The organism is Alteromonas sp. AMM-1, from assembly GCF_047290655.1.
Classification (GTDB): Bacteria; Pseudomonadota; Gammaproteobacteria; order Enterobacterales; family Alteromonadaceae; genus Alteromonas; species Alteromonas mangrovi.
In genome coordinates, this window is record NZ_JBLBUE010000003.1 from 1 (window position 1) to 57,671 (window position 57,671).

Sequence of the window (57,671 nt, forward strand, 5' to 3'; positions counted from 1 at the left end):
AAGTAGGTATCGTGGTACTGAAAATCCACTGGCGTAATGGCCAACATCAAACCCGACAAACCGCCAATGGTGAACAGCACAATGAACGCCAGTGCAAACATCATGGGAATTTCAAATGTCATGGAGCCACGCCACATAGTAGCCACCCAGTTGAACACTTTTACCCCGGTGGGCACTGAAATCAGCATGGTGGCGAACATGAAGAACATCTCTGCCGCCACGGGCATGCCGGTGGTAAACATGTGGTGAGCCCATACAATAAAGCTGAGCAACGCAATTGATGCAGTGGCGTAAACCATTGATGCGTAACCAAACAAGCGTTTGCGCGCAAACGTAGGCACGATTTGCGAGATAATGCCAAACGCTGGCAGGATCATGATGTATACCTCAGGGTGCCCAAAGAACCAGAAAATGTGCTGGAACATAACAGGATCACCACCACCAGCTGCGTTAAAGAAACTGGTGCCGAAGAATTTATCGGTAAGAATCATGGTAACTGCGCCTGCCAGTACTGGCATAACCGCAATCAGCAGGAACGCCGTGATCAGCCAGGTCCACACGAACAGTGGCATTTTCATCCAGGTCATGCCTGGTGCGCGCATGTTGAAAATGGTCACAATCACGTTAATCGCGCCCATAATGGATGAGATACCCATTATGTGAACGGAAAACACAAAGAGTGCCGTACTGTCGCCGCTGTAAGTAGTAGAAAGCGGTGCATAGAATGTCCAGCCAAACGCCGGGCCACCGCCTTCCATAAACAATGATGCAAGCAGAATAGTGAAGGCAAATGGCAGGATCCAGAAGCTCCAGTTATTCATACGTGGCAATGCCATGTCAGGCGCGCCTATCATCATGGGCACCAGCCAGTTTGCCAACCCGGTAAAGGCTGGCATTACAGCACCAAACACCATGATCAAACCGTGTACGGTGGTCATTTGGTTAAAGAAGTTAGGCTCGACTATTTGCAATCCAGGCTGGAACAGTTCAGCCCGAATAACCATAGCCATCGCACCACCGGTTAAAAACATGATGAAGGCAAACCACAGGTAAAGTGTGCCTATGTCTTTGTGGTTGGTGGTTAATACCCAGCGCATTATACCTTTGGGTATATGATGATCGTGATGATCGTCGTGGTCAGCCGCTGCGTGATCAGGGCTAACAATGTCTGTTGCTTTACTCATGATCCGCTCCTATTGGCCTGTTGCGACGGCATTAACGTCTTTCGGTTGAATTAACTGACCGGTATTGTTGCCCCAGGCATTACGCTCGTAGGTTACTACCGCGGCAATTTCCTTCAGGCTCAGCATTTTGCCAAATGCCTGCATGGCAGTGCCGGTTTTACCGTTCAACACAATGTCGATATGCGCAGTTGGATCGTTTTGAGTAGCAATTACACTACCTTTCAGTGCAGGGAACACGCCTGGCAAGCCTTCACCATTTGGCATATGGCAAGCCGCACAAGCTGCGTTGTAAACTCGCTCACCTTCGGCCATTAGCTCTTCTTTGCTCATGCTCATTGCCAGTAGGCGTTGCTCTTCTTCACGCGCCTCACGTTGTACAGTTTCTTGTTCGCTGATCCAGGCTTCATACGCATTGGGTTCTTTGGCAATGACTACCACTGGCATAAAGCCGTGATCCTTACCGCATAACTCCGCACACTGACCACGGTATACACCGGGCTCATCCACGTTGGCCCAGGCCTCGTTGATAAAACCAGGATTCGCGTCTTTTTTCACCGCAAAATCAGGTACCCACCAGGAGTGGATTACGTCATCAGATGTGATCAGGAAACGCACTTTTTTACCGGTTGGAATCACCAAAGGACGATCAACTTCAAGCAGGTAATTCTCACCTTTCTCGAAGCGATTATTGATTTGTTCGCGTTGCGTGGCGAGCAGGGAGTAGAACTCGACTTCCCGATCCATGTACTTGTAATGCCATTTCCACTGCGAACCGGTTACCAGTACGGTAAGATCCGCTTCAGTGGTATCCTCCATGGCAATCAGGGTTTTCGCGGCAGGCACTGCCATGAATATCAGAATTAAAAACGGAATTACCGTCCAGGCAATTTCCACCTTCACACTTTCATGAAAATTCGCGGGTTTGGCACCGCGGGACTTTCTGTGCAGGTACATAGAAACAAACATGACACCGAACACCACTACTGCAATCCCTACACAAATAGAGAACATCAGCATGTGGAGATCGTATACCTGTCCACTGATTTCCGTTGCGCCGCGCCGCAAATTTAATGCCGACACGTCGTTACTTCCCGCAGCAATCGCTGTCGTTCCGACTACTAACAGAACCAATGCAGTACAGGCTTTCAGTACGCATCTCTCGAGTTGCTTCACTCAACACCTCCGTTAAGGCCCGCCAGCGTCTCACAGACCGCCCCATTGCGAGATAAAGCTTCCAGGCCCTTTATGGTTGTTTTTTGAACTAGCCTTTTAATATTTTGTGCTACTTATGTTATTTATTTGTTAAGCACTGTATAAGAATTACTCATTGTGAGAATTGCGTCCAGTCCTTTTTCGCTAAAATCTGGATTACTGGCTATTTTTCGTCCAAAACGTGCTAATTTTTCGAATTGAGGTGAGTAAGTGTTTATTAACTAATTTTTGGCGAATCAGCGGTTGTTAAAGAGGGAAAAAGAAGGGGTTAATTGAATTCTACCCGCCAAACACAAAAAAACCGGCACTAGGCCGGTTTTAAAAATGCATTATTGTGGTGCAGTGTATTATACCAATTCGCATAGAAGTTTACCCACTCAGCAGCACTGGCAGGCTTTTTAGCTAGGCTTGGTTGCGCAGGTTTGGTGGTTCCAAATCAAGCAAGCGTAACAACGCTAAAAAGTCTGCCAGTGATGCCCGAAGGGAGTGGCCAAAACGACTTACATCTGTGTTGCGCCCTCCGGACATAGAATGACTATGCCTCGGAGTTCGCGTCGTGATCTAAGTCGTTTTGACTCACTCTGAGAGGGCAAACTGCTATGCGAATTGGTATTACATCCAGTCTGCGTTGCGGATCACGCCCACCGCAATACCTTCAATGTTAAATGGCTGGTTCGCCAAATCGACTCTGATCGGTGCAAACTCTTCATTTTCTGCGTGTAACAGCACTTCTCTTCCGCGCTTTTCCAAACGCTTTACTGTTACATCTTCGTCTACCCGGGCTACCACTACCTGCCCATTGTGCACGTCAGTGGTTCTGTGTACTGCCAGCAGATCACCATCCAAAATACCAATATCTTTCATGCTCATACCGTTTACACGCAGCAGGAAATCCGCTTTTGGATGAAACAGGGCAGGATCAACCTTGTAATGTGTTTCAATGTGTTCCTGAGCCAGAATGGGCTCACCAGCAGCAACCCGGCCAATCAACGGCAAGCCCTCTTCCTCTGGTACATCGTCCAGCGGAATATTCAGTTTAATTCCGCGTGAAGTGCCAGGCAGAATATCAATCACACCTTTTTTGGCCAGCGCCTTTAAATGCTCTTCAGCCGCATTGGCTGAGCGAAAACCCAATTCGCGGGCTATCTCAGCACGCGTTGGCGGCATGCCGGTATCGGTCATGGTTGACTTAATAAGGTCGAGTACTTCTTGTTGCCGGGATGTTAGTGGACGCATAAACAGCCTGTTTTTCCATACAGTTAACTGTGAGTATATACAGGTTTACACAAATGGCAACCGGGTTTTTTGTGTGTGGTTAAATATTCTGGCTAAGTTCTGGTTAAAAATGAGCCACGAAGATTGTCTGCGTGTGCAATCCACGTGCACACCGATTACTGTGCCTTCTCTTTATCAATGTGATATCGAAGTATGCGTTCGAACTCGCTTCGCTGTTCCGCCGTGGCAAAACTCTTGCGCGGAAAAACGTGGTAGAGGTATCCGGTTACTTGCAACAACAGGTCAGGCCCCGCCACGCTCACTTTACCAAGCGCTCCCCATTTATGCAGGGTTTCATTGGCGATAGTTTTCTCGAACAGGCCTTCCTCTTTTAGCGTGTACTCGTGTGTGCCCAACACACCATTTGATTCCTTTGACATAATAAGTACGCAACCGATACACCATGCGCTGTACACCAACGTGGCAAGTAAGCCCGCTAACAAGGCACCCGCAATCAGTATTAGCCAGGTGGGCGGTGTGGTAGGCATTCCCCTGGTAAAGCAGATATAAGCAATAACGGCCAATACAACCGCGACCATGTATTTATAGGTAAACGAAGCCATTGCAATGTAGCGGATATTAAACCGCAGCAAATCTGCTTTCGTGATGTGCGTGTGAATAGTGATATTTTCCATCTCTGTCCCTGATAATCACAACAATCGCTTCGGCTTGCTAATTCACTAAATTAACTAATCAGCCAGGCGGATTCCATTGCCGGCACCCTGCCTTTCAGTCCACCTTGTAAGGGTTCACTGGCCAAAACCGGCTGCATTTTCGCGCAGCCATAGAGTTCATGCAGTTCAGCTTCGGTGACCGAAAATGGCGGGCCACTGTGAAGCGCCTGATCGTATTCAAACGTAATTAATAAGTGACGCGCTTCTGGTGCAGTTGTAAGCAGCGTTTTCACGTAAGGCCTGCGCATATCTGCCGGTAACGCCACCAGTGCGGCACGGTCGTATACGGCATCTATTTTACCTATCATTGCCTGGGTGATCGATAACACATCGCCACAGAAAATGGTGATGTCGGTGGCAGCATAACAGGTAAACTCGCCGATTTGTGTTACCTCAGGAACACTACCCAGCTCCTTAAAATACTGCTGCACTGCCGATTCATTCAGCTCAATACCCACCACTTCGCAGCCGCGCTGTAACAGCCAGGTCATGTCTTTGGATTTGCCGCACAAAGGCACCAGCACTCTTTTGCCGTCAGTTAACCCGGCGGTGTCAGCGAAGCGTGTTAAAAAGGAATTGATGTCACGCTGATGAAAGCCAATTTCGCCCCGTTCCCATTTGTCGTGCCAAAACGCATGCTGCATACTGCCTCCTACTACGCTAATACAGACAATTTACTTATTGTTATGGTTTTTTAAACGGATTGTCCAGCACATGCGAGCGCACGGCTGGCTGTACTCTGCCGCCGTCCATTGCATCTATCATATGCAGTAACGCCGGACTGGTAACCTGTTTTATCTCACCAAAATAACTGTGTCCTTTGGGCATATCAAAGGTGTTGTTGAAGTTATCGCAATCCACTTCGTAAACATTCCTGGGCACCTTACTGAGTTCTTCCACCCCGGTCATGCCCAAACGTTTGGAGAGTTGCCGGTTTTTCAGGTTTGCGACTTTGCTGGCAGGCATCGCAAGATCATCGCTGGCATAATACACCACCAGATTACGTGTGACTCTTGGCAGCATAGCGCCGCTTCTGCCAGGTTCAAGACAGTGGTTTACCACGTCAGCTGCCACCATAAACACATTGCGGAACAATAAAGGCACCATACCGGCGTGATCATTGCGCCCCCAGTATTCTATAGCATTGCGCAACACCCGGTTGCCCATTGAGTGTGCCAGCACGTTAATTCGGCGCATACAGGGATCGGGTTTCGCAGCCTCCTCTTTACGCCAGGTATCAAATTTAGACAACATCCTGGAAAAGGCATTGGCGCTGAAATCTGCCGCCTTTTGATCGTCCCAGTAGTCATCCAGCACACTCACAATGGGATCGTCATCACATGGCCATATCAGCGGTACAACCAGTGCAAGATGTTCACTTCGTCCCTTGTTCACGAGCCGCTGTAATTCTTCTGCCCGGTCAAATACATCAGGCTCCATGTTGTTGTTAAAGCCATGTATGTAAAGCAGAACCTGAGTGTTGCGTTGTAGCCCTTTCAGGTACTCGAAAAACGCTTTGCTGCCTATTTCCCGGTAATCGTCTTTACCCAGGCGTTCGCAGAAATACATGTCGGTGCCCGGTCGGGTTACCTGCCGGTCAAAAGCGATTTTACGGTTCACACGTGTACGTGATGACCCTTTAGGTGTACGGTTTGTCGCAAAAAGCATAGTGCCTCCTTGAGCTTGTGTCAGCAGGCGCTACACCGTTTAATTCGCAGTATGACTTCCATGCCTGTCTGTATCGTGGATGAATTTACCTTAGCAAAGGTATGTAATGAGTATAGGCGTTGTAGCTGCGTTTGCTTAGCAAATTGTGGTAGTGTTAATCCGCCAACACGACGCAGTTGCGGCCAATCTCTTTAGCGTGGTACAGCGCCTTGTCTGCGCGCTGAAACAATGCATCAAACTCTTCCAGGTGATTCGAAACCGCAACACCAATACTGGCAGTGACCGACAGCGTTGCTTTGCCGGTCTGAATATCCAGTTCCTCCAGCATAGTACGGATCTTTTCGGCAATAAGTTGAGCTTGTTGCAGGCTGGTATCCACACAAAGCAGGGCAAACTCTTCGCCGCCCCAACGCACCAAACGGTCGTTCAGGCGGACATTCTTAAACAGGGTTTCGGCACATTGCTGAAGCACCTTATCGCCAGCATCATGCCCATAGGTATCATTCACCCGTTTAAAGTGGTCCAGATCGATCACCAATAACGCCGTATTTAACTTTAGTCTGCTATCTGGAAACAAATGCCTGAATTCAAGGGCAAAACCACTGCGGTTTAGTGCGCCAGTAAGCGGATCGTGACTGGAAAGTGTTTTGTAGTGTTCAGACTCTTCCTTCAAATGACTGGAAAAATGGGTAAGTTGAGACAGTCTGTTGGCATCATTGGCCAAACGCGCCTGCTGCACTTTCAACAACCTGCCAAGAAAAATCACGTTAAACACCAGCCAACCAACTCCCACAATGGCGTACCAGAAACTCACCGGTAGCCATTCTCCTTGCAGGACAATCTGGTCGACCCGCAATGTATGTTGCCCGGCCAATAGCGGCGGAGCCACGTCAAACACCACATCCAACTGAGGGGTGGTGTTTTGCAGGTCAAAAAGGTTCATGTCTGATAAGTGCCAGGCGCTGGCAGGGATCGTTACATCCGCTAATTCCCCCTGTTTACTAAAAACGTAATCGAGACCTGTTAGTACCTCATTGGCATAGTGCTGTTCGCTGGGTGGGACGTAGGCGTGCAGTTTTACACGAAGACGCTCATTCGGGCCGGTGTAACTCAGGTAAAACGTGGCTGTGCGATACGCGGAATAATCCACCGCAGCTTCCGGTGGTTTCACTTTAATACTCGCACCGCAGTAACTGCTTTGGTCGGGATTAACCACCTCACACACAAAACTCAAATCCTGCTGTGATTGCCAGTTTCCTTGTGTGTTACCCCCGTTTTGCCCGTCGTGAAAAACATAGCTTTCATGCACGTAGTAGGGCACTAATGGCAAGGTTTTTTCCGGTAGTAACTGATGTCCCCACAACGCCAAAACGGCCACAACGGTAGACAGTGTTAGCAACTGATACAGTTGAGACACAGCAGCCCTCACCGGGGAATGCAGCTTGCTATCATTCATAATGCAATACAGCCATCGGCATGCTCAACGCGTGTCAACCCGCCTAACATTTGACTTAAGATTGCTTAACTTTTAACTAGTGCGGAATATTTGTCAAATAGCAGGCCAGCAAATACAGGCCGAGATGGGACGGCGTTGAGGGTGTGCCCGGCATAAAGCCGGGCAGGTGGTGTAGTGCTAGCTTTGCTTGTGCGCGGAATAGCCGGTCCAGAGTGCAATGAGCAGTAACGGAAGATTGATTTGCAGAGCAGCACTGCTAAAACCCGCTTCGCCAAACACTGCAAAATAGACCAGCAAAAAGCACAGTGTCAGCAAACTAAACGCCTGTTTTAGCTGTCTGGTAACATGCTGTTGAGATTTAGCCGTTAATGCCAGCACGCAAAGCCCACATAGCACCACCCAAAAACTCAGCGTAGGTGACAGGCTAACAGCAAAATACGCAGCAGCACTGGCCACCAGCGCGCCGGGCGTTCCCCATACCAATGCTGGCCATAACAGGTTTAAGGCGTCCTGTGTTTTGCGCTTTTTCAACCAAATATTCATGCCGGTTGCTGAGATAATGGTAAGCATCATACCCAGAATAATGAACAGCACCTTGCCTGGCATCCCCCAAAAATCACCAAAGTGAAGGCGATAAACCGACCATAGGATCTGCTTGCCACCGTCGCCCGCACCGTATCCGGAGACACTGAGGAATTGCCCGGCTGAGTTGTACTGGTAGTTTTCTGAATAAGTGAACCTACCCGGCTCTTTTACAAAAAACTCAATAAACTGCTGTGGCGTACCTGGATCGTGAATAGCGAAGAAAATCAGATTATTCCGATCTATTCGCTCGAACAAATCGCGCATAGCCTGACCAATTTCTGGTGGCGCGACTTCTTGTTCCAGTACCGGCTCAGGTGTAAACACCTGGTCGTAAACAGCCTGATTGTCACCACCATAAAAGGCCTGCGAAATAATGGTAACCAGAATACCAGCCAAACCAAAATACGCGCCGGTTACCGCTATCATTAAGTGAAATGGCGTGCCCCACACACTCAGGCGATTGTGCAAATCAATGTTACTTTTCAGGCCATCGCCACCTGCGCGGAATCGAAATGCATCCTTTACTATTCGAGGATGCGCCAACAAACCCGACACAATTAACGCGCAAAGCAGCGCGCCACAGGTACTCACGAAAATCATGCCAAAGGTGGCTGGCAAGTGAAGATACATGTGTAAATCGCCCAGCATGCGTGTCCAGGTAACGGTTTCCTGCTCAATGAGATCGCCGTTGGCATCCACGAAATGCGCAGTGTTGTCGTCTTCCATGACTAATCTGGGGATCCCAGAGCCCGGAAACACAAAGTAATAGTGATGCGTGTCTGCGGTATAACGCTGCGCGAATTGGGCATAGGCCTTTTCTACCTGCGCAATAGAGAAGCTGTCGGATTCCTCGATATAAGGCTGCTCCCAGCGCTCAAACTCCAGATGCAGCACCGCTACTGTACCAGACAAGCAAATAAGATACATAAACGCACTTACCAGCAAGCCGAGCCAGGTGTGAGAAGCCAATGAACGCTTACTTAAACTCTGTGTGAGGGGTTGTTTAGCCATGTGCCACTCCAAATAAATACAGCGCGGCCACGGCAGCCAACACGACTGAAAACAATATGTGACGTAATTTGTGCTCAGACATAACATACCAGTAAGCTAGTACGCCCCATACCAGCGGCAGAATGATCACGCCGGTAGCCATTTGCTTTGGTTCGGAAATGGGTAACTGATAAACCAATGCCACCACAATTAAACTGAATGTCACCATCTGTACAATCAACACATACAAAATATGCCAGCTGGTTAGCGCAATAGCTTTACCCTGCCATTGCCATTGGTGTGGGGGCTTGTCGGCATCAGGTTTTGTCTTTTCTGCCTTCGCATGACGGCCGATACCCAGCCATACCATAATTGCCGGTAAACACAACCCAACGGTTATGCCAAACTCTGTTCCCAAAGCATTACACCAGGCAACAATACTGACTGCGATGCCAGCCCAGCCGGCATATGCCCAACGCTTTTTTTGCGTAGCCCAGCCAATATAGATGGCGTAACAGGCCAGCGCACTTAAGGCCACAGAGACAAATAGTGTCGTGGTCATAGGTACCTTTCGATCATGCTATTTCGATAAAAAATGTTGCCACCAAAGCAGACAGCCCTGCGGCATACGTTCATTCCGGCGTCCAACGCTAACAGGATACGTTACACTCCAGGCTCATGAATAAATAACGCAAACGATAATAATTAACGTTTACAAAATATTCAATGGTAGTAACCGTTTAAAATTGTTCAATAATCCTGTATTTTGGCTACTCACGAATGATAAAAAGCCATTCTATTCACTCAGTGACTATTTTCTAATCAACCTTGCCCTTGCTTGTAAAAGGAAAGTGGGATGATCAAGCCTCAGCAGCGCTATTTATTGGCGTATGGCGTTATGTTGCTAACCTTTGCCATACTGGACGGTGTTTGGCTGGGCGTGGTTGCCAAAAACCTGTATGCATACAGTTTGTCAGGTCTGCTAAGAAGTGACTTAATTGTTTGGCCCTGGATAATTTTTTATCTGGGCTATTGTGGCGCTATATTGTATTTGGCGGTGATCCCAAGCCGGCGTTATCGCCTTACCGCATTTGTGCGCGGCGCTGTATTAGGTGCAGCAGCTTATGGCGCTTATAACCTTACGTGTTACTCCATTATTGCCGACTGGCCAATTCCCATTACGTTAATCGACTGGATGTGGGGTACTACCGCCACTGCCCTGGTCAGTATTTCTGGTGCCATGACCTTTCGGTATACTGATAAATAACTTCAATCTGATAGCCTAATGCCATTCGTGTTAAGCATTGTATAAGGATTTCGTGCTACACTACGCGGGATTTTTATTGCACAGGATTTATTGTTCATGTCTTGGATGCGTCAGGCTTTGCTTAACGTGTTTCGCTTACCGGTAAAATGGCTGGTTAGCACCAAAAGCACCCCCGCGAATGTTGAAGCGGAGTTGGGCATAGACAAATCACGGCCAATTATTTATTTGCTGCCAACCAATTCACTTACGGATCAGCTGGCACTGCAAATGTCTGCTGAAAAACTCGGCCTGCCCAACCCAATGGGACAGGTAACGCTGGCTGACCGGCACTATCCGGCCAGTTTGTTCTTGCGTCGAACCGCACCGCTGTTTCGCAAGCACGCCAAAGAAACCGATATAGAGCACGTATTTGCCGAGCTGTTCCACCTTCATCGCGATCACAGCAATATTGATGTGCAAGTTGTGCCAGTTTTTGTTTCCTGGGGCAGGGCGCCAGACAAAGGCAAGCCAGGTATTGCCGATTTAATAACCGATGTTGCTGCACCCAGCTGGCTTCGCAAATTTTTTATTGTGCTATTTTTGGGCCGCGATAACTTTATAAGTTACAGCAAAGCTGTATCTTCGCGCAGCATGGCCAATCAGCGCGGCACGGATGAAACCATTGCACACAAACTAGTGCGGGTCGCCAGCACCCACTTCCAGCGCAAACGCCAGGCTATGACAGGGCCAACCCTGTTAGACCGTCAGCAACTAAACAATGCCGTACTGGGCTCTGAGAGTGTTAAGCATGCTATAGCCGAAGAGAGCCGTTCCAAACGCATTCCGGCAGATAGAGCAAAAGCCCTGGCCACCGAGTACATTCAGGAAATAGCGGCTGACTATCGCGAAGGTCTGATCCGCTTTGGTGATCGCCTGCTCACGCGGATTTGGAACAAAATTTACAATGGTATACACGTCGGTCACGCCAATCGCATTCGCGAACTGGCCAATAACGGCCATGAAATAATCTACGTGCCTTGCCACCGCAGTCATATGGATTATTTACTACTCACTTACGTGATTTATCACGAAGGATTAGTAACGCCGCATATTGCCGCCGGTATTAACCTGAACTTCTGGCCGGTTGGCGGCATTTTCCGCCGTGGCGGCGCCTTCTTCCTGCGCAGGAGTTTTGCCGGTAACAAGCTATACACCGCGGTATTCCGCGAATACCTGGAACTGCTGTTCAGAAAAGGCTATGCGGTGAAGTACTACCCGGAAGGCGGACGAAGCAGAACAGGGCGCCTGATACCGCCGAAAACCGGCATGCTGGCAATGACCATTCAGGCTGCGGTAAAGGGCATCAACCGTCCGATCAGTCTGGTACCGGTTTATATTGGCTACGAAAACGTGATGGAAGTGAAGAGTTACCTTAACGAGCTAAAAGGCAGTTCGAAGAAAAAGGAATCCAACCTACAGGTATTCTCAGCCATCAGTAAGCTGAAAAACTACGGCCACGGGTTTGTGAATTTTGGCGAGCCGCTTAGTCTTACCCAGTTTTTAGATACCCAAGCGCCAGACTGGCGTAAGTGCCAGTTGGACAACCCCGATAAAAAGCCTGCCTGGTTAACACCAACCGTGAACGGCCTGGCTTCAGAACTCATGACCCGGGTTAACAGCGCCGCAGCTATCAACGGCATGACATTAACTGCCCTGTGCTTACTGGCTTCCAAAACCCAGACCATGAGTAAACAGGAACTGCAGCAGGCAATGCAGGATTACCTTACGCTATTTGCTAACGCGCCTTACAGCAGTGATGCAACCCTGCCTGAAGAAGACGCAGCGCAACTATTGGCTAATACGCTTAAGCTCGAGCGCTTACAGGTAACTGAAGACAGCTACGGAACGCTCATCAGCCCTCAGCCGGGCAACGCTGTTTACCTTACCTACTACCGCAACAACATCATCCACTTGTTTGCCTTACCTGGTGTGATCATGAAGGCGGTATTTGCACACCAGAAAATTGAAAGAACCAGCATTCTTCAATTAATCGCCGCGCTGTATCCACTGCTACAACGCGAGTTGTTCATGCATTTCTCTCAGGATGAAGCCCTGGCTTACACCTCTGATCTGATTGATGCCTTCAAGCAATCCGGCATGCTGGTGCAACGCGGTAGGTATCTGATGCCACCCGATGCCGACAGCCCCCAGTTTCATTCCAGCTGGCTGCTGAGCCGCTGCATGCAGGAAACCCTGCAACGCTATGCCGTGGTGTTAACCCTGTTGAAACGTGAAAAGGTGATTAGTCGGGCGGAACTGGAGCGCGAGAGTAAAACAGTAGCCGAACGCTTGTCGAAGTTGTATGGCATGCATTCCCCTGAGTTTTACGACAAAAATGTACTGTCGAGCTTTATCAGTGCCTTGCGCGATAACCATTGGCTCGATAGCGGTGAAGGCGGCAGTCTGAAGTATTCAGAGGAAGCGTCTGCGCTGCGTCGCGACGTTATTGCGCTGGTGTGGCCTGAAATAGCCCAACACCTGGAAAAGGACATTTTACATGCAGATGGCAGGGAGCTAGGGAATGACGATCCAGCGATTTGATCAGGAAATGATTGCCGAATTGCGGGCTCAGGCAGAAGCCAGCCCGCGAAGAAGGGCACATAAGAACATTCATTCTGATTACCAACAACCCGTGCAGCGATTGTTTGTTTGCATGCTGCCCGATTCCTATGTTCGCCCACACCGGCACAGTCAGCCCACCAAGTGGGAGTTCTTCCTGGTAATCGAAGGCATGCTTGAACTGCTGTTCTTTGATGAGCAGGGCGAATTAACCGAACGGATTGCACTGGGCCCAACCAGTGATTGTTTTGGTGTAGAGATCCCGCCTAATACCTGGCATGCCACTGTTTGCCATGCACCGGTTACCTTTGTAGAGGTAAAGCAAGGCCCCTACGAAGTGAGTGATGACAAGGATTTTGCGCACTGGGCACCGGCGGAAAATACGGCGGGTGTTGCTGAATTTGTGGCTCGCATGAAGCAGTTGCGACCAGGGCAAAGCGCGCAACGTAAAGCGGGCTGAGCAGTCGACTACTCAGCCGCGATAACTTCGCCCGATGCATTGCGGTTTGTGCGATTTGATAAGCTGGACTGATAATAATCAGCAGGCACAATTGCACCTTTGGCCCCAATCACTACACCCGCGACGTCGGCTCCCATGGTTGCTGCCACTTCGCTTGAGTACCCAGCCAGCCTGGCGGCAATAAAGCCACCAATAAAGGCATCGCCTGCCGACGTAGTATCAACCACCTTATCCACGGGATTTACCGCAACGGAAGTGTGTTTACCCTGCTGATAAATTTCAATGTTGTCGGCACCGCGCTTTAACACGATTTCGTCTATATTCAGGTTGTGCAGGTAGCGTACTATGGCGTGTTCATCAGAATGTGAGAACAGTGCAGCGTGATCATCGCCGCCGGGAAAGGCCAGGTCACACGCAGCATAAAAACGGGTGATCCAGTCACGCGCTTCCTGTTCAGACACCCACAACAGTGGCCGGTAATTGGGGTCGAACACTATGCAAGCACCGCGCTCCCGGTAGCTAGCCAAAGCACGCAATAATTGTTCGCGCTGCGGCACATCTAATATCGCAACGGTGATCCCCGAGACGTACACCATATCAAAGCAGGTATCGGGCAGTGTAACCAGGTTAAGCAGATTACGCGCCGCGGAGTGACTGCGCCAGTAAGAAAAACTGCGCTCTCCGCTGTCATCTGTACTCACCAGATACATGCCAACCGTATGCGTGCGACTACGGGCAACATAGCGGGTATCGAGCCCTTCCAACTGCATGGTATCAATCATTTGCTGACTTAACGCATCATTGCCCACGGCAGTAACATAACTCACCACACAATCGGGCAAATTACGCTTTAAATACACGGCAGTATTGAAGGTATCGCCAGCAAACCGTTTATTCAGGGTATGCGGATCCTTCGGCGAGAGCTCTACCATGCACTCGCCTATGATTAAACAACTTGGCATAACGGGTTCCGGTTAAGCTTTTAAGCGACTTTCTTTGAGCTGATAAGTATCGCGATAGATGCCGCGAGCGGCTTCTTTGGCAAACTCAGCCACCACCGGTATTTGCGATTTAGGGAAGGTCACCGCCGGCGCAGTTACACCAACCGACGCTACTACCACGCCGCGGTTATCGCGCACCGGTACCGCCAGACAACGCACGTCTTTATTGTATTCTCGCTCGTCTACCGCATAACCTAATGCTTCCACGCGCTTCAACTCTTCGCGTAGCTGATCGATATCCGTAATGGTGTATTCGGTGTGCTTCTCCATGGGGTGTTCTTTCAGGATGAGCTCAAGATTGTCGTAATACAGGAACGCCAGGAACACTTTGCCACCCGCCGAGCAATGCAATTGAGCCTGCACGCCAGGACGTTTGGACACCATGAGAGGATTAGGACTGTCTACTACTTCTACAATTAAGATACTGCCATTGTTGGGTACAGCAAGGTGAGCAGTATGACCACTTTTCAGCGCCAAACGCTGAATGTGGGGGATCGCAAGCTGGTGCATGCGATCAGAATTAATAATGTGTAACCCCAGTTTCATGAGATCAGTACCGCAGTAGTAACGCTTACCACGCTTTTCCAGCATTTGTTCGTTACACAGGGTTCGCAGCAACCTGAAAAGCGTTGTACGCGGTAAATCCAGTGCCACTTCCAGGTCATGCATTGTCATTCCGTTTTCGCTGTTGGCCAGCAAGCGGAAAATCTGACAAGCATGGTTAACACTCGGTATCAGATAACGTTCCATAATCACTTCCAGGGTTACACAATTGTTAATATTGTATTATTTTTAATGTGCTATTACTATCGCAATTCATTCGGCGGGAAGCTATCCATATCGCCGTAATCCAGGTTTTCCCCGGCCATTCCCCAAATAAATGCGTAGTTAGATGTGCCCGCACCACAGTGAATTGACCAGGGTGGTGACAGTACTGCTTGCTCGTTTTGAACAAAGATATGACGGGTTTCCTGAGGCTCACCCATAAAGTGACACACTGCCTGACCGTCGGCTACATCAAAGTAAAAGTATACTTCATTACGGCGATCGTGCTGGTGCGCAGGCATGGTGTTCCACACACTGCCAGGCTTCAGACGGGTTAACCCCATTTGCAACTGACAGGTTTCCACTACCGTGTTAATCATTAGCTGGTGAATATCACGTTCGTTCGACGTTGCCTGACTGCCCAGGTGAAGTACCTTCGCATCTTGCTTGCCAATTTTCTTGTTGGTAAACGCATGGTGAGCCGGTGCTGAGTTCAGGTAGAACTTGGCGGGCTTAGCCGGCTCATTGGAGTAAAACGTGACTGACTTGTTGCCTTTTGCCAGATACAGCGCTTCTTCTGCAGCCAGTGCGTATTCTTCGCCGTCAGCCACAACCGTCCCGTCGCCACCCACGTTAATAATGCCTAACTCGCGGCGATCCAGAAAATGCTCTGATTTCAGTGCATCCAGTGTTTCCAGTGCCAGCGGGCTGTCGGTAGGTACGGCGCTGCCTACCATGAAACGCTCGTAGTGACTGTAAATCCAGTACACTTTGCCCGGCTGCATGAGTTTATCGGCCAGAAAGGTATCGCGAAGTTCAGTGGTGTCGTAGCCTTTTACTTCGCGCTGTCCCACTGCATACCTGACTTCGTACTCAGTTTTGTTTGACATAATGTCGGTTCCTCAAATGGTTTATCGGGCCAAAAAGCCGCCGTCTACGGCGAGAATATGACCATTGATGTAATTACTTGCACTGCTAGCCAGGAATACAGCAGCCCCTTGCAGATCGGCAGTCTCGCCCCAACGAGCCGCCGGAATTCGCTTCAGAATCTCCGTGCTGCGTTCAGGGTCGTCCTGCAGAGCCTGGGTGTTGTCGGTTCGGATATAGCCCGGCGCAATCGCGTTAACCTGCACATTGTGCTGCCCCCACTCATTCGCCAATGCCTTGGTGAGTCCTGCTACCGCGTGTTTGCTCGCTGTGTAGGCTGGCACCGTAATGCCGCCACTGTAGCTCAGCATAGATGCAATATTGATGATCTTTCCTTGCTGGCGCGCAACCATGGATTTGCCAATTTGCTGGCATAAAATAAAGGTCGCATCCAGATTTACCTGCAATACGTTTTGCCAGGCTTCCAGTGGGTAATCAACGGCCGGACTGCGGTATATCGTGCCGCCATTGTTCACCAAAATATCAATCTCACCATAGACCGCTTGTGCCTGTTCAGCCAGGGCAATCACTGCGTTGGCATCTGACAAATCTGCCGCCAACTCGGTTGCAGTGCCACCTGCCTGCTCAATCTTACTTACCGTTTCCTGGCATCCCCCAATACGGCTGGCTGCGCATATTACTTTGGCGCCGGCAGCCGCCAACCCCATCGCCAATGCCTGTCCAATACCCCGGCTGGCTCCTGTTACCAGGGCTACCTTGTCGACTAAACCAAAGTCTGGCTTACTCATTGATGCACACTCCTTTCTATACCGTATTGTGAGTGGTGATAGTGTGGTCGCTGCTCCAAATGTGAAGCAAGAAAACCGTTATTGAACACGCCAAAACCAGCAATTATGTTCAAATGTGAAACTTATTCTGACGCGGCAACCTCTACCGCGTAGACATGCACCGGACCGTGCATGTTCGAGCGGAATACCACCCATTTGCCATCTGGTGTAAATGTTACGTTGGGTTCCAGCCGATAGTCGTGTTGCTGCATGTTAACCAGCCGCTCGGCTTTGAGTACCGCGGGCTTAATCAGCTCTGCTGCATTGGGTGCGCTAATGCCTGCCACATCGTTGATCGGCTCATCGCGAAACAGATAAATCCATTTGCCATCTTCTGCGCGGGCCACCATTTCATGGTCGCCACCGTCACCGGCAAACACGCTGCCGTCCGGCGAAATATTAAAATGTACCGACCAATAATCCCGTGGCATATGCCGCCATACGCGCTCGCCGGTGTTCAGGTTGTAGCTTGCCAGCCAGAACACTTCACCACGCGGGGTTTGCAGGTCGTAGAAAATCCTCTCACCACTGGCATCAAAAAACTCATGCCCGGCAATTTCCATATTCATACTGCGATGATGGACCTTTTGCTGACCTGTTCCATCTGCGCGTATCGTCCAAACGCGATCAACCTTGTGCCATGGGCCTTCATGGCAGTACATGATTTGCTCGGGATCATTGGGTGAAAACTGAATGTGGTTAAGCCAGTCAGTGGCTTTCAGCAAGGTTTTCTGCTCACCGGTTGCAATATTAAAGGTGAACATTTCCATGGGAATACGGGCTTCCAGGCGCTCATTGATCCGCACTTCCTTGGCGTCGGCAAACGTAAGGGGTTTGCCATCGGGTCCAAGCGCTTCGTAACGCGCCTCAAATCGGCTGTCGCGCGGGCCCGCTTCCATGTTGTAGGCGTGTTCGGCAAACGCGCCAATTAACAGGGTTTCATTGCTGTTAATCGAGTGAATTTTACCTCTGGGAATGGCGCCCAGTTCCGTTACCTCACCGGTATCCAAACTCACGCGCAGCAATTGTGTTGGCTGTTGTAACTCATTGCCAGGGTGCACCATTTCGCCGTTTTGACGGGCAATTTGAGTAAGGTATACGCTGCGGGATTGTTTACCCACGAACAAAATGCCGGCATCCGGGTGTTCGTAAATGCGTTTTACCGACAGGTCGGTTAAATCTACCACTGCCACACCGCGTGGGTTATCCACCGAGATCACCATTTTATCGCCTTCGGCGGTATAGGCGTTCTGATGGAAGTACAGTGAACGCGAGCCTGGCTCCTCCGACAATCGCACGATGCGATGCCCGGTATCGGGATCCACCCAGTCTTTAGGAACGGCCGCTGGTTGACTGTCCTGTGCGACCTTCTCGGCGGCCACCGGGGAAGTAACCGCGCTCTCGGTGGCTGGCTGACAACCCGCCAGTGCCATGCCTGCAACAAGTATGGCTAACAATGAGTACTTCATGCGTGGAGAGTTCATGTTAACGGCCCACCGGGTTTTTGCCCCATAGCTGGTCGTAAGACCAACCGGACAGATCTTCAACAATGGCTTTATGTTCAGCTGAAGCTGGCGTTTGCTGACCGTCTTTGAAGCGCTCAATTTCCGCCATCAGCACTTCATGGGTTTCTTTGCTTAACCTGAACTTAGTAGACACATAAAAGCCGAATAACAACACCACTAATGGCCCGGCTACCAGCATCACCATTATGGTAGTAATTGCCTGTGGATCCTGTACATCTGCTCCGGAAACAAAGCCGCCGGCCTCAAGAATGATACCCACCGACATCACCGCAACCGCTTGTGTGGCCTTGCGAATAAAGGTCATCACACCGGCAAAGCTGCCTTCACGGCGTCGTGCTGTAACGATCTGGTCGACATCCGCCATATAGTTATAAGTATTCCAGGGAATATAATTGAGCGCACCGCGACCAAGCCCGGCTACAATCACGCCGACGGCCAACCATAGCGCACTGAAGGTTTCGGTGGTCAGGTACAAGGTAAGCAGCGCAATGATGCCCGCAATGTAAAGTAAAATCGCAATGCGGTATGTTGGCGCGGGGCCAAAGCGCATAACCAGCGGAATAGCACAAGCAACCGCAACCAGTTGTGCAACATAGGTGATCGCCATCATTTCAGACGCTATTACCACTGAGCCGCCAATAGCGAACACCACAAAGTAAGTGAATACCGCGTTGAACACGTCCTGGCTGATATAGCCGCCTAAGTACATCCCCAGATGCAGGCGGAACGCGCGAATACGCAGCGTAGACGACAAGTTTTTAAACAGGGTTTTCAGGGTGCCAGCCACTGTCCAGTTGTCGTCTCGCTTTACTTCTTCTTCGCTGAGTTCGCTGATATCGCGTTCCCAGGTAAAGTACCAAACGGCGAACACCACCAGCATAAATACCGCAGAGAAAATAGAGCCCATGATCAGGAAGGTTTCAGCAGACTCTTTGCCACCCACAGCACTCACGATCCAACTAGGTAGAATACCGGCAAAAATTGCCGAGATTTGACCGGTCAGAATACGCGCACCGGCCAGTTTGGCTTTCTGCTTGTAGTCATCGGTCATTTCTGCGGCCAGCGTTTCGTAAGGAATAATAACCGACGCGTACACCAGTTCGAAGAACACGTAAGTGACCAGGTAATACCAGTATTCCTGCCCACTTACCCACATCAGCGCAAAGCTGGGCAGCAATGGGATAGAGCCAATCAAAAACACCCGGCGACGACCGAAGTTGCGGCCAATTCTGGTGCTGCCCAGGCCATCGGAGATGTGTCCAATCAATGGACTGGCAACCGCATCCAGAATACGAGCAATCGCGAAAATCGACGCAGCCTGTACTGCCGACAAGCCGCAAAACGTGGTGTAGAAAAATAAAATCCACCCACTGATCACAGCCATAGAGCCTGCGCCAAGAATATCATTCAGGCCATAGGCTACGTAGTTTACCGGTTTAAGCTGACGTCGGGTCATGACTGCTCCTCCCTGATCGGTCTTTAAATGTAGGCGTTCATGAATTCAACCAGGGCGAGGATCGCCATGGACTGACCATACGGCATGGAAGTCAGCGGTATGTCGCGATAGCCTTGCAGATCATCAAACACTGGCGTACCAAACGATACCTGCTGTAGTTCGCCGGTTTCATCGATGTTTTCCAATACTGCTTTAATGGCTTTAATCGCGCATGGTGCGTATTCGTCGCTGATATAACCTTTGCGAACTGCTTTTAAAATGCCATACGCAAAGCCCGCAGCAGCCGATGCCTCAAGATACGAATCCGGATCGTCCAGCAGGGTATGCCACAAGCCACCTTGATCCTGAGTTTTCACCAGCGCCTTTATCTGGGCTTCCAGAGTTTCAATCAGGAACATGCGCAAGCCATCGGTTTCTGGCAGATCCAGCAATTCGATGAATTCAGGAATGGCGATAGTGACCCAGCAATTTCCACGCGCCCACAAGGCGTCGGCGAAGTTGTGACGGCCATCAAATGTCCAACCGTGAAACCACAGGCCAGTTTTGCGATCGGCCAGGTATTTGATGTGCAGCATAAACTGACGCTTCGCCTCTTCCACATAGTGCGGGCGGTCCAGCAACAAGCCAATTTTTGCCAGAGGCAGCACACTCATCATGAGCGTGTCATCCCACATTTGCTGATAGTTCTCAGAGTTAAATACGATGTGCTGAATGCCGTTTTCTTCGGTACGCGGAATACCGTCCATGATCCACTCGGCCCATACGTCCAGGTACGGCAGATAGCTGCGGTTACCGCTGCGTTCCTGCATATAAGCCAGGGTTAGAAACGGTGACATGGTGTTCACGTTTTTGGTAGGTGTACCCGCTGCGAAACGATTTTTAAACCAGTCTTCAATGATGTCACGGGCTTTGTCGTCACCGGTAATATCCCAGTACTTCAGCAAGCCGTACAACCCCACGCCGTGGGTCCACTCCCAGTCGTTCCAGCCCTTGGTGTCGATTACCCGTCCGTCGTCCAGTTTTAGCAGGAATTCGCCGGTTTCATCGGTAATGTTTACCAGGTTGTCGATGAGTTTATCGATACTTTGGCGAACAGTTGCATAGGCAATATCATGAGCAATTGCGGGCATAGTGGATCCTTTACCTTACAAAAAGTTAATGCATACTCAAAGTACTGTCGGAAAAGAGAGAATAAGCGACAGGTACTCCAAATGTTTCAAATAGGGTGAATCGGTTTCATCGTTTCACTGTACACGAATTCACATATTGTTAACGTCGTTTAACGTTTTTGTTTCATATGCGAAATTCTTTTTCAGCACTGAACTTTCAGGCTGATTTTTAACGCTGTATCCCAGTGTGCTCCCGATGAGGAGCAGGTTTGCCACAGGCAAACTGCCGGTAGGGGCAGCGCCTGCAGCGGGCACTTTGTTAGCGGGTAAGTGAGTTACTCCAGCGCATTACCAACCAGGGCTAAATTCTGAATGGCTGCCAAGCCCCATTGCGACGCGTCGTTGGTGGAAATCCACGGCGCTTCATCGATGGGGTTGAGCACGTTTGGCCCTTCAACGTGAGTAGTCTGCAATTGACTGGACAACCCGTTTAACCCCGCGAATTCCTGTTTCGCGTCAAACTCTTTCCAGGCCCGTTTTGCCAGTTGCACGTCACCGTTGTGATAGGCGGTATAGGCGGTTAACCGGGAATGGGCAGCTTTGAGGTTGGGGCGCTTGGCAATACCCAGTGCAGCTTTCTGCGTTTCCTCATCGGCATTGTACAATCTGCCGTACTCCATCCAGGCTTGCTTATAGGCTGGAATATCAATGAGTTGATTTAGCTCGGCATTCATTTCTACCAAGCCAAATACTGAACTCAGATGAGAGATTGACGGTTCGTCCAGTTCATAGGGCAGCAAGGTTTGTGTCGCCGTGTCGTAGCCAAACGCGCCGGCAAAGAACCCCAGCGGATGCTCGCCAATAACGGTCATGGCGTTTACCAGGCGGTCGCGGTATTGCTTATCACCGGTGCGCTCCCAGGCGGTTAGCCAGTTAGCGGCAGTAGAGCCCCAATCGGTACCCACGCCAATTTTTGCCATTCCCGGCAACGGATTTTCGCGTGCTACTTTGCGGGTTGGGTTTAATACGCCCAATGCCTGGTCGGCATTGATCACTTCATTCAGTACATCGCCGGTTCGGTCGTCGCCCGTAATGTAATAGTGGAAGCGGCGGTAAGCAGCGGTGCTGATCCGCATTTGCTTGGCGCTGCACCCCCAGTGCTGCACGTTATGGCGGGTTCCCAGACCTTTAAATTTACCGGCGTGATAAATATCCACATCGCGGTTGTGGCGGGTCATGTTTTCTGCCAAATGGAACGTTGTTGGGTCGCCGGTGCGCAAGAAGGAATACCACAACCAGAGATCAGGCGATAATTCGGAATTGTCCCAGGCGTAGCCGCCTATGTCGTAGCGCCACACATGCCGGTCGGTATCATACGTGTGCATGACGTCGCCGAAATTCCAGAACCCATACCAGTGACGCTGGTCAACCTGGGAACAGTAATACTTCACCTGAAAGTCCAGGCGATCCTCAATGGCTGATTTAGCGGGCGAGGAGCGATCGGGCAGGGTCCACAAACCACCAAACACACCGGCGGCCAAGTAGTCCTGTGGTGCCGCCACCACCTGGGGTGCCTGACTGATATAGCGCGCCATTGCAACGGTTTGCTCGCGGGATGGCGTGGTATTCATAATACCCAGCGTAAAGTCGGTGGTACGAGCCACCCCATATGCGGAACCAAATCCCGGCTCGTAATCTTCATAAATGATATTGAGTGCATCCAGCTGTTTGTCGTAGGTGTCCTGCCCCATGCCGTCGTGATAAAAACGCACGTCCATCGCCGGTGCTTCGGGAGACCAGAACCACAGGGTGGCTTCTGCCAGATCTGAGCCCGCGTTGCGCACATCTACCTGTACCGGATGAAGCTGCCAGAAATCCCGCATACCAAATAGTACACCGCCCGACGTGCCACCCACATAGGTTGCCCCATTGGCGCGTTGCCCTTGATCGGAATCGATCCAGCCGTGTCCAGGCTGTGTACGTTTGCGAATAGCAAACCCGTTTGCCGATAACTGCGACAAGGTAAAATCGTTCCACACAGGGATATAGTGCAGCCGGCTGCTAACCCGCTCATCCCATTCACTGAGTGCTGGGGTGGCTACACCGGCAATCTGTGCGTCGCGCACTGTCTGCCCCGGATCGCGGCGCAGACCGGTAATGCCTTTCACACCCTCACCCCACAGGCCATCGTTCTGACCTACAAACCGGATGTGGCGATTGTACAGTTCATCGCGCTGTACCACGTTAAAGCGCAATCCCAATCCGCGGATAAAGTCTTTCTGATCATCGCCATCGTAAATAAACGTATGACTGATTTTTACCGTTTCCGCCCCTGCATACGCGTAGATTCGAAGCGCAAAGGGCAGCCAGTTGCGGCCCGCACCGGTTGTATGCTTGCCTTCAATTTTGATAACAGATCGCACCGGTCCTTGTTGTTCTACCGTTACCGAATCAATGGAAGAGGTAAATGCGGTAACGTTAGCAGGGGATTCTGGCGTATTGTCGGGTGCATCCTGCACTAATCCCACCAATCGCGCTGCACGACCAATAACTTTACCCTCGCGATGCATTTCGCTGATGATGTCCTGGCCGGAAGTTGCAATGTGCAAACTGATTACACCGGTATTCACTACCACTTTTCCTGAGTGCTTCGTTATGCTTACGGCAGCTTTGGGGCTCACAGGTTTGCCTGCAATTATGGCAAATCGTTCACCCGGCTGACTGCCTGCAGGAATAGCATGAGCGGTCCATTTTATGCTGCCATCCGGCCAGTACGCGGTGGGCCAACTTTGCAGAGGTACAGGAGTGCCCTGCTCGCTGATCAGCGTTAGCGTCTGACCTTTTCTTAATGCGCCTTGCGCCCAGGGATGCCCCCAGGTGGCACCGCCCTGATAATCCGGCGCATTGCCATCTACCCAACTCAGGGTACCGGGCTCGCGTTTAATGGGAGAAAGAGGTTTACCTATTCCTGATGTTACTGCACAGCCTGTGGCCGATAGTGCCAGCGGCAAAGACGCCGCCATACCACTTTGCTTCAAAAAGGCACGTCTATCCATAATGATTCTCCCACTGCTGATTGTTCAATTCTAATCGCCTCAACACGACTTGATGATTGCTTTGATGAACGAAGCTGAGCGACTTTTTAAATATTTGTTAATTTATGATTAATTTGTACCATAAAAGAATCAAACAGCGGTATTTCTGGCGAAATAAATTGGTTTGATTGATTCAGATTTGAAACTGACTCACAGTGCAGAAAAAATAACGGGAACCGATTTTATGAAGTCATGTATTCGCTACCTGCAACCGCTTGTTGTGCTAACACTTTTATTAACCGGCTGTCAGTTGCTGCCGTCAACATCACCCAGTAGTACCTTGGCCGAAAAAGGCCCGTTGCTGTACAGCAATCCACTTAGTCAGGCCAGCGATGTAGCAGACTGGGTAATGGAAGGACCTGGAAACGTTGAGTTTAATCATGGCTGGATGCGCATGTATTCACCCAATCAGGCTATGCATCACGTATTTTGGGCACCGGTGCAGTTGCCAGACAGTTTTGTTGCAGAATGGCAGGCGCAGTCGCTGAATAGCGAAGCCGGGCTGGTTATTGTCTTCTTTGCTGCAAAAGGCGTTAACGGCGAAAGCATCTTTGATCCGTCACTGCCAGAAAGAGATGGCACCTTTACTCAATATACCGAAGGGGCCATTCGCAGTTATCATATCTCTTATTATGCCAATGCCGCCCACAATCCGGATCGCGGCCATGCAAACCTCAGAAAGAACAATACCTTTAGCTTGCTTCAACAGGGAGAGGTAGGCATTCCAACGCATTCAAATCAGGTACATCAGATCCGCCTGATTAAGCAACAGGCACACATCAGGTTGTACGTGGATAACCGCCTGGTGATCGACTACACAGACAATCAGCCCGTGGTAGACGGTGTGAATACAGGCCCGGCGTTAACCAATGGCGCGCTGGGATTCAGACAAATGCAATGGACTGACTTTCAATACCGGGCACTACAGATATGGGCAATCAAAGGCGCTTGATCAAGGCCTGGTAGGCGACGTTGTCCTGCTGCTTTAATCGCTTCAGGTCGGCTTCAATTTTATCGGCCAGGGTGTGTTGTTTTATGGTATTGATGTCATCGGCCATCTTTCTTAGCGATGCAACAGCATTACCCGGCTCACCCTCTGCCTGTTCCAGCACAGCCTGAGTGATTTTGCCCAGCTGCTTGCCATAACTGGCAACCTGGGTCACCACGGCTTTCTCAATGGCAGAGTCACCTGCCAGATTAATTGTGTACTGCGGGGAGAACCAGGTTGTGGTTGGAGAGAAGTCATATGCCAATCTGCATAGAGGATTGTCCAATCAGAGTGAGTCAAATCGACTTAGATCACGACGCGGTTACTGCGGCATAGCCATTCTATGTCCAGTTGCCGCAACACAGAGCTAAGTCGATTTGGCCACTCCCTTTGGGCGAAGCCCTGAGGGCAAACCGACAGGCTTTCTGTCGTTGATAAATGGCTTGATTTAGACGCACTCAACCTGCGCAAATAAGCCTGACGATTAAACCTGTCGGCTTACCGTAAGGGGTTGCTGATTGGGTAATCTTCTATGCGGATTGGTATTACGTCACCGCTAAGCGGCCAGTGCCAGATAATCGGATTAAACGGATTAAACGAGAAAGGATTAGTTAAACTTTTCATGCGCCACACTCCTAATGATTTAGCTTATGAGTGCAGCGCAGATTGATTGTTATTTGTACAACCATTATGCCAAATGAAACACCTTGGTTAGCGGCTGTACTACCGGGCTGTTGTCTGGGTTGTGCGCCATAATATCACCCATGTAGGCCCACCATTTTTGCATTATCGCCGTAGCAGGCAAGTCATCCATGGTGTGATTGTCTTTACGCCACAGCACAGCAAAAAGCTGTAAGGTGTTGGGGTGCAAGAAAATTGAGTAGTCTTCTATACCCGCCTTTTTTAATTCATCCACCAGCTCAGGCCAGATTTCGTCGTGTCGCTTTTCGTATTCGGCTTCACAGCCTGGGTTTAATTGCATCACAAATGCGATTTTTTCCATGTTCAGATCCCTTTTACCTGAATAACGTGTTGTGTATAACCGTCGAGTGTTAGCGTGTTGCCCAGCGGTTTACCTGTGAGCAAATCGGTGGCGCTTGCTGGTAATGCAACACTGCGAGTATCTGCCAGCATATTCAGCACAATCCAAATGCGTTGGCCGCGCTTATTGGTGCGCGGCACAATTACCACGCCTGCGGCCACGTCGGCTAGCGGGTTAACGCCTACTTCGCTGGCATAATGCCTGATAAGCGCGTTGAGCATAGTGTCTTTGTGCTCACCGTATGGCATGGCTCCCAGCAGTACCAGTTTGCCTTTGCCAATATTGCGCTCGGTAGCGAACGCCAGCCCTTTGCCTCGGCCTTGGGTAAGTGTGCCAATAACCTGGGTACCTTCACGCGCAATCATGGCGGCACACCAGCCGCTTAATTCGCTGCTGACACCCAGTAACTCCCCGGTGGCCCCTGTACCGGTCAGGGGCATTACGTATTGGGTGGTTACGCCCGCCAGTTTTTCCAGCAGGCCTAAACCCGCATCGGTAGGGACAGTATGCTCTTTACCACGCGTTCCGGTAACCGGTCCGGCTATCCATACCCCGCCTTGCTCCATGAAGTCTTTAGCCCGCAGCAGAAATGCATCGCTAACATAGGGCATGGCGGGTGTAATAAGCAGTTTCAATCCATCCAATGCTGCATTTTCAAAACGTACTTCGCGATGGTAGCCCAAATCCAATACGTGTTTGTGCCACATTTCAATGACGCCACGGTATCGCGTTGGGAAGCCATTGCGTTTGTCGAGCCCTTCCGTTTCCAGCATGGCTCTGGCGTGATCTGAATAGGTAATAGCGATTGGCGGTGTTTCCAGCGTTGTGTCGAGTATTACCGGCTCCAAACGGGCTTTTACCGCCGCCACTTTCTTCACTTCCTCATAACCAATGGAAGGCGTATTCCATGCACTTTTAACAGCGCTGTGTGGCAACTCCGCGCCGGTGCGCTGCTGACGCCACAACCAGTAACAAAACCCTTCGCCACCTAACGCATAAATCAAACTGGCCTCGGCCGCTAAAAAGCCTTCCGGGTGCATGGGCTGATGATTGCCCAGCCAGCCGTTGTGTGCCACGCTGGTTTCCATTAGCCAGAAGGGTTTGCCCGGAATGGCGGCGCGATACAAATCTGAGCGGAACGCCAGTGTAGCCCACTGATCGGCACTGGGATACGCGTCGTAAGAGGCAAAGTCCTGTGCGCGCATGGCGCGTTCGTGGTGAATATTAAATGCCGGATTGTCGTTGTGGGTAATCGGCATATCAGAGTATTTGCGGATAGATTGGCGCTGAGCCACCATAAAGTCGGCGACACTTTCCCGGCAAAACAGTTTATATGCGGTAATGAGTGACGCATTGTGCAAAAACGGCGTAGTTACCGAGGCGGGCACTTGCTCAAATGACGTGTAATACTGGCTCCAGATGTGTGTGCCCCAGGCCTTATTCAGTGCATCAATAGTGGTAAATCGCTTTGCCAGCCAGGTGTGCCAGTTGGCAATGGCAGCGTCGCTGTAGTCCTCGCTCACGTGCGCTTTCATTTCATTGTCGAGCTGCCAGGCAATTAACGCCGGATGGCGGCCTAACTCACGAGACATATGCTCAATGATGTTAGAGCAAGCTGCGCGCACATCGGGATGTTCATAGCTGGCATGCTGACGCGCGCCATGGCTCATGATTTCGCCTTTATCGTTTTTATGGCAGCGTTCCGGGTGCCCGTGCGTCAGCCATACCGGTGGCGTTGCGGTAGGTGTACACAGTACCACCTGAATACCCGCCGCATGCATTTTGTCCATCACGTTTTTAAACAGCGAAAAATCCAGTTGGCCTGGCTCAGGCTCCATAGTCGACCAGGCAAACTCAGCCATGCGTACCACATTGATACCCAACGACTGCATTTCGGCAATATCGGCGTCTACGTCGGCATCAGGCCAAAGCTCTGGATAATAAGCGACACCGTGGATGAGTTTATTGTGACGATAATAAGGCGTGGATTGCGTGCTGCGAACCGTGCCTGCAAGGCTGGCTATGGGAAGGCAGGCAACACTGAGTGCTGCACTTTTACCAGCAAGAGAAAAGAGTCCTCGTCGGGAAATAGATGTCATGCAAGGTTCCTATCAAAAACAAAAGGGGTGCTATTAACAGCACCCCTGCATATTGAACTGTGCTGGCGGCTTAACCGCCAGCTCAGGTACGCTGTTAGAACTGATAAATCACGCCCACTGAGTACTCACGGCCAGACCATTGCAGGTCAGACAGACGACGTGGACCAGCGGTGTAAGCTTTGACTTCACCTGTCAGGTTGCGGCCATCTACGTAAGCACGGAAGTTTTCGGTGATGTTGTAGATAAACTTGGCATCCAGGTAGCCTGAGTCTTCAACAAATACCGGGTTACCAGAACGGTCAGCCGCCGCTACCAGATACTCATCGCGGTAGTTGTAAGCCATACGGAAGCTCCAGTTATCGGTTTCGTAGAAAGCAGTCAGGTTGTAACTGTTTTCAGACTGAGACGGGAACGGCAGCTCTTTACCCGTTAATGAGTTGAACAAACCAACATCATCTGCACTCATGCGAGTGTAGTTAATGGCACCCCCCAACCCGTTAAAGGGTTCTGGCAGGAAACTGAACACGGTAGACGCCTGTAGCTCGATACCCTTAGTGGTAACGCCCGAACCATTTACTTTCTGGCGCACATCGAAGTTACGGCCGTCGTTAAAGAAATCAACGTCGAAGCGGGTTTCTGCATCAATTACCCAACTGGTGATGTCTTTAATAAAGTAGGCACCAGAAATAATGGAGTTTTCATCCGGGTACCAGTTCAGCGCTACGTCAAACTGCTTGGCACGGTATGGCTTAAGTGCCGGGTTACCCGCTGTACAGTAATCGCGTAAATCATCCAGTTCTTTCCGGGAATTGCGATAAAGAGTACAGTTTGCATTCACGTTCAGGTCGGTAATTTTAGGACGCGACATTACCTTTGCAGTACCCACATACAACACCAGCTCATCTTCAATAATCGCCAGGTTCATGTTCAGGCTGGGCAGGAAGTCACTGTATTCCTCTTCAACGGTTTTACGACCGTTAAACGCATCAGGATGATCCGGATCTTCAATACCAGAGAGCGGCTCACCGGTTACCGGGTCGAGTAATACGTTACCGTCTTCATCTACCTGATCCACAATAATGCGTTCAATTACGTCACCATTCGCCGCAGTTTGCGTTTCAACATAACGAGCACCAACGTTACCCCATAAGCGCATACCCGCCAGCTCGGTTTCAAAGTTGGCTTGCAGGTAAACGGCCTGTGTATCTACTGATACGTCGTAATTACCAGAACGCACATTCAGATCTTCACGGCTGGTAAAGTCGTTTGCGACGGCCTGGATTGCCTCAATAAACGGATAGGTGTTAATCGCCTGATAAGTACCAATGGTATTTACGCCCAGACTATAGCCATCGAACAACTGTGGCGACTGGAAGGTATTGCCGGTGATCAGCGCAATCTGGTCGTCCAAGGTCCACTGCATGCTTTCGCCGGTTTCCGGGTTGGTATACGAACGGCCTACATCGCGAATAATGTTGTATTCGAAGTTAGCATTGGCATAGCTTTGTTCACGCAACTGGCCACCAAAGCGGATCAGCGTAATTAAATCGGAATCCGGAATATAGGTGAAGTCCAGTTTCGCCATGGTTTCGTCAGACTCATCCGTAACAGGCGCATATTTATAACGGGCGCGTGAACGGTAGCTGGCCGGATCGTTTACATCAAACTTATCTGAGGTGTCAGTAGGATCGCTGGCATTCACAAAATAGCCCGTGTTGAAATCCCACTCAGGCATACCCTGCGCATTCAGGTCTACCTGCACGCCGGCAACTCCATTCGCGGTAACATGGGTATCTTTAGAATCGATGTCCTGATCGGAGCGGGAGTGTGCCAGTAAGCCTTCCACGCGCCAGCCTGCCATATCAAACTCGAAACCCGTTTCGAACATTTCGGTGGTTTGATCCCACGCGAATTGCAGCGTGCGGTTAGTAACCGTTGCCGCCGCAGATTCAAAATAGGTAACGTTATGCTGGTCGTCTACGATTACCGAATCTGCCTTTACGCGCCCCGCTGATTGAGTTTCCAGATGCAGGTTTAGATCCAGCGCTTCTTTGTCACGCGTGTTATAGGTATATCCACCATGCACTTGCAGGTTGTCGTTAATGCGATACTGAATAACCGCGTTAGCACTTAAGCGCTCTTCTTCACGTCCCCAAATACCATAACGCGGCAAAAGTGGCGAGAAGTCCCACCATTGTTGTTCACAGGCGGCCTGGTTATCTGTATCAGCACACGCGGCTTTGTCGGTTACGTCGGCATATGCAGCGTTAGTTGAAGTTTTTTCCGGTGAATTGTCGTAATCGGCGAAACGCGCCCATTCAGTGTTACGAATGGCGTGGATCATGGTGTTTTTAGTGGATTTGGTTACGTTCAGCAACACACCCAAATCGTCGTCAAATTTATACACGCCTGTAACGTTAAATTTGTTACTAGGGTCATCGATCAGGTCGTTAAACTGGCCTTCTGCGGTGGCAGACAGGAAGTTTTCTTTAAATTCATTCGGCTTACGGGTGTTTACCTGCACCGTACCACCGATACCACCTTCAGTTAAGCGGGCTTCAGAACCTTTGATAACGTCGAGCGACTTGATCAGCTCGGCCGCCATGTCGCGGAAGTCAACTGCACGGCTACCGCCAAAACCCTGTGCCGTTACGTTGTTTACTTCAACTCGCAACAGTCCTGGCTCCACACCACGAATACTGATTTGCTGACCTTCGCCAAAATCGCGGTCAAGCTGCACGCCAGGAATACGCTGCAGCGCTTCACCCACGTTTTTATCGGGGAACATACCAATGTCTTCTGCTACCAGTGAATCGGTAATAGTGCCTGCCATTTTTTTGCGATCCAGCGCACTGCGCTGACTAAACCGAATACCTTTTACTTCAATTACCTCGGTTGTTTCGTCGGCATTTTCTGTCTGTTCAGCAGACTGGGCAGCGGGCTGAGTTGCCGATGCTGCTTCTTGTGCCCAAACAGGCGCAGTGGCGAAACAGGCGCCGGTAAGCAGGATGGTAGAAATGCTGCTGGCGATCAGTTTACGCGTCGCAGGCAATGTACCTTGCGTGTGTGTGTTGTTGCGTTCCATGACGTTTTTCATTGTGACCTCGTTCTCTATTCAAAGACTGGTTTTCACCAACCCGAGTAAACATATTTTTAATCTTTTGTTTACATCTGTGTTGCATGCTAGTGACTGGGGCCGTATTGCGTCAACACGAAAACCATCAAATTCAGTCACGATTCAGCACCTATAACCAAAAAATTTCATATTTGAATTTATCGCTTCGACTAAACAGTAAATTCAACGGAAAAATTGTTGATTTCATCCTTGTTTTTGTTTTTATTTACTTCCAGATAAAACCCCACTTTTATTAAGGCAATGTAGCTAAATGCCTTAATATTCGGGGGGTATGCCTCACAAAATTACGCATTTTGCAGGCTTTTGCGCTTGCAACCCCTTCTCCACAAAGTTACAAGCACATTTAATCAGTTTGGGTCTGTGCAGCATCAACAAAGCGTAAAATCTGGTCGACATTTTGTTGATTTGTACTCTCCAGAATTACATGCACATGGGGCTTTTTCTGCTTCAGCAGATTGAACAAATGCACGTGATCCATGTCGCCGGTTCCCGACGGTAAATCGCCGGTCTTTTGCCCATTTTGTTTAACAAAGTCCTTACAATGAATAGCAACTATGTGCTCGCCGAAGGCATCAAATGCCTCATCCATTAGCTTTTGCTGATCGTCACAAGCGTCCAGCGGGAAAAAGTTTACTGGGTCGTATATCACCTTTACGTTTGGCGAATTCACTTCAGCCAGCAACGCGTTCATGCGCTCGTAAGTATTAATAGTGTGATGATGTGCCACACCCTCTATGCCAACAAACACGCCGTGTCGCTCTGCGACACCAGCCAGACGCTTCACACTTACCACCAGCTCGTCAAAGGCGGCCTGGCCGTGGTTGTCGGGGTGGTAGGTACAATCGGCATTGCGCGATCCGGTTTCGGTACCCACAATGGCGCAGCCAAAGTCCCTGGCAAACTGCAAATGTTCTTCAAACCGTTGCAAAGCCCGCTCACGCTCTTCGGGATCCGGATGAATGGGATTGATGTAACAACCGAGCACTGCAATATTAATGTCGTGGCGGGCAAATACATCGCGCACATAATTACCAAAGCCCGGGCTAATTTGCCCCGGTTGCTCAGAAATGAACGGAAATGATTTGGGCAATGCCAATTGCACACAATTAACGGGGTACTGGCCAATGCGTTGTGCGATTTCGGTTACGCTGCCCTGTCCGTAGTCATGTGCCCGAACGCCAATATTGATCAGACTCATTTGTCCTCCACCGCTACAGAATCCACTACCGCCAGTCCCAACATAGGTGCCAGTTGTTGTGCCACAATGCCTGCTGTATCGATGGCGCCGGATTTGCTGGTGTGGGTGCGTTCATCGCCAAACATAGCGTCTACACGCTGCGGTCCAAGCTCGTCGTAACGTGCTGCCACCAGCGTATGTAAATCAATAAATGACGTCTGACTTTGTCTGGCTACCTGTGCAGCCCACTGCGGATAACTGTTTTCAGCTCTTGCGATACGGGGGGCGTCATCAAGCCACACTTTGCGCGGCACGGGTGAACAAATCACCGGGGTAACACCACGGGCGCGCGCTTCACCGATCATCTGGCGCAGGTAGCTGCCATAGGTGTATACCGTTTCGCGCTCTCCGGTAAGCATGTTGTCGATGTCGACCTGTTCGTAACCAATGCCCTTAATGGTACCTCTTGCCCGGCTGTCATCGTTGAGCGCTCCGGCATCGTTGTGGCCGAACTGAATAAGTACAATATCCCCGGGCTTCATCATATTCAGCGCCCGTAGCCAGTGTCCCTGGGTAATGAAGGTACGACTGGACAAGCCGCCTACCGCACGATTCACAAAGTTAACAGGGGGATTACCCAACCAGTCGTCAACAAAGTCGCCCCAGCCCCACTGACCATCGCGGCCGTCACCCCAGCCATTGCGAACCGTAGAATCGCCCACCATAAACACACTGCGACGATGCACATCAGGTACAACCGGCAAGCGCACAAACGTCCAGTCGTAAGGCGTTACCGCTCTGCCTTTGTCTGAATACACAGTGCTATCCAGCGAAGGGCGCAAGCCTTTAAGCGCGCTAACCATCAGTTGAGCGTGCAGATCCGCGCCTTCGTTATGGTAATGGGTATGATCTTTTGGATATAACGCTGCAACACCTTCTTTGCCCAGCAATTCCAGTGCATCTGCGGCGGCATTGGTTAAGTCGATGTAAGGTGTTCCCAGCTCCCAGGCCAACTGATACATCCAGTAGCCATACTGACCCGAACCTCGTTCAATACGGTGCTCCTGCCATAAATTGCGCACCGAAAGTGATACCAGCACTGGCACGGCTTGCTTAGCCTTAACATCCGCAACCATTTGGCGAATGTAATGGCCAAACGAGAATACGCGTTCTTGCTTACCGGTTAGTTGATTAACGATATCAATGTGGTCGCTACCAATACCCGGCAGTGTGCCACGTGCTCTGCGATCATCATTTACCGGGCTACCGTCGTTATGTCCAAACTGAATGATAACCACATCCCCTGGGCGCACAGCATCTATTAACGCCTGCCACAGACCTTCTGTAATAAACGTTCTGGAACTGCGTCCACCCCGCGCGCGGTTGTCTACGGTTACCTTGTTGGCGTCGAAATACGCTTTGAAAGGTTCGCCCCAGCCCTGATGGTCGGCATTGGTATAACTGGCTGCGGTAGAGTCTCCCGCAATAAAGATGGCAGACGGCGTAAGCGGCGCTTCGTCTTTGCTCAAACACGCACCACTGATAAAGAGTAAAGGCAGCATCAGGGCCTTGATTAATGTTGACTTCATAACGGTAGTCGTCCTTTTACGTAAACACTTAGCGCAGTGCTTGCGCCAGCGATAAATCCTGTTGTTTGATTGCGTCAATCACTAAACCGGCAAACACCCTTGCCCCCGCTTCGTTGGTATGGGTGCGGTCATTCGTTACAAAAAACGTTTGTGCTGTAGTTTGTCCTAATGGCTGTGCCCACTGATTAGACAAGCTGAGCAGGTCGATGTAGGGCACATTTTCGCGGGTCGCAATACCCTGAAGTGCCGCTGGGATATCCAGTTGTGGCCACTGGTGTTGTTTTGCCAGCGGGATGCCATGATTACGCAGCATTGGAGAAATCAGTACCGGCTGTGCATCGCGCGAGCGGATAAAATGAATCAAATCGGTTAAGCGCTGGGTATACACATCCTGAGGTGTGGTTTTGTCGTTGTGGCCCAATTGGATCAGCACTACATCGTTAGGTGTTAACTGTTCCGCAATAGGCACTAACAGTTCACCGTCGAAGGTGTTGAACGCTTCGGTGCCTTCACCAGAATCAGCGTAGTTCACTATTGAAACTGTGTCGTTGAAATACGCGGGTAACACTTGCCCCCATCCGCTAAAACGGTCGGTGGCCGGTTTGTCCCACTGTGGGTTTTGATCGCATACGGTTGAATCGCCAATCACAAACACGCGCTGCACCGGTTCTACGGGAGTTACACTGATACTGTTAATGGATTGCAACCCTTGTGGCAGCCACAGTGTAGCGCCGGGTAATCCTGCATAGGTGTCCTGTTGAATGGGCTGGCCGTCGGGTTGACGCGTATTCACAATAAACCGCAACGTGTTTGCGTGTGTACTATCTGATTTCACGCTGGCAATGCCTGCGTCGTACATAAGTCTTCGCGATTCAGCGTAGAGCGCCATGTTATCAAACGAAGAAGCCTGTACTTCTATTGCATAGTGTGAGGTTTGCGCCCCCAGGTCCGGGAAGTGGCAGGCAACCGGCGTATCCGCTGATGCCGCTAAACAAAGCGACTGTAATTCGGCTGCATTGTAGGTAATGGAGTGATCAGAAGGCGCTTTGCTGCCTGCACTACAGGCGGTAAGACTGGCAGCAAGAGCAACCAGAGAAAAGGCAAAACGCAGCGGTATCTGCAACATCATGTAAAACCCTAATTAACAAGATGTAAAAACCTTAACACCCAAGCGAAAACACTCAAATACCGTCATCACTTTAGGCTCCATATATCAAAAAATTATGCCGCATTTGAAACAAATGAAAGTGACACCGTGTGGTTACAGGCTACCAACCAAACTGCGTGGAACCACCAGCACAGATCCATGGCGTGTACCGGGGGGCATAGTGAGCTGGGGGGTAAGATTTTCCCAATCAGTAAAGTTGCGGGTGCGCATAACACCAAAGCTATGGTCGATATACTGGTCGTAATACACGTAGTACCAGCCACGCCAGAACACTGCGGCAGGGCCTTCTACCCACACGCCCGAGGGCGTAAAGGCCGCTAAGCGTTTTTGCCAGGGGCCTTCAAGGCTGGAAGCGCGGGTAATAAACAGATTTTTAGCAGGCGGATAGCGGGTTTCATCCTTGGCGATCATAACGTATTCGTTACCCTGTTGAATCAGGGTGGAGTCGATTACGTTGAAGCCGGGTTCGTAAAACAAACGGGTTGGGGAATAAGTTTTGAATTCTTTAGTACTGGTAGCATAAATGCGGTGATCCCAGCCTTTGTCAGCCTGCTTCTCGGTATCGGGGTATTTGCCTGGTAGCGTTGATGCCCAATAGATCCAGTAGCGTTGGGTGGTTTCGTCATAAAAAATCTCGGGCGCCCAAGCGTTTCTGGCCTCAGGGAAATCAGCCATCACCGGCAGGAACTGTTGTTCGCTCCAGTCTTTCAGGTTTGAGGAATGCGCAATGCCAATGCCGGCATCCTCCCAACCGGACGTCCAAACCATATGAAATTGCTGATCCGGCCCCTGAATAATCACCGGGTCGCGCATCAATTGGGTACCCACTTTGGGCGTAAGAAACGATTGGTCCTGCCGGAGCGCCTGCCAATTGAGGCCGTCCTCACTCACCGCCAGATGCAGTCCATCCTGACCATTGCCACGAAAAGACGCGAACAACAGCACAGTATCGTTATCTGTCGCCGCTAATTGCGAATCATCCGTTGCGCATGCCGCTAACACCAGACAACACAATATGACACTTACAAATCGCGATAACTCACTGATTACCCTAAAGCAACGGCTATTCATCCGGATCCCTGACAAATTGTAATACAAATTAATATAGCAATATTTTTACGAAATTAACAAAGTTGTCAAAACTAATAAGCAGTTTGTTTCAGAAGTGAACAGATATGATTAAATTTGAGCAGTAAGTACAGTGATACTAAGTAAGAGTGTGAGTGAGTGAGAACTGCCGGACAAGTGAAGAGATCGCATTGACCGGCAGAATGGCAAAACCTGATTTTTTGAAGCTCGGACCCACTCAGGCCCTGGCAGGCTCCGACAGGAAGAATCGGTACGCGGCGTTAGCGGTAACATCCTGATATTCGTAATTGAGTGCCGCAACGTGTTCATCGAACGCTGCACGGCTGTCTGGTGGAATATCAAAGCCAGCCATCACTAACCCTTCAGCTGCACCATGGTTTCGATAATGGAACAGCGTAATGTTCCAACGCTCACCCAGGGTATTCAGGAAGTTAAGCAGCGCCCCCGGGTACTCCGGAAACTCGAAGCTAAACACAACTTCGTTGAGAATAGTGGGTGGTCTGCCGCCCACCATATGACGTACGTGCAGTTTTGCCAGTTCGTTATCCGACAGGTCAAAACAGGCATAGCCTTTACCGGTAAGCTCGGCTAACAACAACTGGAACTCTTTACGGCCACCACGCAATTTAATACCTACAAAGATATGCGCTTCGTTTTCGCTGGCGTAACGGTAATTAAACTCCGTAATGGTGCGTCCACCCAAACATTCACAAAACTGCTTGAATGCGCCTTGATGCTCGGGAATTTTTACTGCGAATACCGCTTCCTTTTGCTCACCCAGCTCACAGCGTTCCGACACATAGCGAAGTGTATGGAAATTGGTATTGGCGCCACACAATATGCCGCCCAGTTTCTTGCCGGTAATATTGTGTTCGTTTACGTATTTGCGAATAGCCGCAATAGACATTGCACCAGATGGCTCTGCAATTACCCGGGTGTCGTCGAAAATGTCTTTAATAGCCGCACAAATTTCGTCGTTGGTTACCGTCATCACTTCGTCGATGTACTGATTGCAAAGACGGAAGGTTTCGCTACCCATCAGCTTTACTGCCACACCATCGGCAAAAATACCCACTGTGGGCAAACTTACCGGCTTACCCGCCGCTTTTGCGGCAACAAAACAGGCTGATTCTTCCGACTCTACGGCAATCAGCTTAATCCCGGGCTTGAGCTGTTTGAGGTAAACCGCAATACCGGCCGCCAGACCACCGCCGCCTACCGCAATAAACAAGGTATCGATATTGGGATTTTGCTCGAGTAACTCGCGAGCAATAGTACCCTGACCCGCAATGACATCCGGATCGTCAAAAGGCGGGATCAACGTGTAGCCATGCTCCGCGCTTAACGCTCTGGCGTGCTGACTGGCTGAGTCGAAGTTGGTGCCATGCAGCACAATATTGACGTGCTGTCCGCCAAAGCGGCGCACCGCTTCAATTTTAATGTCAGGCGTGGTTTCTGGCATCACAATAGTAGCCTGCACGCCTTTCATATTGGCAGAATACGCAACACCCTGGGCGTGATTACCTGCTGAGGCGGCAACCACCCCCGCATTGAGCTGTGCTTCGGTTAAACTGGCGATACGATTATACGCACCGCGCAATTTAAACGATTTAACGGGCTGCTGATCTTCCCGTTTCAGGTAGATCTCGTTGCCAAGTTCGGCAGTCAGTCGCGACAGCAATACCAGATCGCTATTCACTGCAACATCGTAAACCGGTGCCAGCAGGATTTTCTTCAGATAGTCGATATCACTGACGGTCATATATCTTCCAGTTTCGACGGGTCGCGCACCGCGCCTTTATCGGCACTGGTGGCAAGCATGGCAAAAGTCTTCAGCGACAATGACACCTCACGCTGGCGATTCACCGGACGCCATGGGCGCTCAGAGGCTTCCATAGCCGCTCTGCGGGCATCCAGTTCGATATCGGTGATGGCAATATTAATGGTGCGGTTCGGGATATCAATTTCAATGGTATCGCCTTCCTGTACCAAACCAATGCCACCGCCACTGGCCGCTTCAGGCGAACAGTGACCAATCGACAGACCCGACGTACCGCCCGAGAAGCGACCATCGGTAATCAAGGCACAAGCTTTACCTAACCCCTTAGACTTCAGATAGGAAGTAGGGTAGAGCATTTCCTGCATACCCGGGCCGCCTCTTGGGCCTTCGTAGCGAATAATAACCGCATCACCCGCCTGAATTTTGTCGGCAAGAATACCGGCCACTGCGTCGTCCTGGCTTTCAAAAATACGCGCACGACCGGTAAATTTAAGAATAGATTCGTCTACACCGGCGGTTTTCACGATACAGCCGTTTTCCGCCAGGTTGCCATATAATACCGCCAGGCCACCGTCTTTGCTGTAGGCATGTTCCATATCACGGATACAACCCTGGCTGCGGTCGGCGTCTGCGTCATCCCAACGGCAATCCTGACTAAAGGCCTTGGTGGTGCGAATACCCGCCGGGCCTGCACGATAAAATTTAATCGCATCGGTGTTTTCTGGATTGGTGATATCCCAATCAGTGATCACATTACTAAGCGTTTTACCCAACACGTGTGAACAGTCGCCGTGTAATAATCCAGCTTTGTTGAGTTCATTTAAAATACCCAGTACGCCACCAGCACGGTGTACGTCTTCCATATGGTATTTCTGAGTAGACGGTGCCACTTTGCACAAGTGCGGTACTTTACGGGACAAGCGATCGATGTCGTCCATGGTGAATGGCACTTCACCTTCCATTGCCGCTGCCAACAGGTGCAAAATGGTGTTGGTTGAGCCGCCCATGGCAATATCCAGGCTCATGGCGTTTTCAAACGCGCGGAAGTTGGCAATATTGCGAGGCAATGCGCTGGCATCGTCGTTTTTGTACCAACGATCACACAGCTCCACAATTAGCTTACCAGCCTTTTTAAACAAGCCTTCGCGGTCGGCATGCGTGGCCAGCAGTGAACCGTTACCGGGCAGAGACAAACCCAACGCTTCGGTTAAACAGTTCATTGAGTTTGCCTTAAACATACCTGAGCAAGAACCACAGGTAGGGCAGGCCGAACGTTCAATTTCGTTGGTGTCGGCGTCGGACACTTTATCGTCTGCTGCCGCAACCATGGCGTCTACCAGGTCAAGCTTGATGATCTGATCAGACAGCTTGGTTTTACCGGCTTCCATTGGACCACCCGACACAAACACTACCGGAATGTTCAGGCGCATCGACGCCATCAGCATTCCTGGTGTGATTTTGTCGCAGTTGGAAATGCACACAATCGCATCGGCGCAGTGAGCATTAACCATGTACTCAACCGAGTCGGCAATAATTTCACGGGAAGGCAGGCTGTACAGCATGCCGCTATGCCCCATTGCGATACCGTCATCGACCGCAATAGTGTTAAATTCTTTTGCAACACCACCCGCAGCTTCGACACTGCGAGCGACCAGCTGACCCATGTCTTTAAGGTGAACGTGACCAGGCACAAACTGTGTGAAAGAGTTAGCAATGGCAATAATGGGTTTACCAAAGTCTCCGTCTTTCATACCGGTGGCACGCCAAAGCGCGCGCGCACCTGCCATGTTGCGGCCTTGAGTTGTGGTTGCAGATCGTAATTTAGGCATAGCGTTTCGTCCCGTTGGGGTAATTATTTATAAACCGGTGTTAACCAGTTCCACTTGTCTTCGGTGGTGCCGTTAAACAAACCGAAGAACATGTCCTGGATTTCTTTCGTGATAGGCCCACGACCGCCTTTACCCACAGTGATACCGTCGACGCTGTTCACAGGAGTAACTTCTGCGGCCGTACCGCACATTAAAATTTCGTCGGCCAGATACATGGCTTCACGCGGGATATTCTCCTCGCGGATTTCATAACCCAGTTCTTTCGCCAGGGTGATCACGGTGTCGCGTGTAATACCAGGCAAAATAGCCGCTGTTTTTGGTGTGGTGCTGATCACGCCATTGCGGATCACAAAAATATTTTCGCCGGCACCTTCACTGATATAGCCATTGCGATCCAGTGCGATACCTTCGCCGTAGCCATGACGACGCGCTTCCATTGAAATCAGCTGTGAGGACAGGTAGTTACCACCAGCTTTTGCACCCGTAGGCATAGTGTTCGCCGCCAAACGGTTCCACGAGGAGATACCCGCGTTCACACCGTTTTTCAGAGCTTCTTCCCCCAGGTACGCGCCCCACTCAAATGCCGCGATTGTGACTTCAGTTTCCTGACCAAATGGCACCTGTAAACCCATACCAATATCGCCATAAAACGCGATAGGACGGATATACGCAGATTTCAGATTGTTTTTCGCAATGGTGTCGATAGTCGCCTGATTAATTTCTTCAAGCGTAAATGGGATCGTCATGCGATAGATTTTTGCTGAATCAAACAAACGCTGGTTGTGCTCGTTCAGACGGAATACACAGGTGCCCTGATCCGGCGTATTGTAGGCGCGAATACCTTCAAATACCGATGAGCCATAGTGGATTGCATGCGACATTACATGCACAGTGGCTTCTTTCCACGGAATGAGTTTACCGTTAAACCAAATTAGTTCAGCAAGTTGCTTAGCCATGACGTTTCCTTAAAAAGTGCGAGTGTTGTCTTCACTCTGTAAGCGCAGTCTGCACGCGGCAAACCGCCTGTATTAATTTCGCGTCAAATGATACATGAGCACAGCAATTGACCCAATCCAATGAGCCATTTTTCACACAACATCTGTGTAAAGCTCCAGCGGACCACGGGGAAATTGATATTTAATGCACGCAAAAACGCAGCTGGCACTGTATCAAAGCGCAGGCATTGGCGAGGTTAACGCAAGTTCGGAAATTGTGTTGGCTGATGGCAACAACAGTGTCTGGCTAAGGAACACCGTTAGTGCGAGGCATAAGAAATATCACGGATCAACGGCTTTGATCAAGCCAAATCAAGCTGGCTGGTGCATTTTTATACCAGGTCACAACACCTTTCGCTGCACATTCATAGCGTTAGTCATTGCTCTCCCTTGCACGAAATTCAGCGCCTGATATTCAGCGGGCATAACTGGCCTTTTGCGCAGTAGGTAAGTTAACCGGGGCACTTTACACTGCACTCATGGGCTGGCAAACACAAAAGGAAGGCATAGCATGGGGCTAGGCATTGTTTACACCCGCGCGGCAACGGGTATTGATTCGCCGCGCATTAAAGTAGAAGTGCACCTGTCGAATGGCTTGCCATCGTTTAAGCTGGTGGGATTGGCTGAAACAGCAGTGCAGGAAGCGCGAGAGCGCGTTCGCAGCGCATTAATTAACTGCGGATTTGAATTCCCCGGACGGCGCATTACGGTAAATCTTGCCCCAGCCGACATTCCCAAAAGTGGTGGTCGCTACGATTTAGCCATTGCCCTGGGGTTATTAATTGCCCAGGGGTTGTTGCCTCAGCAGGCCCTTGATCATTATGAGGTAATTGGCGAGCTGGGCCTGAACGGTCAGTTACGGCCGGTATCCGGCTTACTACCCGCAGCAATGCGCTGTGCTGATGACGAACACCTAATGATGTTGCCATGCGACAATACCCAGGATATTCAGCTTGTTGACGGCCTGCGTTACCTGCCCGTAGATTCGCTGATGCAGGTATTTCTGCATTTGAGTAAACAAAAGCCACTGCAAATCAGCACGGCTCAGTGTGATGTTGCATATGCGCAACTTTCACCAAAATGGGACGACATTATCGGTCAGCAGCAGGCAAAGCGCGCGCTTACCATTGCTGCAGCTGGAAAACATAATCTCCTGATGGTGGGACCGGCTGGGACGGGCAAAAGCCTGCTGGCCAGCCGGTTAGTGCAGTTACTGCCGCCGCTTACGCATGAACAGGCACTGGAAGCGGCTGCATTGTATTCAATTAAAGGCGAATCCCGCGACAGCGCTAACTGGTACACACCGCCTTTTCGATCGCCACACCATACGTCGTCAGCAATTGCCTTAACCGGTGGCGGCACGCATCCGTCACCGGGTGAAGTATCGCTGGCTCACAACGGTGTGTTGTTTCTGGATGAATTGCCCGAGTTTGGTCGTCAGGCACTGGATGTGCTCAGAGAACCTTTAGAGACTGGCGATATTTGTTTGTCTCGCGTATCCGGACAGGCCCGGTATCCAGCCAATTTTCAGTTCCTGGCGGCAATGAATCCAAGCCCGACAGGCGATATCAACGACGGCCGCAGTACTCCTCAACAAGTACAACGCTATTTGAGCCGCCTTTCCGGCCCCTTGTTAGATCGCATCGATTTGCAAATAGAAGTGCGCAAGCCTGAACAGTATTCGCTGGCTACGCCGCCATCTGGCGAAGACAGCGCGATTACCGCAAAAGTCCAGGTAGAACGCGCCATGCAGCGACAACTAACACGACAGCAAAAAGCCAATGCGGAACTCAGCGTGGCGGAACTTACCGAACATTGCAAACTGGATGACGAGAGCTTTACTTTTTTAAGTCGCGCCGCTACCAAGCTCAATTTGTCGATGCGCGTGTTTCACCGCACAATAAAAGTGTCGCGCACCATTGCCGATTTAGACGGTGCAGAGAGCATTACTCACCGCCATATTGCGGAAGCCCTGGGATACAGAGCACTGGATACCCTTATTCGTCAGTTCAACACCAGTTGAAACAACGCATCAATCAACGGCTCAGTTCTGCGCTTTTCGAGGCATGCCAGCCCGAGTTCGTAGGACCCGATATCGTCAACCAGGATGCGGGTTACATTGTTTGTCATGCCACTGTGATCCAATACAACCTGCGGCACAAAACCCACACCACAACCCAGTGCAACCATTGACACAATCGCTTCATTTCCTCCCACTGAGGCGTACACATTTGGCCGTATGCCATGCTCTGCAAACCAGTGGTATACAATACGCCGGCTCGGACCTTGCTCCGGCAACACAACCTGATACTTTCGCCAATCCACCTGACTTAGCTGGGTTAAACGCCATTCCCGGGGGGCAATCAGTACCAGCGGCACATGATCCATCCCGGTAAAACATAAATCGGTAGGAAAGCCAGGTGTATATATGGCGATGGCTACATCGCACTTGTTCTGCTTAACGTTATCAATGGCAATACCCGGATCACCGGTGACCAGGCGAATATCCACCCCGGGATAATGCTGACGATATCGCGACAGCAGCGCTGGCAAATGACTTTGACTGGCGGTAACGGAGCAATAAAGACTTAGCTCGCCCTTCAGGGATTGCTCGTCAGTACTGAGCTCTTGTCTGACCTGTTGCCATTCCTTCAGCACGGTTTCGCTGAAATTAAGCAACTTGTGACCGCCGTGGGTGAGGGCAACGGTTCGGTTGTCACGCTTGAACAATACACACCCACACTCTTCTTCCAGCCTTTGTATTACGCGGCTTAGCGTGGAAGGCGACACATACATGGCCTCGGCGGTGTCACCAAAATGTAAGCTTTTTGCGAGATGATTGAACAGTTGTAAACTGCGAAAATCCATGAGTATTTCACTTTTTGCAATACTGTTTTGCAAATATATCATTTTTCAAAACGAATGGGGTAGCGTATTGTTCGCTGCAAGTCGTCATTGACGAGGTCATCCCTGCCGAGTGAGGCAAGGGATCACGACAGAAAGAAGTTCGGAATTATTATATTTATGGCTAATTATTTTAACACCCTGTCTTTACGTCAGCAGTTAGACCAGCTGGGTCGTTGCCGCTTTATGAAGCGCGAAGAATTTGCTGATGGCTGTGAGTTCCTGAAAGGTAAGAAAATTGTCATCGTTGGCTGCGGTGCACAAGGTCTTAACCAGGGTCTTAACATGCGTGACTCCGGGTTAGACGTAGCGTACGCACTGCGTCAGGCAGCGATTGATGAGAAGCGTGATTCTTATCAGCGCGCCACTAGTAACGGTTTTAAAGTAGGTACGTATCAGGATCTGATCCCTACTGCTGATCTGGTTTACAACTTAACACCAGACAAACAGCACGCCAGCGTTGTAGAAGCGGTTATGCCTCTGATGAAAGAAGGCGCTGCATTAGGCTACTCGCATGGTTTCAACATTGTTGAAGAAGGCCAGCAAATTCGTAGCGACATTACTGTTGTAATGTGTGCACCTAAGTGTCCTGGTACTGAAGTACGCGAAGAATATAAGCGTGGTTTTGGTGTACCGACACTGATTGCGGTTCACCCTGAGAACGATCCGAAAGGTGAAGGCTGGGATATCGCAAAAGCACTGGCAAGCGCCACTGGTGGCGACCGTGCAGGTGTTCTGGAGTCTTCATTTGTTGCTGAAGTAAAATCTGATTTGATGGGTGAGCAAACCATTCTGTGTGGTATGCAACAAGCCGCAGCGATTCTTGCTTACGAGAAAATGACTGCTGATGGCATTGACCCTGCTTATGCGGCTGCATTGATTCAGTACGGTTTGGAAACCATTACTGAAGCACTGAAAATCGGCGGCGTAACCAACATGATGGACCGTTTGTCTAACCCTGCAAAGGTTAGAGCTTTCGAGCTGTCAGAACAGTTAACTGCATTGCTTCGCCCCTTGTTCGAGAAGCATCAGGACGACATCATCAGTGGCGAATTCTCTCGCACTATGATGGAAGACTGGGCAAATGGCGATGCAAACCTGCTGAAATGGCGTGAAGAAACCGGCCAGTCTGGTTTTGAGAATGCGCCTAAGTACGAAGGTAAAATCAGTGAACAGGAATTCTTTGATAATGGCATTCTGATTGTTGCCATGATCAAGTGCGGTGTAGAAGTTGCGTTCGACGTGATGGTTGAAGCGGGTATTTTACCTGAGTCTGCATACTATGAGTCACTGCACGAAACACCACTGATTTCTAACACGATTGCGCGTAAGCGTTTGTACGAAATGAACGTGGTTATTTCTGACACAGCTGAATACGGTAACTACCTGTTCGCTAACGCAGCAGTGCCATTGTTACGTGAGAAATTCATGCCACACATCGGTACCGATGTGATTGGTAGAGGTCTTAACGCCAAATCTAACCAGGTAGAAAACAAGCGCCTGGTAGATATTAACGAGGCTATTCGCAGCCACGGCGTTGAGTCTGTAGGTAAGAAATTACGCGGTTACATGACGGATATGAAAGCCATCATTGAAGCGTAGATAGTTTCTGTCGTTAGGTGCTTAACCAAGCCCTTTTGCCCGACCAATTTGGTCGGGCTTTTTTATGTCCGCGATTTACCGGTTTAACTAGGCTAGCGCCACTTTACCCAACATCGCTGACATAATTCATAGGTGCACATCCCGGAAAAGCCCACTTTTGCCGCTCTAGAATCACCTCATTTTCAGTGTCATAAACCAGACTATTGTCGCCGTCCTGAATCTCGAAGCGATGTCAGGGATCTCATCATAGGGCTGACCAACAAAAGCCCGCCCCAAAATGACATAAACAGTACATATGCGGTTCTAGCTATACCTTTTTGCCAGCGACGAAGAGAAATATTGAATAACCAATAACAGCAAAAAACAGAATAGCCCCTGTAGATTGGCTTTTACCAACAAATTCGCTCTTGCTATAAATTACCCTGGCACCTATAGATATCTGGACTACTTTTGACTCCCCTTCCGCATTGTCGAAGTAGGTAAAAGAGGGCTTCTTGCCGATCAGTCTATTGGGTTCATTATTACAGCCTGTTCGGTTAACGAACTCCTTCATTACATAAAACTCAGTTGGGCTGCCTGAAATAGTAAAATAGGGCTTTGCGTACTTACCTGTTGGGCACGCTAATGTTTCAATACTCTGAGCAATAACAGACTGTGTTTCGCTGCTAATTGGCGTGTCATACATCATCTTTATGGATAGCAATCCTAGTAAAACTAACATTCCTAACCGAATAACAGCGACATATCTTTTCATTTATGTGTTTGCGACCCTGCATTCCCCAGTGAGCGGCATGATTTCTTATTCGTTGTTTTATGGTTTGTGTTTGGTTAAGTACTTTTGATAAATACCGTAGCCCCCTTGCCAAAAGGATAGCGCTGACAGTCCTAAACAAAAAATAACAAGGAGCCAGAACATTTCACCATCTGCTCTTTCAGTGAAAAACTCACCTTTGCCTGGAATGTGAAGAGTTCCGGTAACAATGGCTATTACACATAGAATTGAAACAACAATTGCAAATATAAATTTCCACCAAAGAGTAAACGCTGTCTCATCTTCCTTAATTAAAAACACATATGCTCCAACGATAGCTAATTCTTCTAACACCGGCGAACACTATATTGGCGTTTCAACTGAGTTAGCTTGCAATCAGTTTTTGGTACTTTTACTGCTCAAAACCCTGTATAGCAAGGTTGCCGAAAATAATAAAACAAATGACAAGGCAATACCCCACGTAAACCAAAATGCAGCGTATTGAAACCCTCTATTGTTAGCATATAAATCAGGTGACGGGTTCACGGTTAATACTTCCATCATTCCTGACGCGTATGCTTCGCCGAGAAAATGGATACCACCGCATCCAAGAACAAAATATATCGCGACTAAAGTTCGCCTGAAAACCTTACTCATACAAGCCTCATTTATTACGAGGAATTCACAGTAACACGCGGTCTCACTTATCTACACTTTCGTCATAAAATTTAATGATTGTTGATTCGAACACGGTTATTTCTGATTAACCAACCTTTTTGAATAGGTCCCTGACATCGCTACGCGATTCAGGGAAGACGGATAGGGGTAGATTTCTGGTTAGCCCGCCTTTTTGAATAGGTCCCTGAAATCGCTATTCGATTCAGGGATGACGGTGTAACGCAGACCAACACCGGTTGTTTACAGCCAGAAGTGTTACTGTTTGGCTACGTATTTCGGATACTCTATAACGCCCCAACCCTTCAACTATCTGTTTTTAATAGTCATTTTAACTGGTACGTATCTTGTAATAGCGTTCTGTTTGCACAACATCACTCATCACATAAAGAAAGCTGTTTCCATTAGCAGCTCATAACGCGCTAGGAGCTACACATGCAATCAGGCATTACCAGGTTCACCCGAGTCGGGGACTGGATATTCGAGGTAAAAATGGTCAGGGCGCTACGAGTAGAAGAGTACGGCCAGCCCTATGATGCGGTAGCTACACTTACCTCAAATGGCGATAACCTGTATATCGATACCCAATTAACCCGCCAGCATAACGAACTCTCGCGATACGATTGTATGGCGTTTTACGAATTTGCCCGCCAGCTCGAGATGAAGCAAATCCATTACGACAAACTGCGCAATGGCCAGCGGCAAAGCAGGGTAGTAGAAATAGTGGAAAACCAGCGTCCACGGGCGCAGGTCACCCTGGCGCGGGTAAAATGACGACATTCCAGCCTTACACGTGAATACAGGTGTAAGGCCGGGCCCGGTGTATTAGTAATCGGCGCTGGGTTCCGCCTTTAGCGTAGGGTTGATCACCAGTTTTGCCAGTGTAAAGAACACAACAAAACCAATGGCGATGGGATACAGGTTATCGGTTAAAAAGGCATCTATGCCCATAGCAACCGGTACCGATATGATACTTGATAGCGAACCGATGATGGCTGCCCCGATGCCCGCCAATTTGCCCAATGGCTGCATGGCAATGGCGTTAAGGTTACCAAACAATAACCCTACAAAGAAAAAGCCGATAAACAGGGTAACTAAGGCCAGCGGCAATGGTGGCAGTCCGGCAAACACCATCATCTCTAACATCAATACAGCGGAGAAAATCAACGCGCCATAAAGTGCCAGCGACGTGACTTTTCTCATCCCCCAGCGCATTACAATGTGGCTGTTCATATACGACGCCAGGCCAATTGAGAAGGCCAGTAACGCAAAGATATAGGCAAAGGTATCGCCTACCTGATAAAAGCCCACAAAAATGGTTTGCGACGCGCTTATGTACGCCAGGAATGCGCCAAATACACACCCCATCGCTACGGTTGGCCCAATCACATCGCGGTGAGTAAGAATAAATTTGGAAGAGCGGAAAAATTGCGGCCATGAAAATGGAACGCGATCTTCCAGCGACAAGGTTTCAGGCTGGCGAAGGAAGTACCATAAACCCACCCCAGTAGAGACCACCAGAAACAGGGTAAAAATGTGGGTCCAGGATGCAATGCTGATTACCCACTGACCAACCATAGGCGCAATCATGGGCACCAGAATAAACACCATCATAATAAACGACATAACGCGTGCCATGGCTTCACCAGCGAACTGATCGCGAATCACTGCCATCGAGGCAATACGAGGGCCTGACACACCAAAGGCCTGAATTAATCGTCCGATAAGCATGGTTGTCATATCAGTCGCTATCATACAAACCAGCGTGCCGATGATAAATATCCCCAGCCCTAGCATTATTGCTTCACGCCGACCACGGGCATCGCAGTAAGGGCCAAAGAACAACTGCCCAAATGCCATCCCGCCAAAAAACAGCGACACTATCAGGTGGCTCTCGTGAATATCTTTGGCGCCCAGCTCATGACCAATCACATCCAGCGCTGGCAACATGGCATCAATACTAAGCGCAACCAATGACGTCATAAACGCCATTAGCATTACAAATTCAGCCATACCCAGTACGGGCTTCGCATTTACTGTTGAATTGGTCATAGTGTCTTTAATCTTGTTCCTGAATCTCTGAGAAGCGGCTGCTCACTGACAGTTCCTGGCACACATTGCCAGGCCGCGCAGTATACCTGAAAGTTTATTACAACATGTCAGTTATCCGAGGATTCACCCATAAAATCCGTCAAAAAAAGGCAAAATTACGGCTCAGTTATCAGTATTGTTTATCAGGGTATAAATCATGTTAATACGTGAGCAATTTAGTAACAATAAAACCCATTTTGATAATAGTTAGGTAAGTTAACTGCGTGTACGGTCTGACTCATGTTGTTAACCACTGATTGCCAGAACCATGCTCACAAAATTACTCATACAGTGCTTACGCCCGATAGGGTTTGTAGCGCTAATGTGTGTTACGCACACCGTTACCGCTGGTCAAACCGCTACAACGCCGTTTAACGCTGCGATAGATACGTCGTTGCCCGTAACGTATACCAACCCGGTGTTACCTGGGTTTTATTCTGATCCGAGTATTACTAAAGCCGGAGAATATTACTATTTGGTGTCGAGTACATTTGAGTATTTTCCCGGCATACCGGTGTTTCGCAGTAAAGACCTGGTTAACTGGGAACAAATTGGTCACGTTATAGACCGCCCGGAGCAATTGCCCGACGGAGTGAACATCTTCGCGGTAACGCTGCGCTACCACGACGGTACGTTTTATATCATTACCACCAACGTGGGGTATGGTTGGAATTTTATCATGAAGGCAGAAGACCCAGCCGGCCCCTGGTCTGATCCCATCTGGATAGATGTGCCGCATATCGACCCGGATTTATTCTTCGATGACGATGGCAGGGTATATGTGATCAATTCCGCCTTTACCCTGTACGAAATTGATATTAACACCGGTAAGGTGCTCAACGAGACAGGTCCGATTTGGGCTACAGAAGGCGGCCGTTATGCAGAAGGGCCGCACATTTATAAAAAAGACGGCTGGTACTACCTGATGGCGGCGGAAGGCGGCACTGAGGAAGCTCACTCGATCACAATCGCTCGCAGCCATAACATTACCGGGCCCTATTACAGTAATCCGGCTAACCCCATTGTGACTCACGTGAACCGGGCGGGTCAGCAAAATCCTATTCAGGGGCTGGGCCATGGTGACATGATTCAAACCGACGACGGCGATCACTGGATGGTATTTCATGGATACCGCAGTGTTATTGAGGGCGGTACCCATCATACACTGGGCAGGGAAACGTGCCTTGCACCCGTTAGCTGGCCCGCATTTGGTTGGCCCCAGGTAAATGGCAACGGCACCATCACACCACAAATGCGCGTGCCCACCCTGCCACTCAAGCCGCTTCCTCCGAAACCGGTGCGGACCGTCTTTGATAAACCTTTGGGACTGGAATGGAACTATGTGCAATCACCACCGCCAAACACAGTGCATATTGATACGCGCAGTAAAAAGCTGGTACTAACGGGTTCAGAATTTACCTTGGGTAGTCCGCATCAAAAGGGCGTTAGCTTTGTTGGGCGACGCTTGCAACACACGCACTTTACAGCGCGCACTGAACTGCAGTTTTCGCCAGCTTCTAACAACGAAAAGGCCGGGTTAACTTTGCTGAATAACGGCACTCACTTCGACATCATGGTGGGCGTAGACGAGGGTGTGCGTTACGCACAGGTCATGTTCCAATTTGGCGACATCAGCTACGCATCGGAGCCTGTTGCACTGGCGCCAGGAGCAGTAGTGCTAACGATAGAAGGAACGGGCAGTGAATTTCACTTCGGAATGGAACAACAGGGTAACACCACGGTTATCGACAGCGTAAGTGCGCGGTATTTAAGTTCTGAAACGATTGGTGGATTCACCGGGGTATATGTTGGCCCCTATGCTACCGGCAATGGGCGCCCCGCTAAAAGCGAAGCGCACTACAGCTGGTTTGATTACAAGCCTGTAGAATAGCCTTCGGTCAAGAAAAAAATGGGCACTGGTTATAACAACTCAGCGCCCATCTTGCTACTGGGAATGAATTAACAGTCTTTTTCTTCCATATCCAGTTTGTCTTTTGCTTTTTCGCACGTCTCTTCAATCGCTTCTGCGGTATCTTCAGCTAGTTCTTCAGCTTGGTCTGCTAAATCATCAGTCATTTCTTCAGCCTGATCTACCACGTCTTCTGCCATATCCTGGGCTTGTTCTGTGGCTTCAGCAGCCGCGTCTTTTACATCACTAAGTGCTTTAGCTGCGCTTTCCGCTACGCTATCCACTTTTTCTTCTGTTTGTTCTGCACGGTCATCGCTACAAGCTGCCAGTGTAACGGTAAACAGACCAACTAAAAGTAATGTAACGACTTGTTTTACGTGTTTCATGTGTGTTTCTCCCAAAGTGCGACGTTGTAATTTGGATTATTTGCGCGTTGAACGCCCAATAACCACTTTATAAATAAAGACCAGATAAATACCGGTAAGCAGGACCAGCTTACCCAACCCCTGCATGCTGTTCGACACGCCCAGACGCTTTATAGTCACACCTGTTACGACGGTCATAATGAGTAAAATAAACAACATTGGCATTCTCCTTGTGCTTATGCAGCCTCTACACGTTAATCAACCTAAGGATTCACCAAGGGTTCATCAAAGGTTTGCCAGGGGATTGACGGGTAACAGAGCAACATGTCACCTCTCGGATGACGGGTAGCAATACCAATGCGAAAAGCTTGCCAACATTAATTGTTTTTAATTAACAATAAGTTATACAAGTCACATACAAAACAGAGGGAAAGCCAATGTAAAGGTGTCTGCCCTTGCAGACACCTTTACACAGCGGGTAAATATGGGAATCTGATAGCTAACTTTTTTGCTGCTCAGGATGAAGTGATTTACCTAATATATGGTTGTCACGTTCGATAACCGTGGCCGCTCGGCCAACAATCAGCGGATCAGGCGCTTTGGCAATGTGTTTGTCTTTATTAGGGTAGGGTAATTGGTGCAGGAAATACTGCATACAATTGAGTCTTGCCCGCTTTTTGTCGTCCGACTTTATCACTACCCAGGGTGCGTCTGCTGTGTCGGTATAAAAGAACATCGCTTCTTTTGCTTCGGTATAGTCGTCCCATTTTTGTTGGGCAAGTTTGTCAATTGGACTGAGCTTCCACTGCTTAAGCGGGTCCGTTTCGCGGCGTTTAAAGCGGCGTGTCTGTTCTTCCTGAGTAACCGAAAACCAAAACTTGAATACCCGAATCCCGCTATTCACCAGCATGCGTTCCAACTCCGGCGTTTGACGCATAAATTCCAGATATTCATTTGGTTCGCAAAAGCCCATTACGCGTTCTACTCCCGCGCGGTTGTACCAGGAACGGTCGAATAAGACTATTTCTCCCGCGGTTGGCAGATGCTTGATGTAGCGCTGAAAATACCACTGGCCTTTCTCTTCTTCAGACGGCTTTTCCAATGCCACTACCCGCGCACCACGAGGATTCAAATGCTCCATAAACCGCTTAATTGTGCCCCCCTTACCGGCCGCGTCACGCCCTTCGAAAATCATTACAACGCGCTCGCCGGTGTCTTTTACCCATTTTTGCACTTTTAGCAGTTCAACCTGCAACTGATGCTTATGTTGCTCATAAAACTGACGGGTTACCTTGCGTTTATACGGGTATTCACCGGAGCGAAATGATTCAGCAATGTAATGTTCATCGTGGCGCAGTTCACCAATATTTTGATGAACAACCGACACACTGGCCGAGCCTGTAAAGGTGGTCTGAGACTGAGGTTTTGCAGTGGATGCGGTTTGGTTGTCTGTCACGGTAAGATCTCCTGTTGATGATCTTAGTGTACGCCCAAACCGGTGGGACCTGTGGTGTTAATGCCGCCTGCGCTGATCCAGATCAACGTCAGGCGGCATCGGCATCGGCATTTATTGCAGATACTTGCTCAGGAATTTATCCATCGCTTCGAAGGTTTTCATTCGATTTGACTGAATAGACAAGTGGTGATTACCCAAGGGGAGCTCCACGTATTCAAATACCTTGTCGTGATCTTCCAGTTCTTCAGCCATATTGCGGCTTTGCTCCACATGCACCACGCGGTCTTCTTCGCCGTGGATCAGCAGAATAGGCGTTTTGATGTTTTCTACAAAGTTGATTGGCGAGCGGCGTTCACGATCGTCGCTGTCCTCACCAATTTGTTTTTTAACAAACTCTTTGTTTACAAACGCACGGGCGCGAAATACCAGTCTGTCCAGATCGCTCACCCCGGCAAAACTAATGGCGCAGGTATACATTTCAGGGCTTTTTACCGTGGCAGCAAGGGCAGCAAAGCCTCCATAACTGGCGCCGACAATACAGACTTTGGATTTGTCGGTATAACCCTGGTCAATCATCCACTGGGTGGCATCGGCGATGTCGTCCTGCATTGCCATACCCCAGCTTTGCATTTGTGCTTCACTGAATGAGTAACCATAGCCGGTTGACCCTCGGAAGTTCGGGCGCATCACGGCGTAACCACGGCTGCTGAAATACGCCGTCCAGTAATCGAAGCCTGAATAATCACGACCGCCAGGACCACCGTGCGGAAAAATTACTGTTGGGTAAGGCGCTTTGCCGTGCTTGGGTAAGGTTAAATAGCCTTCGATAGTGGATTTATCACGGGTTGTGATATCGACACGCGTGTGGTTATTCAGTGACTCCGGCACTATGTCGGGGTATTGATCAAACAGAAAATTCAGCGTGCCCTCGCGCTGATTGCCAACGTAATAGCGGCCCGGTTGCGTATCGCTTTCTGAATACAGCAAATACACATCTTCGTTTTGGCTGAATGTTACCAGATAGTTATTGCGCTCTTTAATCAGATCATCGAGACCCTCTTGCAACGCCTGGTAACGCGGCTCCCAGTAATAACGGCCACCTTTGGCATTGGCATGGCGAATACCAATGGCATCCTTGGTTACCGGCGAATAAATCAGGCTGCCGTCCACGTCATATTCGTCATCCGAATACACCAGGGTTTCTTCACGGGTAGTGAGATCCAACTTATACAGGGCACGATAATCACCCAGATATTTTTTGAAGTACAAAATGTTTGGATCGGCGGCAAATCCTGCAATGTGAATCGGTTTATCGGTAGACACATTATAGGCAAACAGTCTTTCGTATTTGTCGTCTTCATTGAGCAAAAGAATTTCGCGATCACCAGTTTCATAATTCAGTGTTATTCCCACGCGCAAATTGCCCTGCCGGTCGGTAACCCAATCGCGGATCCGCTTTTTGCCTTTTTCCAGACGGCTGATCTTTTGATCTTTAATGTTTACCTTAAACACGGAGGGTTCTTGCGGACGTGCAATGTCGATCGCCATCAGGATGTGATCAGGATCATCAGGCAACATATCAATGATTTCGTCCTGGAACTGCGGAGAGTGTTTGGAGTTTTCCTGATAGCGTTTGATGTGACGCCAGTCAATGACTTGCTCGGGCTCGCCGCCCTGCTCATTATATTTCATAACGTACAGACGGGTTTTGAAATACTTGGTACCAGCATCAGAGATTTCGTACTTGGCACTAACCAACAGATCTTCATCGTTGGCCCAGCGATACCAGTTAATTTTGACCTTCTTGTTGTCGGCCCGAAGCAGGTAATACACCTTGCCCGTTTCCATATCCAGCGTCATGAGAGCAGCTAAATCCTCACTCTGAGAATTGCGTTCCATGGCTAAGCGGTTGCCGCCTGGCGATAGCGCAACAGAGTAAAACTGGGGCAATCGGCTAAATGCCTCAATTGGCGTTATTTTTGCTTCTTCATTTGCATTGGCAACCGAGACCGGGATGGCAGTGAGTATGCAAAAGCAAAGCATAACCACGCCTTGTGTAAAGCGCTTCATGGCAACATTCCTTGTATTTATAGGATTTTATAGTGAGTAATATAAATAATCCCGACAACCGAGGCAAACAAATCAGTCTGAACCAGCCGGGTAGTTATTACACACAGTGTCGTAAATCCGCCACGTTTCAACGAAAAAACTGTAGCAATGTCACGGTAAGGGGTAAACTGCCCAACGGGTTTGTCGACTTTTACACAAGCCTTTTTTCCCTATCCCTGTGTAAGGAACCACACGTTTTCACATGTCGCTTCGCACGTTAGTCTTTGTCCTAGGTTTTATCTTGTTTGCTGCCTCAGTGCCAGTTGCCCTGGCAGCCACCACCCTGAGTTACGAATTACGTGGGGTAGAGCAAAGTGCGTTAAAGAAAAACATTGGTTTATATCTGGCAAATATCTCTTTTAACGGCGCAATTCCCGACGAAGCCACACAAGAGCGAATTATTAAAACGGTAAATACCGCCGTGCAGCCCTTTGGTTACTACAATGCCGAAGTAACGCTGCAAATTGAAAAAGAAGACGTGATCATTCAGGTGGCTCTGGGAGAACCACTGATTGTGGCCAATATTACCCGGGAAATCATTGGTGAAGGTCGGGATGACCCGGCTTTCCGCGAGAAATTCAACGCGCTGGCGATTAAAAAGGGCGATGTACTGCACCAGCCCACCTACGAACAATTTAAATCAGCCATGTTCAATTATGCGCTGTCGCATGGTTATTTTGATTTTTACTGGCAAGCCACCCGTCTCGACCTGGTTAGGGAAGAAAATGAAGCGAACGTACTTTTGATTGCCCAGAGTGGTCGTCAGTACAAATTTGGCGAAGTAAGACTGGTTGGCGACAACCGGGCCAAGGCCATCATTGGCCGCTTGCAACCGTTCCAACAGGGCGATGCATACAGTGCCACCAAACTCACCACGTTTAACCGGCGATTAAATGAAACCGGTTATTTTCAGCGTGCGATTGCCCGCCCGTTAGTGAGCCAGGCAGAAGGTGCGAATGTGCCGATTGAAATTACTCTGACCCACCTTCCACGGGATATCTTTAACGTAGGTGGCGGCGGCAGTTCAGATACCGGCCCCCGGATCAGAGGCCGCTGGGAGCGTCCCTGGGTTAACTCGCGGGGACACTCGATTACCGGTGAAGTGTATTTATCGAAACCGGAACAAGCCGCGAGCCTGGATTACCGTATTCCGCTGGAAGACGTGAATAACGATTACGCCAGTATCAAAACCAGTTACGAATTCGAAGACAACACCACCAGCGATACGAAAAGTGAAAAGCTCAGTATATCCGGACACCGTTTCTGGAAAGAGCAGGATTCCCCCTGGCAGCGCAGTGTGTCACTTACCTACGACAGAGAAATGTTTACCCAGGGGATCAGTGAACCGCAAACCGTCAATCTGTTGATGCCCGGCTACTCCATTGGCTACAGCGAGTCCGACAACGTGTTGTCTATTAATCAGGGCAAGTATTTTGTGATTGCCATGCAGGGCGCGCATGAAAACGCCGGAAGCGATATCTCGCTGTTGAAAGTAACGGCTAAAGCCAAATACATAGCGACGTTTAACAACACACATCGCATTTTCCTGCGGGCGGAAGCGGGCGCAATCGAAACCGAAGAGTTTGATCGCGTGCCATCCAGTTTGCGTTTTTTCACCGGTGGCGACCAAAGTATCCGGGGATTTAGTTATCAGGAGATCGCACCTTCCGTACTGGACGACGAAGGCGAACGGGTATTAACCGGTGGTAAATACCTGGCTACTGGCAGCGCAGAATACGCCTATCCCGTTACCGATAATTGGCGGGCAGCCGTGTTTGCCGACATTGGTACTGCCACCAACGATTTCTCTGATCCACTGGCTACCGGTTATGGCATAGGTGCGCATTGGTTAACGCTCATCGGCCCGGTGCGTTTTTATATTGCCCGCGGACACAACGAGTTCGAAAACAGCTGGCGTTTTCACTTCACGCTAGGGCCGGAATTATGAGCATTAATCGTCTGGCAAAAGTGTTTTTGTATGTTGTGGTGAGTATTGTCACCCTGGTAGGCGTTTGTGTATCGCCGCTGGGGATGCCACTGGTGCAATACGCGGTTAACCACAGCGTACCCGGTTTGTCGGTGTCCTCCTTATCGGGCAGCGTATGGTCAAAAATCATCATTGAAAACCTCGCCTGGCATAATGAACAGTGGCAAGTGCAAGTTCCGCGTATTGAAGTAGAACACGACTGGACGTGTTTACTGAATTCCACCACCTGCATTCGCGCGTTAACGATTAATCAGCCGGCCATTGAGCAACTGGCTGAAGCGCCGGCAACAACGTCTGCCGATGAACCCGTAGGTGAAATTGAGCTGCCTGTATCCATACTGCTTGATCAGCTAACGATGACGGATATCAATGTGTCTGCGTTTGCGGGTTCAGTATCGGTTGAACGTATTAGCACCAAAGCGCAATGGGTTAGCAACCTCGAAGTGGCGCATTTTCACACCGATAACATCACGGTTAGGCTGCCTGCATCCGAGGTAAACGCAGCACCGGCAACGCCGTCTGCGTCATTCAACTACGAACCGCCTGTACTACCGGCGATAACGATGCCGCTGCTGGTTAACCTGTCTGATATTGCCATCAATAATCTTGCGGTATATCAAGGCGAATCTTTGCTTACTCAGTTAACGCTTACACTGGATAAAGCCGCGTTAAAAAAACGCCAGTTCGAATGGCAGCAATTCAGCGTTAACGCTCCCCAGGGGCAAGCGCGCTCCTCCGGGCAAATTGCCTTTACCGGAAGTTACCCACTTACTCTTACCGCAGAGGGTAGCTCAGCACTGGCAGATTTCCCACAAAGCGCCAGCGTTGCGGTTAATGGTGATATGAGTAACCTGCAACTGGCCGTTGCGGCCACCGGAACGGTATCGGCCAATG

At 49.7% G+C, this 57,671-nt stretch carries 47 protein-coding genes (1 of these 47 running past the window's edge); 10 read left to right on the forward strand and 37 right to left on the reverse strand.

Annotated elements, in window-relative coordinates:
- The 9 genes from ACLR2L_RS01055 to ACLR2L_RS01095 form a co-directional block, all read right to left on the reverse strand.
- Window positions 1-1,184 (reverse strand): cbb3-type cytochrome c oxidase subunit I (locus ACLR2L_RS01055; protein WP_413364952.1); only part of this gene is annotated, 1,184 nt, incomplete at its 3' end.
- Window positions 1,185-1,193: 9 nt separating this feature from the next.
- Window positions 1,194-2,315, reverse strand: coding sequence for a cytochrome c oxidase subunit II (gene coxB / locus ACLR2L_RS01060; protein WP_413365093.1), 1,122 nt, complete (start codon window positions 2,313-2,315; stop codon window positions 1,194-1,196).
- Between the two features lie 693 nt (window positions 2,316-3,008).
- Complete coding sequence (gene lexA / locus ACLR2L_RS01065) at window positions 3,009-3,632, reverse strand: transcriptional repressor LexA (protein ID WP_140957871.1); 624 nt, start codon at window positions 3,630-3,632, stop codon at window positions 3,009-3,011.
- 155 nt (window positions 3,633-3,787) lie between these two features.
- Window positions 3,788-4,306, reverse strand: a complete 519-nt coding sequence (locus ACLR2L_RS01070) for a hypothetical protein (protein WP_413364954.1) — start codon at window positions 4,304-4,306, stop codon at window positions 3,788-3,790.
- A gap of 50 nt (window positions 4,307-4,356) precedes the next feature.
- Entirely contained in the window at window positions 4,357-4,989 is a 633-nt protein-coding gene (gene tmpT / locus ACLR2L_RS01075; RefSeq protein ID WP_413364956.1) for a thiopurine S-methyltransferase, read from the reverse strand.
- Between the two features lie 40 nt (window positions 4,990-5,029).
- Entirely contained in the window at window positions 5,030-6,013 is a 984-nt protein-coding gene (locus tag ACLR2L_RS01080; RefSeq protein ID WP_413364958.1) for an alpha/beta hydrolase, read from the reverse strand.
- A 154-nt stretch (window positions 6,014-6,167) separates the two neighbouring features.
- The gene (locus tag ACLR2L_RS01085) at window positions 6,168-7,469 is read right to left on the reverse strand and encodes a GGDEF domain-containing protein (RefSeq protein WP_413364960.1); all 1,302 of its coding nucleotides are present in this window, start codon (window positions 7,467-7,469) and stop codon (window positions 6,168-6,170) included.
- Window positions 7,470-7,646: 177 nt separating this feature from the next.
- A complete protein-coding gene (locus ACLR2L_RS01090) occupies window positions 7,647-9,065 on the reverse strand; it encodes a PepSY-associated TM helix domain-containing protein (protein WP_413364962.1) in 1,419 nt (472 codons plus the stop codon).
- On the reverse strand, window positions 9,058-9,606 hold the full coding sequence (locus ACLR2L_RS01095; RefSeq protein ID WP_413364964.1) for a hypothetical protein: 549 nt from the start codon (window positions 9,604-9,606) through the stop codon (window positions 9,058-9,060). The genes ACLR2L_RS01090 and ACLR2L_RS01095 overlap by 8 nt, the downstream gene beginning before the upstream one ends.
- 294 nt (window positions 9,607-9,900) lie before the next feature.
- Between ACLR2L_RS01095 and ACLR2L_RS01100 the strand changes: the two genes are divergently transcribed.
- From ACLR2L_RS01100 to ACLR2L_RS01110, 3 genes are all read left to right on the forward strand, one after another.
- Complete coding sequence (locus ACLR2L_RS01100; RefSeq protein ID WP_140957878.1) at window positions 9,901-10,311, forward strand: DUF2177 family protein; 411 nt, start codon at window positions 9,901-9,903, stop codon at window positions 10,309-10,311.
- Between the two features lie 96 nt (window positions 10,312-10,407).
- Window positions 10,408-12,891, forward strand: coding sequence for a glycerol-3-phosphate 1-O-acyltransferase PlsB (gene plsB / locus ACLR2L_RS01105; protein WP_413364966.1), 2,484 nt, complete (start codon window positions 10,408-10,410; stop codon window positions 12,889-12,891).
- Complete coding sequence (locus ACLR2L_RS01110) at window positions 12,872-13,369, forward strand: WbuC family cupin fold metalloprotein (RefSeq protein WP_413364968.1); 498 nt, start codon at window positions 12,872-12,874, stop codon at window positions 13,367-13,369. The genes plsB and ACLR2L_RS01110 overlap by 20 nt, the downstream gene beginning before the upstream one ends.
- An 8-nt stretch (window positions 13,370-13,377) precedes the next feature.
- Here the strand turns inward: ACLR2L_RS01110 and ACLR2L_RS01115 are convergent, their stop codons facing one another.
- From ACLR2L_RS01115 to ACLR2L_RS01150, 8 genes are all read right to left on the reverse strand, one after another.
- Window positions 13,378-14,331 carry a sugar kinase gene (locus ACLR2L_RS01115; protein ID WP_413364970.1) on the reverse strand — a complete coding sequence of 318 codons (954 nt, stop codon included), beginning with the start codon at window positions 14,329-14,331 and terminating at the stop codon, window positions 13,378-13,380.
- Between the two features lie 12 nt (window positions 14,332-14,343).
- On the reverse strand, window positions 14,344-15,120 hold the full coding sequence (locus tag ACLR2L_RS01120; protein ID WP_140957882.1) for an IclR family transcriptional regulator: 777 nt from the start codon (window positions 15,118-15,120) through the stop codon (window positions 14,344-14,346).
- Between the two features lie 56 nt (window positions 15,121-15,176).
- Window positions 15,177-16,025 carry a 5-dehydro-4-deoxy-D-glucuronate isomerase gene (gene kduI / locus ACLR2L_RS01125; protein WP_413364973.1) on the reverse strand — a complete coding sequence of 283 codons (849 nt, stop codon included), beginning with the start codon at window positions 16,023-16,025 and terminating at the stop codon, window positions 15,177-15,179.
- 21 nt (window positions 16,026-16,046) lie between these two features.
- Window positions 16,047-16,811 carry a 2-dehydro-3-deoxy-D-gluconate 5-dehydrogenase KduD gene (kduD, locus tag ACLR2L_RS01130; protein WP_413364975.1) on the reverse strand — a complete coding sequence of 255 codons (765 nt, stop codon included), beginning with the start codon at window positions 16,809-16,811 and terminating at the stop codon, window positions 16,047-16,049.
- 122 nt (window positions 16,812-16,933) lie between these two features.
- The gene (locus ACLR2L_RS01135) at window positions 16,934-18,334 is read right to left on the reverse strand and encodes an oligogalacturonate lyase family protein (protein ID WP_413364977.1); all 1,401 of its coding nucleotides are present in this window, start codon (window positions 18,332-18,334) and stop codon (window positions 16,934-16,936) included.
- 1 nt (window position 18,335) lies between these two features.
- The gene (locus tag ACLR2L_RS01140) at window positions 18,336-19,832 is read right to left on the reverse strand and encodes an MFS transporter (protein WP_413364979.1); all 1,497 of its coding nucleotides are present in this window, start codon (window positions 19,830-19,832) and stop codon (window positions 18,336-18,338) included.
- Between the two features lie 23 nt (window positions 19,833-19,855).
- The gene (locus tag ACLR2L_RS01145) at window positions 19,856-20,962 is read right to left on the reverse strand and encodes a glycoside hydrolase family 88/105 protein (RefSeq protein WP_413364981.1); all 1,107 of its coding nucleotides are present in this window, start codon (window positions 20,960-20,962) and stop codon (window positions 19,856-19,858) included.
- A 314-nt stretch (window positions 20,963-21,276) separates the two neighbouring features.
- A complete protein-coding gene (locus ACLR2L_RS01150; RefSeq protein WP_413364983.1) occupies window positions 21,277-23,997 on the reverse strand; it encodes a hypothetical protein in 2,721 nt (906 codons plus the stop codon).
- 223 nt (window positions 23,998-24,220) lie between these two features.
- On the opposite strand from ACLR2L_RS01150, the gene ACLR2L_RS01155 reads away from it, so the two are divergent.
- On the forward strand, window positions 24,221-24,988 hold the full coding sequence (locus ACLR2L_RS01155; RefSeq protein WP_413364985.1) for a DUF1961 family protein: 768 nt from the start codon (window positions 24,221-24,223) through the stop codon (window positions 24,986-24,988).
- Here ACLR2L_RS01155 and ACLR2L_RS01160 read toward each other — a convergent pair.
- The 12 genes from ACLR2L_RS01160 to ACLR2L_RS01215 form a co-directional block, all read right to left on the reverse strand.
- Window positions 24,975-25,310, reverse strand: coding sequence for a hypothetical protein (locus tag ACLR2L_RS01160; RefSeq protein WP_413364987.1), 336 nt, complete (start codon window positions 25,308-25,310; stop codon window positions 24,975-24,977). The genes ACLR2L_RS01155 and ACLR2L_RS01160 overlap by 14 nt on opposite strands.
- Window positions 25,311-25,522: 212 nt before the next feature.
- Window positions 25,523-25,648, reverse strand: a complete 126-nt coding sequence (locus tag ACLR2L_RS01165; RefSeq protein ID WP_413364989.1) for a hypothetical protein — start codon at window positions 25,646-25,648, stop codon at window positions 25,523-25,525.
- Window positions 25,649-25,712: 64 nt separating this feature from the next.
- Window positions 25,713-26,027: an L-rhamnose mutarotase gene (gene rhaM / locus ACLR2L_RS01170; protein WP_140957889.1), complete on the reverse strand. Its 315-nt coding sequence runs from the start codon at window positions 26,025-26,027 to the stop codon at window positions 25,713-25,715.
- Between the two features lie 2 nt (window positions 26,028-26,029).
- Window positions 26,030-28,165 (reverse strand): beta-galactosidase, encoded by a 2,136-nt coding sequence (locus ACLR2L_RS01175; RefSeq protein ID WP_413364991.1) that lies wholly within the window; start codon window positions 28,163-28,165, stop codon window positions 26,030-26,032.
- Window positions 28,166-28,259: 94 nt separating this feature from the next.
- Window positions 28,260-31,262 carry a TonB-dependent receptor gene (locus tag ACLR2L_RS01180; RefSeq protein ID WP_413364993.1) on the reverse strand — a complete coding sequence of 1,001 codons (3,003 nt, stop codon included), beginning with the start codon at window positions 31,260-31,262 and terminating at the stop codon, window positions 28,260-28,262.
- Window positions 31,263-31,644: 382 nt separating this feature from the next.
- The gene (locus ACLR2L_RS01185; protein WP_413364995.1) at window positions 31,645-32,499 is read right to left on the reverse strand and encodes a sugar phosphate isomerase/epimerase family protein; all 855 of its coding nucleotides are present in this window, start codon (window positions 32,497-32,499) and stop codon (window positions 31,645-31,647) included.
- Complete coding sequence (locus ACLR2L_RS01190; protein WP_413364997.1) at window positions 32,496-34,067, reverse strand: rhamnogalacturonan acetylesterase; 1,572 nt, start codon at window positions 34,065-34,067, stop codon at window positions 32,496-32,498. The genes ACLR2L_RS01185 and ACLR2L_RS01190 overlap by 4 nt, the downstream gene beginning before the upstream one ends.
- A gap of 28 nt (window positions 34,068-34,095) precedes the next feature.
- Entirely contained in the window at window positions 34,096-35,196 is a 1,101-nt protein-coding gene (locus tag ACLR2L_RS01195; RefSeq protein ID WP_413364999.1) for a GDSL-type esterase/lipase family protein, read from the reverse strand.
- A 132-nt stretch (window positions 35,197-35,328) separates the two neighbouring features.
- On the reverse strand, window positions 35,329-36,306 hold the full coding sequence (locus tag ACLR2L_RS01200; protein ID WP_413365001.1) for a glycoside hydrolase family 43 protein: 978 nt from the start codon (window positions 36,304-36,306) through the stop codon (window positions 35,329-35,331).
- Window positions 36,307-36,541: 235 nt separating this feature from the next.
- A complete protein-coding gene (ilvA, locus tag ACLR2L_RS01205) occupies window positions 36,542-38,086 on the reverse strand; it encodes a threonine ammonia-lyase, biosynthetic (RefSeq protein WP_413365003.1) in 1,545 nt (514 codons plus the stop codon).
- The gene (gene ilvD, locus ACLR2L_RS01210) at window positions 38,083-39,933 is read right to left on the reverse strand and encodes a dihydroxy-acid dehydratase (protein ID WP_413365005.1); all 1,851 of its coding nucleotides are present in this window, start codon (window positions 39,931-39,933) and stop codon (window positions 38,083-38,085) included. The genes ilvA and ilvD overlap by 4 nt, the downstream gene beginning before the upstream one ends.
- A 23-nt stretch (window positions 39,934-39,956) precedes the next feature.
- A complete protein-coding gene (locus ACLR2L_RS01215) occupies window positions 39,957-40,889 on the reverse strand; it encodes a branched-chain amino acid transaminase (protein WP_140957898.1) in 933 nt (310 codons plus the stop codon).
- A 550-nt stretch (window positions 40,890-41,439) separates the two neighbouring features.
- Between ACLR2L_RS01215 and ACLR2L_RS01220 the strand changes: the two genes are divergently transcribed.
- Window positions 41,440-42,951 (forward strand): YifB family Mg chelatase-like AAA ATPase, encoded by a 1,512-nt coding sequence (locus ACLR2L_RS01220; protein ID WP_413365007.1) that lies wholly within the window; start codon window positions 41,440-41,442, stop codon window positions 42,949-42,951.
- Here ACLR2L_RS01220 and ilvY read toward each other — a convergent pair.
- A complete protein-coding gene (gene ilvY / locus ACLR2L_RS01225) occupies window positions 42,933-43,796 on the reverse strand; it encodes an HTH-type transcriptional activator IlvY (RefSeq protein ID WP_413365009.1) in 864 nt (287 codons plus the stop codon). The genes ACLR2L_RS01220 and ilvY overlap by 19 nt on opposite strands.
- A 156-nt stretch (window positions 43,797-43,952) precedes the next feature.
- Between ilvY and ilvC the strand changes: the two genes are divergently transcribed.
- A complete protein-coding gene (gene ilvC, locus ACLR2L_RS01230) occupies window positions 43,953-45,434 on the forward strand; it encodes a ketol-acid reductoisomerase (protein ID WP_413365010.1) in 1,482 nt (493 codons plus the stop codon).
- Window positions 45,435-45,741: 307 nt separating this feature from the next.
- Here the strand turns inward: ilvC and ACLR2L_RS01235 are convergent, their stop codons facing one another.
- Complete coding sequence (locus ACLR2L_RS01235) at window positions 45,742-46,188, reverse strand: hypothetical protein (protein WP_413365012.1); 447 nt, start codon at window positions 46,186-46,188, stop codon at window positions 45,742-45,744.
- 57 nt (window positions 46,189-46,245) lie between these two features.
- Entirely contained in the window at window positions 46,246-46,539 is a 294-nt protein-coding gene (locus ACLR2L_RS01240) for a hypothetical protein (RefSeq protein ID WP_413365014.1), read from the reverse strand.
- A gap of 756 nt (window positions 46,540-47,295) precedes the next feature.
- On the opposite strand from ACLR2L_RS01240, the gene ACLR2L_RS01245 reads away from it, so the two are divergent.
- The gene (locus ACLR2L_RS01245) at window positions 47,296-47,634 is read left to right on the forward strand and encodes a hypothetical protein (protein ID WP_413365016.1); all 339 of its coding nucleotides are present in this window, start codon (window positions 47,296-47,298) and stop codon (window positions 47,632-47,634) included.
- A gap of 51 nt (window positions 47,635-47,685) precedes the next feature.
- Here ACLR2L_RS01245 and ACLR2L_RS01250 read toward each other — a convergent pair whose 3' ends face one another.
- On the reverse strand, window positions 47,686-48,912 hold the full coding sequence (locus tag ACLR2L_RS01250) for a multidrug effflux MFS transporter (RefSeq protein WP_413365018.1): 1,227 nt from the start codon (window positions 48,910-48,912) through the stop codon (window positions 47,686-47,688).
- Between the two features lie 361 nt (window positions 48,913-49,273).
- On the opposite strand from ACLR2L_RS01250, the gene ACLR2L_RS01255 reads away from it, so the two are divergent.
- Window positions 49,274-50,842, forward strand: coding sequence for a glycoside hydrolase family 43 protein (locus ACLR2L_RS01255; protein ID WP_413365020.1), 1,569 nt, complete (start codon window positions 49,274-49,276; stop codon window positions 50,840-50,842).
- A 68-nt stretch (window positions 50,843-50,910) separates the two neighbouring features.
- Here the strand turns inward: ACLR2L_RS01255 and ACLR2L_RS01260 are convergent, their stop codons facing one another.
- The 4 genes from ACLR2L_RS01260 to ACLR2L_RS01275 form a co-directional block, all read right to left on the reverse strand.
- Entirely contained in the window at window positions 50,911-51,246 is a 336-nt protein-coding gene (locus ACLR2L_RS01260; protein ID WP_413365022.1) for a hypothetical protein, read from the reverse strand.
- 36 nt (window positions 51,247-51,282) lie between these two features.
- Window positions 51,283-51,444 (reverse strand): hypothetical protein, encoded by a 162-nt coding sequence (locus tag ACLR2L_RS01265; protein ID WP_181405114.1) that lies wholly within the window; start codon window positions 51,442-51,444, stop codon window positions 51,283-51,285.
- A 280-nt stretch (window positions 51,445-51,724) separates the two neighbouring features.
- Window positions 51,725-52,681, reverse strand: a complete 957-nt coding sequence (ppk2, locus tag ACLR2L_RS01270) for a polyphosphate kinase 2 (RefSeq protein ID WP_413365024.1) — start codon at window positions 52,679-52,681, stop codon at window positions 51,725-51,727.
- A 111-nt stretch (window positions 52,682-52,792) separates the two neighbouring features.
- On the reverse strand, window positions 52,793-54,751 hold the full coding sequence (locus ACLR2L_RS01275) for an alpha/beta hydrolase family protein (protein WP_413365026.1): 1,959 nt from the start codon (window positions 54,749-54,751) through the stop codon (window positions 52,793-52,795).
- Between the two features lie 280 nt (window positions 54,752-55,031).
- On the opposite strand from ACLR2L_RS01275, the gene ACLR2L_RS01280 reads away from it, so the two are divergent.
- Both ACLR2L_RS01280 and ACLR2L_RS01285 read left to right on the forward strand, forming a co-directional pair.
- Complete coding sequence (locus ACLR2L_RS01280) at window positions 55,032-56,738, forward strand: autotransporter assembly complex protein TamA (RefSeq protein WP_413365029.1); 1,707 nt, start codon at window positions 55,032-55,034, stop codon at window positions 56,736-56,738.
- A protein-coding gene (locus ACLR2L_RS01285; RefSeq protein WP_413365031.1) for a translocation/assembly module TamB domain-containing protein crosses the window boundary here: on the forward strand, window positions 56,735-57,671 show its start. It continues 2,750 nt past the right edge of the window; only the first 937 of its 3,687 coding nucleotides appear in the window; its start codon is at window positions 56,735-56,737; its stop codon lies beyond the right edge, outside the window. Before ACLR2L_RS01280 ends, ACLR2L_RS01285 begins: the two co-directional genes overlap by 4 nt.

What these genes read in the sequence shown, in the direction of transcription:
- kduI (WP_413364973.1), bottom strand. Translation starts at nt 16,025, where the DNA reads ATGTCAAACAAAACTGAGTACGAAGTCAGGTATGCAGTGGGACAGCGC.
- ACLR2L_RS01215 (WP_140957898.1), bottom strand. Translation starts at nt 40,889, where the DNA reads ATGGCTAAGCAACTTGCTGAACTAATTTGGTTTAACGGTAAACTCATT.
- ACLR2L_RS01195 (WP_413364999.1), bottom strand. Translation starts at nt 35,196, where the DNA reads ATGATGTTGCAGATACCGCTGCGTTTTGCCTTTTCTCTGGTTGCTCTT.
- ACLR2L_RS01200 (WP_413365001.1), bottom strand. Translation starts at nt 36,306, where the DNA reads ATGAATAGCCGTTGCTTTAGGGTAATCAGTGAGTTATCGCGATTTGTA.
- tmpT (WP_413364956.1), bottom strand. Translation starts at nt 4,989, where the DNA reads ATGCAGCATGCGTTTTGGCACGACAAATGGGAACGGGGCGAAATTGGC.
- ACLR2L_RS01085 (WP_413364960.1), bottom strand. Translation starts at nt 7,469, where the DNA reads ATGAATGATAGCAAGCTGCATTCCCCGGTGAGGGCTGCTGTGTCTCAA.
- ACLR2L_RS01145 (WP_413364981.1), bottom strand. Translation starts at nt 20,962, where the DNA reads ATGCCCGCAATTGCTCATGATATTGCCTATGCAACTGTTCGCCAAAGT.
- ACLR2L_RS01140 (WP_413364979.1), bottom strand. Translation starts at nt 19,832, where the DNA reads ATGACCCGACGTCAGCTTAAACCGGTAAACTACGTAGCCTATGGCCTG.
- ACLR2L_RS01100 (WP_140957878.1), top strand. Translation starts at nt 9,901, where the DNA reads ATGATCAAGCCTCAGCAGCGCTATTTATTGGCGTATGGCGTTATGTTG.
- ACLR2L_RS01190 (WP_413364997.1), bottom strand. Translation starts at nt 34,067, where the DNA reads ATGAAGTCAACATTAATCAAGGCCCTGATGCTGCCTTTACTCTTTATC.
- ACLR2L_RS01235 (WP_413365012.1), bottom strand. Translation starts at nt 46,188, where the DNA reads ATGAAAAGATATGTCGCTGTTATTCGGTTAGGAATGTTAGTTTTACTA.
- ACLR2L_RS01220 (WP_413365007.1), top strand. Translation starts at nt 41,440, where the DNA reads ATGGGGCTAGGCATTGTTTACACCCGCGCGGCAACGGGTATTGATTCG.
- ACLR2L_RS01175 (WP_413364991.1), bottom strand. Translation starts at nt 28,165, where the DNA reads ATGACATCTATTTCCCGACGAGGACTCTTTTCTCTTGCTGGTAAAAGT.
- ACLR2L_RS01185 (WP_413364995.1), bottom strand. Translation starts at nt 32,499, where the DNA reads ATGAGTCTGATCAATATTGGCGTTCGGGCACATGACTACGGACAGGGC.
- ACLR2L_RS01150 (WP_413364983.1), bottom strand. Translation starts at nt 23,997, where the DNA reads ATGGATAGACGTGCCTTTTTGAAGCAAAGTGGTATGGCGGCGTCTTTG.
- ACLR2L_RS01260 (WP_413365022.1), bottom strand. Translation starts at nt 51,246, where the DNA reads ATGAAACACGTAAAACAAGTCGTTACATTACTTTTAGTTGGTCTGTTT.
- ACLR2L_RS01180 (WP_413364993.1), bottom strand. Translation starts at nt 31,262, where the DNA reads ATGAAAAACGTCATGGAACGCAACAACACACACACGCAAGGTACATTG.
- kduD (WP_413364975.1), bottom strand. Translation starts at nt 16,811, where the DNA reads ATGAGTAAGCCAGACTTTGGTTTAGTCGACAAGGTAGCCCTGGTAACA.
- ACLR2L_RS01265 (WP_181405114.1), bottom strand. Translation starts at nt 51,444, where the DNA reads ATGTTGTTTATTTTACTCATTATGACCGTCGTAACAGGTGTGACTATA.
- ACLR2L_RS01120 (WP_140957882.1), bottom strand. Translation starts at nt 15,120, where the DNA reads ATGGAACGTTATCTGATACCGAGTGTTAACCATGCTTGTCAGATTTTC.
- ACLR2L_RS01095 (WP_413364964.1), bottom strand. Translation starts at nt 9,606, where the DNA reads ATGACCACGACACTATTTGTCTCTGTGGCCTTAAGTGCGCTGGCCTGT.
- ACLR2L_RS01245 (WP_413365016.1), top strand. Translation starts at nt 47,296, where the DNA reads ATGCAATCAGGCATTACCAGGTTCACCCGAGTCGGGGACTGGATATTC.
- ACLR2L_RS01070 (WP_413364954.1), bottom strand. Translation starts at nt 4,306, where the DNA reads ATGGAAAATATCACTATTCACACGCACATCACGAAAGCAGATTTGCTG.
- ACLR2L_RS01250 (WP_413365018.1), bottom strand. Translation starts at nt 48,912, where the DNA reads ATGACCAATTCAACAGTAAATGCGAAGCCCGTACTGGGTATGGCTGAA.
- ACLR2L_RS01155 (WP_413364985.1), top strand. Translation starts at nt 24,221, where the DNA reads ATGAAGTCATGTATTCGCTACCTGCAACCGCTTGTTGTGCTAACACTT.
- ilvA (WP_413365003.1), bottom strand. Translation starts at nt 38,086, where the DNA reads ATGACCGTCAGTGATATCGACTATCTGAAGAAAATCCTGCTGGCACCG.
- lexA (WP_140957871.1), bottom strand. Translation starts at nt 3,632, where the DNA reads ATGCGTCCACTAACATCCCGGCAACAAGAAGTACTCGACCTTATTAAG.
- ilvD (WP_413365005.1), bottom strand. Translation starts at nt 39,933, where the DNA reads ATGCCTAAATTACGATCTGCAACCACAACTCAAGGCCGCAACATGGCA.
- ACLR2L_RS01110 (WP_413364968.1), top strand. Translation starts at nt 12,872, where the DNA reads ATGACGATCCAGCGATTTGATCAGGAAATGATTGCCGAATTGCGGGCT.
- ACLR2L_RS01135 (WP_413364977.1), bottom strand. Translation starts at nt 18,334, where the DNA reads ATGAACTCTCCACGCATGAAGTACTCATTGTTAGCCATACTTGTTGCA.
- ilvY (WP_413365009.1), bottom strand. Translation starts at nt 43,796, where the DNA reads ATGGATTTTCGCAGTTTACAACTGTTCAATCATCTCGCAAAAAGCTTA.
- plsB (WP_413364966.1), top strand. Translation starts at nt 10,408, where the DNA reads ATGTCTTGGATGCGTCAGGCTTTGCTTAACGTGTTTCGCTTACCGGTA.
- ACLR2L_RS01275 (WP_413365026.1), bottom strand. Translation starts at nt 54,751, where the DNA reads ATGAAGCGCTTTACACAAGGCGTGGTTATGCTTTGCTTTTGCATACTC.
- ACLR2L_RS01115 (WP_413364970.1), bottom strand. Translation starts at nt 14,331, where the DNA reads ATGCCAAGTTGTTTAATCATAGGCGAGTGCATGGTAGAGCTCTCGCCG.
- ilvC (WP_413365010.1), top strand. Translation starts at nt 43,953, where the DNA reads ATGGCTAATTATTTTAACACCCTGTCTTTACGTCAGCAGTTAGACCAG.
- ACLR2L_RS01090 (WP_413364962.1), bottom strand. Translation starts at nt 9,065, where the DNA reads ATGGCTAAACAACCCCTCACACAGAGTTTAAGTAAGCGTTCATTGGCT.
- rhaM (WP_140957889.1), bottom strand. Translation starts at nt 26,027, where the DNA reads ATGGAAAAAATCGCATTTGTGATGCAATTAAACCCAGGCTGTGAAGCC.
- ACLR2L_RS01080 (WP_413364958.1), bottom strand. Translation starts at nt 6,013, where the DNA reads ATGCTTTTTGCGACAAACCGTACACCTAAAGGGTCATCACGTACACGT.
- ACLR2L_RS01165 (WP_413364989.1), bottom strand. Translation starts at nt 25,648, where the DNA reads ATGAAAAGTTTAACTAATCCTTTCTCGTTTAATCCGTTTAATCCGATT.
- ACLR2L_RS01255 (WP_413365020.1), top strand. Translation starts at nt 49,274, where the DNA reads ATGTGTGTTACGCACACCGTTACCGCTGGTCAAACCGCTACAACGCCG.